Source organism: Kitasatospora sp. NPDC004272 (genome assembly GCF_053603035.1).
The window spans coordinates 1-57,671 of the sequence record NZ_JBSGET010000013.1; the positions used below are offsets into that span (position 1 = coordinate 1).

45 protein-coding genes, 2 pseudogenes and 2 riboswitches (1 of these 49 running past the window's edge) are annotated in these 57,671 nt (G+C 73.1%); of the genes and pseudogenes, 7 read left to right on the top strand and 40 right to left on the bottom strand.

Going from position 1 to position 57,671, the window contains the following annotated elements; all coding sequences use genetic code 11:
- Positions 1-95: pseudogene (locus tag ACWEO5_RS06565) on the top strand (ATP-binding protein); the annotation flags it as partial.
- 90 nt (positions 96-185) lie between these two features.
- Here the strand turns inward: ACWEO5_RS06565 and cimA are convergent.
- From cimA to ACWEO5_RS06685, 24 genes and pseudogenes are all read right to left on the bottom strand, one after another.
- The gene (cimA, locus tag ACWEO5_RS06570) at positions 186-1,790 is read right to left on the bottom strand and encodes a citramalate synthase (protein WP_452160741.1); all 1,605 of its coding nucleotides are present in this window, start codon (positions 1,788-1,790) and stop codon (positions 186-188) included.
- Between the two features lie 333 nt (positions 1,791-2,123).
- Complete coding sequence (locus ACWEO5_RS06575; RefSeq protein ID WP_452160743.1) at positions 2,124-2,690, bottom strand: Uma2 family endonuclease; 567 nt, start codon at positions 2,688-2,690, stop codon at positions 2,124-2,126.
- 98 nt (positions 2,691-2,788) lie between these two features.
- Positions 2,789-3,901 (bottom strand): branched-chain amino acid aminotransferase, encoded by a 1,113-nt coding sequence (locus tag ACWEO5_RS06580; RefSeq protein ID WP_452160745.1) that lies wholly within the window; start codon positions 3,899-3,901, stop codon positions 2,789-2,791.
- A 172-nt stretch (positions 3,902-4,073) separates the two neighbouring features.
- Positions 4,074-5,111 (bottom strand): 3-isopropylmalate dehydrogenase, encoded by a 1,038-nt coding sequence (locus ACWEO5_RS06585; RefSeq protein WP_452160747.1) that lies wholly within the window; start codon positions 5,109-5,111, stop codon positions 4,074-4,076.
- A gap of 62 nt (positions 5,112-5,173) precedes the next feature.
- Entirely contained in the window at positions 5,174-5,755 is a 582-nt protein-coding gene (locus ACWEO5_RS06590) for a Uma2 family endonuclease (protein WP_452160749.1), read from the bottom strand.
- A 28-nt stretch (positions 5,756-5,783) separates the two neighbouring features.
- Positions 5,784-8,906 carry a S8 family serine peptidase gene (locus ACWEO5_RS06595; protein WP_452160751.1) on the bottom strand — a complete coding sequence of 1,041 codons (3,123 nt, stop codon included), beginning with the start codon at positions 8,904-8,906 and terminating at the stop codon, positions 5,784-5,786.
- Between the two features lie 95 nt (positions 8,907-9,001).
- On the bottom strand, positions 9,002-9,172 hold the full coding sequence (locus tag ACWEO5_RS06600; protein WP_452160753.1) for a hypothetical protein: 171 nt from the start codon (positions 9,170-9,172) through the stop codon (positions 9,002-9,004).
- A 278-nt stretch (positions 9,173-9,450) separates the two neighbouring features.
- Positions 9,451-11,037: a phosphoglycerate dehydrogenase gene (serA, locus tag ACWEO5_RS06605; RefSeq protein ID WP_452160831.1), complete on the bottom strand. Its 1,587-nt coding sequence runs from the start codon at positions 11,035-11,037 to the stop codon at positions 9,451-9,453.
- Between the two features lie 221 nt (positions 11,038-11,258).
- Positions 11,259-12,257: a ketol-acid reductoisomerase gene (gene ilvC / locus ACWEO5_RS06610; protein ID WP_014138197.1), complete on the bottom strand. Its 999-nt coding sequence runs from the start codon at positions 12,255-12,257 to the stop codon at positions 11,259-11,261.
- 99 nt (positions 12,258-12,356) lie between these two features.
- Positions 12,357-12,881 (bottom strand): acetolactate synthase small subunit, encoded by a 525-nt coding sequence (gene ilvN / locus ACWEO5_RS06615; RefSeq protein WP_344553079.1) that lies wholly within the window; start codon positions 12,879-12,881, stop codon positions 12,357-12,359.
- Positions 12,882-12,912: 31 nt separating this feature from the next.
- The gene (locus ACWEO5_RS06620; RefSeq protein ID WP_344552983.1) at positions 12,913-14,763 is read right to left on the bottom strand and encodes an acetolactate synthase large subunit; all 1,851 of its coding nucleotides are present in this window, start codon (positions 14,761-14,763) and stop codon (positions 12,913-12,915) included.
- Between the two features lie 274 nt (positions 14,764-15,037).
- Complete coding sequence (locus ACWEO5_RS06625; protein WP_452160756.1) at positions 15,038-18,073, bottom strand: putative bifunctional diguanylate cyclase/phosphodiesterase; 3,036 nt, start codon at positions 18,071-18,073, stop codon at positions 15,038-15,040.
- A gap of 452 nt (positions 18,074-18,525) precedes the next feature.
- Positions 18,526-21,549: a helix-turn-helix transcriptional regulator gene (locus ACWEO5_RS06630; protein WP_452160758.1), complete on the bottom strand. Its 3,024-nt coding sequence runs from the start codon at positions 21,547-21,549 to the stop codon at positions 18,526-18,528.
- A gap of 74 nt (positions 21,550-21,623) precedes the next feature.
- Positions 21,624-21,827 (bottom strand): hypothetical protein, encoded by a 204-nt coding sequence (locus tag ACWEO5_RS06635; RefSeq protein WP_344552988.1) that lies wholly within the window; start codon positions 21,825-21,827, stop codon positions 21,624-21,626.
- A 226-nt stretch (positions 21,828-22,053) separates the two neighbouring features.
- The gene (gene gatB / locus ACWEO5_RS06640) at positions 22,054-23,556 is read right to left on the bottom strand and encodes an Asp-tRNA(Asn)/Glu-tRNA(Gln) amidotransferase subunit GatB (protein WP_452160760.1); all 1,503 of its coding nucleotides are present in this window, start codon (positions 23,554-23,556) and stop codon (positions 22,054-22,056) included.
- A 26-nt stretch (positions 23,557-23,582) separates the two neighbouring features.
- On the bottom strand, positions 23,583-23,822 hold the full coding sequence (locus ACWEO5_RS06645; RefSeq protein WP_033214849.1) for a hypothetical protein: 240 nt from the start codon (positions 23,820-23,822) through the stop codon (positions 23,583-23,585).
- Positions 23,819-25,312, bottom strand: coding sequence for an Asp-tRNA(Asn)/Glu-tRNA(Gln) amidotransferase subunit GatA (gene gatA, locus ACWEO5_RS06650; RefSeq protein WP_452160763.1), 1,494 nt, complete (start codon positions 25,310-25,312; stop codon positions 23,819-23,821). The genes ACWEO5_RS06645 and gatA overlap by 4 nt, the downstream gene beginning before the upstream one ends.
- A gap of 5 nt (positions 25,313-25,317) precedes the next feature.
- The gene (gene gatC, locus ACWEO5_RS06655; protein ID WP_344552991.1) at positions 25,318-25,614 is read right to left on the bottom strand and encodes an Asp-tRNA(Asn)/Glu-tRNA(Gln) amidotransferase subunit GatC; all 297 of its coding nucleotides are present in this window, start codon (positions 25,612-25,614) and stop codon (positions 25,318-25,320) included.
- Positions 25,615-25,694: 80 nt separating this feature from the next.
- Positions 25,695-27,303 (bottom strand): annotated as a pseudogene (locus tag ACWEO5_RS06660) (putative bifunctional diguanylate cyclase/phosphodiesterase); the annotation flags it as partial.
- A gap of 364 nt (positions 27,304-27,667) precedes the next feature.
- Complete coding sequence (gene ligA, locus ACWEO5_RS06665; RefSeq protein WP_452160833.1) at positions 27,668-30,061, bottom strand: NAD-dependent DNA ligase LigA; 2,394 nt, start codon at positions 30,059-30,061, stop codon at positions 27,668-27,670.
- Between the two features lie 30 nt (positions 30,062-30,091).
- Positions 30,092-31,093 carry a methionine synthase gene (locus tag ACWEO5_RS06670; RefSeq protein WP_452160835.1) on the bottom strand — a complete coding sequence of 334 codons (1,002 nt, stop codon included), beginning with the start codon at positions 31,091-31,093 and terminating at the stop codon, positions 30,092-30,094.
- A 71-nt stretch (positions 31,094-31,164) separates the two neighbouring features.
- Positions 31,165-31,854, bottom strand: coding sequence for an SDR family oxidoreductase (locus ACWEO5_RS06675; protein ID WP_452160765.1), 690 nt, complete (start codon positions 31,852-31,854; stop codon positions 31,165-31,167).
- A gap of 11 nt (positions 31,855-31,865) precedes the next feature.
- A complete protein-coding gene (locus ACWEO5_RS06680; RefSeq protein WP_344552994.1) occupies positions 31,866-32,402 on the bottom strand; it encodes an LOG family protein in 537 nt (178 codons plus the stop codon).
- Positions 32,403-32,448: 46 nt separating this feature from the next.
- On the bottom strand, positions 32,449-32,796 hold the full coding sequence (locus ACWEO5_RS06685) for a hypothetical protein (RefSeq protein WP_452160767.1): 348 nt from the start codon (positions 32,794-32,796) through the stop codon (positions 32,449-32,451).
- A gap of 130 nt (positions 32,797-32,926) precedes the next feature.
- Between ACWEO5_RS06685 and ACWEO5_RS06690 the strand changes: the two genes are divergently transcribed.
- Positions 32,927-34,555, top strand: a complete 1,629-nt coding sequence (locus tag ACWEO5_RS06690; protein ID WP_452160769.1) for a hypothetical protein — start codon at positions 32,927-32,929, stop codon at positions 34,553-34,555.
- Between the two features lie 202 nt (positions 34,556-34,757).
- Here the strand turns inward: ACWEO5_RS06690 and mnmA are convergent, their stop codons facing one another.
- The 4 genes from mnmA to ACWEO5_RS06710 form a co-directional block, all read right to left on the bottom strand.
- Positions 34,758-35,891 carry a tRNA 2-thiouridine(34) synthase MnmA gene (gene mnmA / locus ACWEO5_RS06695; protein ID WP_452160772.1) on the bottom strand — a complete coding sequence of 378 codons (1,134 nt, stop codon included), beginning with the start codon at positions 35,889-35,891 and terminating at the stop codon, positions 34,758-34,760.
- 81 nt (positions 35,892-35,972) lie between these two features.
- The gene (locus ACWEO5_RS06700; RefSeq protein ID WP_452160837.1) at positions 35,973-37,322 is read right to left on the bottom strand and encodes an MFS transporter; all 1,350 of its coding nucleotides are present in this window, start codon (positions 37,320-37,322) and stop codon (positions 35,973-35,975) included.
- Between the two features lie 160 nt (positions 37,323-37,482).
- Positions 37,483-37,974, bottom strand: coding sequence for a MarR family winged helix-turn-helix transcriptional regulator (locus ACWEO5_RS06705; RefSeq protein ID WP_452160774.1), 492 nt, complete (start codon positions 37,972-37,974; stop codon positions 37,483-37,485).
- A gap of 47 nt (positions 37,975-38,021) precedes the next feature.
- On the bottom strand, positions 38,022-39,203 hold the full coding sequence (locus tag ACWEO5_RS06710) for a cysteine desulfurase family protein (RefSeq protein WP_452160776.1): 1,182 nt from the start codon (positions 39,201-39,203) through the stop codon (positions 38,022-38,024).
- Positions 39,204-39,306: 103 nt separating this feature from the next.
- Here ACWEO5_RS06710 and ACWEO5_RS06715 point away from each other — a divergent pair, with 103 nt between their 5' ends.
- The gene (locus tag ACWEO5_RS06715) at positions 39,307-40,128 is read left to right on the top strand and encodes an IclR family transcriptional regulator (RefSeq protein ID WP_344552999.1); all 822 of its coding nucleotides are present in this window, start codon (positions 39,307-39,309) and stop codon (positions 40,126-40,128) included.
- On the opposite strand, the gene ACWEO5_RS06720 is transcribed toward ACWEO5_RS06715, so the two are convergent.
- From ACWEO5_RS06720 to ACWEO5_RS06765, 10 genes are all read right to left on the bottom strand, one after another.
- On the bottom strand, positions 40,064-40,723 hold the full coding sequence (locus tag ACWEO5_RS06720) for a trimeric intracellular cation channel family protein (RefSeq protein ID WP_452160778.1): 660 nt from the start codon (positions 40,721-40,723) through the stop codon (positions 40,064-40,066). The genes ACWEO5_RS06715 and ACWEO5_RS06720 overlap by 65 nt on opposite strands.
- A 45-nt stretch (positions 40,724-40,768) precedes the next feature.
- Positions 40,769-41,548, bottom strand: a complete 780-nt coding sequence (locus ACWEO5_RS06725) for a ferritin-like domain-containing protein (protein WP_452160780.1) — start codon at positions 41,546-41,548, stop codon at positions 40,769-40,771.
- A gap of 150 nt (positions 41,549-41,698) precedes the next feature.
- The gene (locus ACWEO5_RS06730; RefSeq protein WP_452160782.1) at positions 41,699-42,613 is read right to left on the bottom strand and encodes a DUF6891 domain-containing protein; all 915 of its coding nucleotides are present in this window, start codon (positions 42,611-42,613) and stop codon (positions 41,699-41,701) included.
- A gap of 69 nt (positions 42,614-42,682) precedes the next feature.
- Complete coding sequence (locus ACWEO5_RS06735; RefSeq protein ID WP_344553003.1) at positions 42,683-43,732, bottom strand: ABC transporter ATP-binding protein; 1,050 nt, start codon at positions 43,730-43,732, stop codon at positions 42,683-42,685.
- Positions 43,733-43,760: 28 nt separating this feature from the next.
- Positions 43,761-44,807 carry an ABC transporter ATP-binding protein gene (locus tag ACWEO5_RS06740; protein ID WP_452160784.1) on the bottom strand — a complete coding sequence of 349 codons (1,047 nt, stop codon included), beginning with the start codon at positions 44,805-44,807 and terminating at the stop codon, positions 43,761-43,763.
- On the bottom strand, positions 44,804-45,802 hold the full coding sequence (locus ACWEO5_RS06745; protein WP_344553005.1) for an ABC transporter permease: 999 nt from the start codon (positions 45,800-45,802) through the stop codon (positions 44,804-44,806). Before ACWEO5_RS06745 ends, ACWEO5_RS06740 begins: the two co-directional genes overlap by 4 nt.
- A gap of 116 nt (positions 45,803-45,918) precedes the next feature.
- A complete protein-coding gene (locus ACWEO5_RS06750) occupies positions 45,919-47,691 on the bottom strand; it encodes an ABC transporter substrate-binding protein (protein WP_452160787.1) in 1,773 nt (590 codons plus the stop codon).
- A gap of 28 nt (positions 47,692-47,719) precedes the next feature.
- Positions 47,720-48,718 carry an ABC transporter permease gene (locus ACWEO5_RS06755; RefSeq protein ID WP_344553008.1) on the bottom strand — a complete coding sequence of 333 codons (999 nt, stop codon included), beginning with the start codon at positions 48,716-48,718 and terminating at the stop codon, positions 47,720-47,722.
- Between the two features lie 708 nt (positions 48,719-49,426).
- Positions 49,427-50,251: an enhanced serine sensitivity protein SseB C-terminal domain-containing protein gene (locus tag ACWEO5_RS06760; protein ID WP_452160789.1), complete on the bottom strand. Its 825-nt coding sequence runs from the start codon at positions 50,249-50,251 to the stop codon at positions 49,427-49,429.
- Positions 50,252-50,382: 131 nt separating this feature from the next.
- A complete protein-coding gene (locus ACWEO5_RS06765) occupies positions 50,383-51,150 on the bottom strand; it encodes an enhanced serine sensitivity protein SseB (protein ID WP_452160791.1) in 768 nt (255 codons plus the stop codon).
- Between the two features lie 178 nt (positions 51,151-51,328).
- A riboswitch (glycine riboswitch) is annotated at positions 51,329-51,431 on the top strand.
- Positions 51,432-51,539, top strand: a riboswitch (glycine riboswitch).
- On the opposite strand from ACWEO5_RS06765, the gene gcvT reads away from it, so the two are divergent.
- The 4 genes from gcvT (at position 51,530) to ACWEO5_RS06785 (ending at position 55,979) form a co-directional block, all read left to right on the top strand.
- Complete coding sequence (gcvT, locus tag ACWEO5_RS06770) at positions 51,530-52,699, top strand: glycine cleavage system aminomethyltransferase GcvT (RefSeq protein ID WP_452160793.1); 1,170 nt, start codon at positions 51,530-51,532, stop codon at positions 52,697-52,699. It overlaps the preceding riboswitch by 10 nt.
- Positions 52,700-52,790: 91 nt before the next feature.
- Positions 52,791-53,165 (top strand): glycine cleavage system protein GcvH, encoded by a 375-nt coding sequence (gene gcvH / locus ACWEO5_RS06775; RefSeq protein ID WP_344553014.1) that lies wholly within the window; start codon positions 52,791-52,793, stop codon positions 53,163-53,165.
- A gap of 15 nt (positions 53,166-53,180) precedes the next feature.
- The gene (locus ACWEO5_RS06780; protein WP_452160795.1) at positions 53,181-54,449 is read left to right on the top strand and encodes a serine hydroxymethyltransferase; all 1,269 of its coding nucleotides are present in this window, start codon (positions 53,181-53,183) and stop codon (positions 54,447-54,449) included.
- A 162-nt stretch (positions 54,450-54,611) separates the two neighbouring features.
- Positions 54,612-55,979 (top strand): L-serine ammonia-lyase, encoded by a 1,368-nt coding sequence (locus tag ACWEO5_RS06785; RefSeq protein ID WP_452160797.1) that lies wholly within the window; start codon positions 54,612-54,614, stop codon positions 55,977-55,979.
- Between the two features lie 269 nt (positions 55,980-56,248).
- Here ACWEO5_RS06785 and ACWEO5_RS06790 read toward each other — a convergent pair whose 3' ends face one another.
- Positions 56,249-56,722: an ATP-binding protein gene (locus ACWEO5_RS06790; protein ID WP_452160799.1), complete on the bottom strand. Its 474-nt coding sequence runs from the start codon at positions 56,720-56,722 to the stop codon at positions 56,249-56,251.
- Between the two features lie 187 nt (positions 56,723-56,909).
- On the bottom strand, positions 56,910-57,671 hold the 3' portion of the coding sequence (locus ACWEO5_RS06795; protein ID WP_452160801.1) for an Ig-like domain-containing protein. Its footprint extends 456 nt past the window's final position; the window shows 762 of its 1,218 coding nt (coding positions 457-1,218); the start codon falls outside the window, past its right edge; the stop codon is at positions 56,910-56,912.

Consider the following 57,671-nt stretch of genomic DNA (forward strand, 5'->3'; position numbering starts at 1 on the left):
TCCCCATCATCACCCTCGACGCCCGACGCCGGGACAGCGCCAAGAGCGCCCTCATCACCCTCGTCGAACACGCCCTCCTCGCCCGACTGCGGTGACGGAGGCCCCGAAGGGGTAATGAACACGCCAGAAGGGGGCGTGCGGAGCCTTCCGCACGCCCCCTGGGCACTTCCGCGCACCGACCGCCGTTACGGCTGCTGGTCGGCCCTCAGCAGCCCGTAGGTGTACGCGTCCTCCAGCGCCACCCAGGACGCGGCGATCACGTTGTCCGCGACGCCGACCGTCGACCAGGTCGCGGTGCCGTCGGTGGACTCGATCAGCACCCGGGTCTTCGAGCCGGTGCCGTGCTGGCCCTCCAGGATCCGGACCTTGTAGTCCACCAGCTCCAGCTTGGCCAGCGCCGGGTAGATCGGCTCCAGCGCCGTCCGCAGCGCCTTGTCCAGCGCGTCCACCGGGCCGTTGCCCTCGCCGGTGGCCACCTTGCGCTCGCCCTTCGCCCACAGCTTCACGGTCGCCTCGTTGCCGGCGAAACCGTTCGGCCCCTGCTCGCTGATGGTCCGCCAGGACTCCAGCTCGAAGAACCGCTGCCGCTCGCCGCCGTTCACCTCGTCGCGCAGCAGCAGCTCGAACGAGGCGTCCGCCGCCTCGTAGGTGTACCCGAGGTTCTCCTGCGCCTTCACCCGGGCCACCACCCGGCCCGCCAGGTCGCGGTCGCTGGACAGGTCGTAGCCCAGCTCCTTGCCCTTCAGCTCGATCGAGGCCCGGCCGGCCATGTCGGACACCAGCATCCGCATGGTGTTGCCGACCAGCTCCGGGTCGATGTGCTGGTACAGGTCCGGGTCGACCTTGATCGCGGAGGCGTGCAGGCCCGCCTTGTGCGCGAACGCCGAGAAGCCCACGTACGGCTGGTGGGTGGACGGCGTCAGGTTCACCACCTCGGCGACGGCGTGCGAGATCCGGGTCATCTCGGCCAGCGCCCCGGCCGGGAGCACCCGGCGGTCGTACTTGAGCTCCAGCGCCGCCGCGACCGGGAACAGGTTGGCGTTGCCGACCCGCTCGCCGTAGCCGTTGGCGGTGCACTGCACGTGGGTGGCCCCGGCGTCCACGGCGGCCAGCGTGTTGGCCACCGCGCAGCCGGTGTCGTCCTGGGCGTGCATGCCGATGCGGGCGCCGGTCTCCGCGAGCACGGTGGCGACGATCTCGCGCACGCCCGAGGGCAGCATGCCGCCGTTGGTGTCGCAGAGCACGACGACGTCCGCGCCCGCCTCGTGCGCGGTGCGCACCACGGCGAGGGCGTACTCCGGGTTGGCCTTGTAGCCGTCGAAGAAGTGCTCGCAGTCGATGAACACCCGGCGGTCCTGGCCGCGCAGGTACTCCACGCTGTCCCGGACCATCTCCAGGTTCTCCTCCAGCGTGGTGCGCAGCGCCAGCTCCACGTGCCGGTCGTGCGACTTGGCCACCAGCGTCACCACCGGCGCGCCGGAGGCCACCAGCGCGGCCAGCTGCGGGTCCTCGGCGGCCTTGCCGCCGGCCCGGCGGGTGGCGCCGAAGGCCACCAGCTGGGCGTTCTTGAACTCCAGCTCGGCCTGGGCCCGGGCGAAGAACTCGGTGTCCCGGGGGTTGGCGCCGGGCCAGCCGCCCTCGATGAAGCCGACCCCGAACTCGTCCAGGTGGCGCGCGATCGCCAGCTTGTCGGCCACCGTGAGGTTGATGCCCTCGCGCTGGGCGCCGTCGCGGAGCGTGGTGTCGAAGACGTGGAAGCCGTCGCTGGGGCGGCTGTTGGCCTCGGTCATGGCCCTGGGTTCTCCGTTCGGTGGAGTTACTGCTGTTTGCCGGGATCGGAATCCGGCTCCACTGTCCAGCATCCCGCGCGCGTCCCCGGTGTCTCCGTCCCCTTGTGGGGGCCCGGTGCCGGTCCGGAGGCAAAACAAAAGACCCCTCGCGGGTGCGAGAGGTCTGCGCGCGGGTCTGGACGCTGGTGGTCGCTCCGCGGTCAGGGTGTTGCCGTGGAAGCGGTCACTGCGGACCGGCGCGCCTGCTGCTAATAATCAGCGAGAGCGAGGACACCCTCGCAGTCTTGCACACGCCCGCCGGGACGGGAGGTGCGTCTCGCGATCCGGGACGGGTCAGGCGAACAGGTCGGCGGTGTCGAGTTCGAAGCCGAACGGCGCGGGCAGCGGAAGAGGCTTCCCCACGAGCACGATGGCGGTCGCGGTGTAGTCGTCCTTGGCCGGGCTGCTGTACAGCACCACCTGGCCCGCTTTCCGGTCCACCAGGAGGTACAGCGGGATCTCCGCCGCTGCGTAGCCCTTGCGCTTGGACTCGCGGTCCTTGGCCGGGTTCCCGGAGGTCACCTCGACCACCATCAGCAGCCCGTCGGGCTTGGCCCACGACTCACGGCTCATCATCCCGCCGCGGGCCGCGAACGCGCCGTCCGGAATGTACCGGCCGCCGGGCACGATGACGCCCGTTCCCGGCGCGAAGTCCAGGTCCGCGGCAGCCTGCTGGAAGACCTGCCGGACGATCCGTCCGATCACGGTCTCGTGCTCGCCGTTCGGGGGCGGTGTCACGATGATCTCTCCCTCGATGATCTCGGCCTTGAACCCCTGCGGGGTGTCCAGGGCCAGGAAGGCGTCGAGGAGGTCATCCTCCGGGCTGCGCCAGACGTCGGCGTCGTACATCTCGGCGGTCATGGTCCCTCCCTCCTATCCGAGCCGTTCAACGAGTGAGCGCTTCCGAGGCTACCGGCCCCGGGCCTTCCGCCATGAAGTGCCCGGGCCGGTGGCGGGCGTCAGGCGATGGTGTGCATCCAGCCGTGGGTGTCGGGAGCCTGGCCGCCCTGGATGGCCAGCAGGGCCTCACGGAGCTTCATGGTGACGGGGCCGGGCTCGCCGGTGCCGACGGTCCAGTCGGCGCCGACCGACTTGACCTGGCCGACGGGGGTGATGACGGCGGCGGTGCCGCAGGCGAAGACCTCGGTGATGGTGCCGTCGGCGTTGCCCCGCTTCCACTCGTCGGTGGAGATCCTGCGCTCCTCGGTGCCGTGGCCGAGGTCGGCGGCGAGGGCGAGCAGCGAGTCGCGGGTGATGCCGGGGAGCAGCGAGCCGGAGAGTTCGGGGGTGACGACGGTGGCGTCCGCGCCCTCGCCGAGGACGAAGTAGAGGTTCATGCCGCCCATCTCCTCGACCCACTTGTGCTCGGCGGCGTCGAGCCAGACCACCTGGTCGCAGCCCTTGGCGGCGGCCTCGGCCTGGGCGACCAGCGAGGCGGCGTAGTTGCCCGCGCACTTGGCGGCGCCGGTGCCGCCGGGGGCGGCGCGGACGTAGTCCTCGGAGAGCCAGACCGAGACCGGCTTGACGCCGCCGGAGAAGTAGGCGCCGGCCGGCGAGGCGATGATCATGAAGAGGTAGGAGTTGGCGGGGCGCACGCCCAGGCCGACCTCGGTGGCGAACATGAAGGGCCGCAGGTAGAGGCTCTGCTCGGGCTTGCCGGGCACCCAGGCGCGGTCCTGCTGGACGAGCAGTTCGACGGCCTCGACGAAGGTCTCCTCCGGCAGCTCGGGCATCGCCAGGCGGCGGGCGGAGGCCCGGAAGCGGGCCGCGTTGGCCTCGGGGCGGAAGGTCGCGACCGAGCCGTCGGGCTGCCGGTACGCCTTGAGGCCCTCGAAGATCGACTGGCCGTAGTGCAGCGTCATGTTGGCCGGGTCGACCTCCAGCGGCGCGTACGGGGTCAGCTGGGCGTCGTGCCAGCCCAGGCCCTCGGTCCAGCGGATGGTCACCATGTGGTCGGTGAAGACCCGGCCGAAGCCGGGATCGGCCAGTCGGGCCTCGCGCTCCTCGTCGGACAGGGGGTGCGCGGAGGGCTTGAGGTCGAACGCTATCGGCGACTGGGTGGGCGTGCTCATGACTTTCTGTCCTTCACCGTGGGGTTGGGCTGGGCCTTCACCGTCGGGCGGGGGGAACGCATGACGGCACGGCCCACTGTCGATACTCGCATCCAGGGGGCCGTGCCGAACAGCCGGGAGGCTGTTGCTCGCTGTGAACCGGCCCAGTGGCCGGAGGGGGTCGTCCGGCCGGTCAGCCGGCTACTCGGGCGGCGAGCGCGTCGCCGACCGCGGAGGTGGAGCGGGCGCCGGAGCGCTCGGTGAGGTCCGCGGCGACCGCGGCCTCGACCGCGGCGGCCTCGGCGGCGTAGCCGAGGTGCTCCAGCAGCATGGCGACCGACAGCACGGTGGCGGTCGGGTCGGCCTTGCCCTGGCCGGCGATGTCCGGGGCGGAGCCGTGCACCGGCTCGAACATCGACGGGAAGTCGCCGCTCGGGTTGATGTTGCCGGACGCGGCCAGGCCGATGCCGCCGGTGACGGCCGCGGCGAGGTCGGTCAGGATGTCGCCGAACAGGTTGTCGGTGACGATCACGTCGAAGCGCTCGGGCTGGGTGACGAAGAAGATCGTCGCCGCGTCGACGTGCAGGTAGTCGGTGGTGACCTCGGGGAACTCCCGGCCGACCTGCTCGAAGATCCGGGTCCACAGGTGGCCGGCGTGCACCAGCACGTTGTTCTTGTGGACGAGGGTGAGCTTCTTGCGCGGGCGGGCCTGGGCCCGACGGTAGGCGTCGCGGACGACCCGCTCGATGCCGAACGCGGTGTTCAGCGAGACCTCGGTGGCGACCTCCTGCGGGGTGCCGGTGCGCAGCGTGCCGCCGTTGCCGACGTACGGGCCCTCGGTGCCCTCGCGGACGACCACGAAGTCGATGCTCGGCTCGCCGGCCAGCGGCGACTTCACACCCGGGAGCAGCTTGCCGGGGCGCAGGTTGATGTGGTGGTCGAAGGCGAACCGCAGCTTGAGCAGCAGCCCGCGCTCCAGCACGCCGGACGGCACGCTCGGGTCGCCGATGGCGCCGAGCAGGATCGCGTCCTGGCCCTTGAGCTCCTCCAGCACCGCGTCGGGGAGGGTCTCCCCGGTGCGGTGGTACAGCCGTGCACCGAGGTCGTACTCGGTGGTCTCCAGCTTGGTGTCGGAGGGCAGGGCGGCGCGGAGCACCTTGAGGCCCTCGGCCACGACCTCCTGGCCGATGCCGTCACCCGGGATCACTGCGAGACGAATGGTGCGAGACATACTCGGACAGTACAACCCGTCCCACGGCCTGGGCACGGACCGTCCACGATCCGGACGCGCTGTCAGACGAGTTCGACCTCGACCGGGAACGGCACGTCGAGCTTGAGGACGCCGTGGTGGATTCCCGCTACCCCGTAGCCCTTGGTCGCCGGGTCCAACTCGTAGACGTAGACCACAGGGCGGCCGTTGTCACTCTCCACCCGCCAGAAGTGGCGGATACCGGCGGCAGCGTACTTCCTCGGCTTGGCCTCGCGGTCGCGCTCCTCCGACTCCTCCGACACCACCTCAACCGCCAGCAGGACATCGTCCGGCTCGCAGTACGTCTGCTTCGGACCGGTGACGCCCTGCTGGTTCACTACCATCAGATCGGGCTCGGGACGGTTGCGCCGGTTGAGCTTGACGTTCATCTCCCGCCACACCTCCCACCCAGCCGGGGCCGCGTCCGCCAGCGCTCGTTCGAGGAGCCGGAGCGTACGCATGTGGAACAACGTCTGCGGACTCACGAAAACCAGACTCCCGTCGATCAACTCCGTGTGCGGCGGGAGGTCCGGCAACCGGTCCAGGTCGTCGGCGGTGTAGCCGCCCACGGGCGGGCGGAGCCAGTCCGGGTACGGGTCCGGGTCGACGCTCATCAGTGCTCCCATGCTCGGGATTCTTGCCTGTCAGACCAGGCTAGCGGGCGGCTTCCCAGCCGGGGTCACCCTTCGGGGTGAGCAGCTGGATTCGGTCGCCGACCGGGTTGAGGTGGTGGATCACCAGGGCGTTCGCGAGCGGGGTGTGCAGCACCTGGCCGGGGTGGACGGGGGTGAGGACGGGGGTGGCGAGGGTCGGGTCGACGGGGTAGGGGCCGAGGGTGGCGAGGGCGTCGGCCGGGTCGTCGGAGGCGCCGGTCCAGACGGTGTAGCGGGGGTGGGTGAGCGGCGGCAGGGCCGCGAGGCGGACGGGCAGCAGCAGGGTGTCGGAGTCGAGCAGGGCGGTGTCGGTGTCGCCCCAGCGGCCGTTGAGCGGCTGGACGTCGAGTTCGGCGCCGGTGCGGGCGTCCAGGGTGCGGGCGACCAGCACGTCACTGCCCTTGAGCCGGTCGGCGACCACGGTGGCGTCGGGGGTGCCGTCGCCGTCGGCGTCGATCGAGGCGCGGACGCCCAGCGGGCCGGCGGGGGTGGGGGCGGGGGCCCACAGCACGGCGGCCAGGTAGAGGGTGCCGCGGCCGTCGACGGCGGCGGCCGCGTGGTGCAGGTCGGCGGAGCGCTCGGCGGGGTCGTCGACGCAGATCTCGGCGTCGGGGGCGGGGCAGTCGGGCCAGCGCGGGCCCTCGCCGCCCGGCTGGAGGGCGCTGAGCAGGCCGGGGCGGGGGTTCCCGGAGACCGCGAAGGTGGCGGCGGTGCCGAGCACGGTGCCGTCGGAGGCGGCGCGCGGGGCGGCGAACAGCGGGACGCGCAGCGGCGGCAGGGTGTCGTCCTCGGGGGTGAGGGTGAGCCGGCCGGAGAGTTCGCCGCGGTAGCTGCGGGGGTGCCCGGCCTGGAGCAGGTCGAGGGTGGGGTCGGGGGCCCGGCCGAGGTCGGGGCCGAGCCGGAGGGTGACGGTGACGGTGGCGCTGCCGTGCGGGGGCAGGTCGACCCGGGCGGGCGAGATCCCGAAGGCGGCGCCGGGCAGCGTGGTGGCCGGCGCGTAGCCGGTGGTGTAGGCCAGCGGGCGGTCCCCGAGGTTGCGGACGGTCACCTCGCGGGTGGCGGTGGCCGCGCCGGTGGCCTCGACCACGCCGAAGGAGACGCCGACCGCGCCCTCGGTCCGCGTCCCGTAGGCGAGCACGGGGGTGCGGACGGCGGCGTCGGCCCGGACCCGGCCGCTGCCGGTGCGTTCGGGGCCGTACACCGGGCCGGTGCGGCCGTCGTGCAGGTAGGTGTCGGTGGCGGTGTCCATCAGCGCGGCCTTGACCTCGGCGGCGTCGTAGTCGGGGTGCGCGGAGCGGACCAGCGCGGCCAGGCCGGACAGGTGCGGGGTGGCCATCGAGGTGCCGTCCTCGCGCATCCCGCCGGTGCCGGTGCCGACCCGGGCGGACCAGATGGTCTCGCCGGGGGCGGCCAGGTCGGGCTTGACCACGCCGTCGACGCCGATGCCGCGGGAGGTGAAGGAGGTGAGGGTGTCGGTGCGCTGCGGCTGGTCCTGCGGGACGGCGCCGTGCAGCGGGTTGCCGGGGGCGGCGAGCCGGACGGTGACCGGGCCGCCGCCCAGGGCGGACAGCAGCCGCTCGCCGTCGGCGCGGGCCAGGATCGCGGCGGGGATCCGGTCGTCCCCGGCGATCTCGCCGAGGTTGTCGCCGTCGGCGGCGTAGAGCGCGCCGACGGCTCCGGCGTCGGCGGCGTGGTCGGCGCGCGGGGCGGAGCCGCAGGCCCGGTCCGGGTCCTTGGTGGTCCAGCGCAGCACCGCGACCTTGCCGCGCAGCCGGTCGGCGTCGGCGGGCGTGAAGGGCGCGCAGCCGTCCGACTGGTCGGCGGGGACGGCGAGTTCGCCGCCGACCTCGGTGTCGTCCCAGTGGGTGTACTTGCTGCTCCAGTGCGCGGGGACGTTCCCGGCCAGCGCGGCGGGGGCGAGCACGGTGATGCCGTCGGCGTCGCCGTGCGGGTCGACCGAGGCGGCGGCGGTGAGCACCCGGGCGGCGGTGCCGGGGCTGCCGCCGACGCCGTACACGTCGCCCTCGTTGCCGGAGGCGGCGACCACCACGGTGCCCAGCGCGGCGAGCCGGTCGGCGGCCAGCGCGTCGGCGTCGCCGGGGCGGCCGTAGGGGCTGCCGAGCGAGAGGTTGACCACGTCGAGGCGGTCGGCGAGGTCGCCGTCGCCGTTCGGGTCGGCGGCCAGGTCGAGGGCGGCGGCGAGCTGGTCGGTGGAGCCCTCGCAGCCGAACACCTTGATCGCGTAGAGCTGGGCGCCGGGGGCCGCGCCGGGGGCGACCGCGAAGCCGGCCGGGTCCAGGCCGGGCCGGTAGGGGCCGCGGTAGGGCTTGCCGTCGGCGGTGACGCCGTACCCGGCGGCGGTGCCGGCCACGTGGGTGCCGTGGCCGTTGGCGGCGCAGTCGAGCGGGTTGTCGTCGGGGTGCGGGTCGGGCTGGGGGTGGGCGGCGGCCGGGTCGGGGTCGTAGTCGTCGCCGACCAGGTCCTTGCCGCCGACCACCTTGGCGTTCGGGAACAGCCCGGCGGGGGCGGGCTTCGCGCCGTCGACCGCGCGGTACGCCCCGGGGGTGCCGGGGCCGCCGAAGTCGGCGTGGGTGTAGTCGATGCCGGAGTCGACGATGCCGATCCGGACGCCCTCGCCGGTGTGGCCCTCGGGGCCGTCCCAGACCTGCGGGGCGCCGGTGAGCGGCACCGAGTAGCCGTTGGCGCGCCGCTTGAGCGCGACCGGGCGCACCGCGCGGACGCCGGGCAGGCCGGTCAGCCGCGGCAGTTCGGCGGCGGGCAGCCGCAGGGCGAGGCCGCTGACCAGGGTGCGGGTGCGGTAGAGCGGGTGGGCGTCGGGGACGGCGCGCCGCAGGGCGGCGGTGAGCGCGTCCAACGAGCGGTCGGCGACGGCCCGCCCGGCGCTCCCCGCGGCGGCGGCGGCGCGCCGGGTCTGGTCGGGGGTGCGCAGCTGCCGGCGGGCGTCGTCCCGGGCGCGCTGCCAGGCGGTGGCGGCGGGCTCGGTGCCGAGTTCCAGGAACACGGTGGTGCTCGGGCCGTCGGCGGGCCGGTCGTCGGCCAGCGCGGGGGCGGTGGCCGGGGCGAGCAGGGCGAGGGCGGCGAGGAGGCCGAGGGGGGTGCGCACCGCCCCAAGGTAGGAGCCGCCGGCGGGACGGGGGCGGAGGTTCACTCCATGGGTGACGCTCCGTCACCCGTCCGGCCCAGCGCGGGTATTGGCGTTCAGTCGCCGATCGGGGCGCTGTTGTCGCGGCGGTCGAGGGCGCGCTGCAGGGCGGCGGCGGTGCGCGGGTCGGCCGGCAGGGCGCGGCGGCGGCGCGGGGGCGCGGCGACCGCGGCGGCGGAGGTCGTGGTGGCGGCGGGGGCGGTGGTGCGGTCTGCGACGAACGGCATACCGGGCTCCTTGGTGCGGGGGCGCAGCGGCGCGCGGAAGGGGTGAGGGGTACGCCGAGCAGGGATCGCCTGCCGCACCGCGTACGGGCCGACGGGCCACGCGCCCCGGAGTTGCGGGGGTGGCTCACCGTAGGACTACTCCACGGTACGGCGAAGTGGCCGCGAGGGCAGCAGATTTACTTGGATTTCCTAGTATCTGAGACGGGGTTCACTCCGGGGCATGCGAACGGCCCTTCCGCCTCAAGGTCGGAAGGGCCGTCTGCGGGTGCTGCGGGGCGTCAGCCCAGGTTCACCGAGCGGGCGAACTTGGCGCCGATGGCGGCGGCGATCTCGGCCAGGACCTCCTGGGAGACCTCGCTGTCCACGGTGATCGAGGCCAGCGCGTTGTCACCGTCCCGGGCGACCTGCATGCCCGCGATGTTGATGCCCGCGTCGCCGAGGATCCGGCCGAGGGTGCCGACCACGCCGGGGCGGTCCTCGTAGTGGAAGAACGCCATGTGGTCGGTGAGCGCCACGTCGACGTCGAAGCCGTCCACGCCGACGATCTTCTGGGTCTGCTTCGGGCCGGACAGGGTGCCGGAGATCGACACCTCGCCGCCGTCGGCCAGGGTGCCCCGGACGGTGATCACGTTGCGGTGCTCGGGCGACTCGCTGGAGGTGGTCAGACGCACCTCGACACCGCGCTCCTGGGCGAACAGCGGGGCGTTGACGTACGACACCGTCTCGGCCACCACGTCCTCGAACACGCCCTTGAGGGCCGACAGTTCGAGCACCTTCACGTCGTGCTGGGTGATCTCGCCGCGGACCTCGACGTCCAGCCGGACGGCGACCTCGCCGGCCAGCGCGGTGAAGATCCGGCCGAGCTTCTCGGCCAGCGGCAGGCCCGGGCGGACGTCCTCGGCGATCACGCCGCCCTGGACGTTGACCGCGTCCGGCACCAGCTCGCCGGCCAGCGCCAGGCGCACCGACTTGGCGACCGCGATGCCGGCCTTCTCCTGCGCCTCGTCGGTGGAGGCGCCCAGGTGCGGGGTGGCCACCACGTTGTCGAAGGCGAACAGCGGGGAGTCGGTGCACGGCTCCTTGGAGTAGACGTCCAGGCCGGCGCCGGCGACCCGGCCCTCCTGGAGCGCCCGGACCAGCGCCTCCTCGTCGACGATGCCGCCGCGGGCGGCGTTGACGATCCGCACGGTCGGCTTGACCTTGTGCAGCGCCTCGTCGCCGATCAGGCCGATGGTCTCCGGGGTCTTCGGGAGGTGGACGGTGATGAAGTCCGAGACCTCCAGCAGCTCCTCCAGGGAGAGCAGCTTGACGCCCATCTGGGCCGCGCGGGCGGCCTGGATGTAGGGGTCGTACGCGACGATCTTCATGCCGAAGGCGGACATCCGCTGGGCGACCAGCACGCCGATCCGGCCGAGGCCGACCACGCCGAGGGTCTTCTCGCTGAGCTCGACGCCGGTGTACTTGTTGCGCTTCCACTCGCCGCCCTTGAGCGCGGCGTTGGCGGGGGCGATGTTGCGGGCGACCGAGATCAGCAGGCCGCAGGCCAGCTCGGCGGCGGTGACGATGTTGGAGGTCGGCGCGTTGACGACCATCACGCCGGCCTTGGTGGAGGCGGCCACGTCCACGTTGTCCAGGCCGACGCCGGCCCGGGCCACGACCTTCAGCTTCTTGGCGGCGGCCAGCGCCTCGGCGTCCACCTTGGTGGCGGAGCGGATCAGGATGGCGTCGACGTCCGCGATCGCGGTCAGCAGCTCGGCGCGGTCGGCGCCGTTGCAGTGGCGGATCTCGAAGTCGGGGCCCAGCGCGTCGACGGTGGCGGGCGACAGCTCTTCGGCGATCAGTACGACAGCGCTCTTGGGTGTCACAGTGCTCACGACAGTGTGTCCTTAACTGTCCGGTTCACCCCGCCGCGCGGAGGTGGCGCGCACAGGGCGGGGGAAGGTGGCATGTCGCGTAGCTAGACGCACGACGCTGTGGGCCTGACGCGTGGTTCGGAGTCTATCGGCGGGGTGGTGCGGGGACTGCTCCCGTCCGGCGAAATCACCCGGACGGGAACAGCCTTGTTGTACAACCGGGACGGGGAGGCTCAGGCCTCCTGGTCGACCCAGCTCATCAGCTTGCGCAGCTTCTTGCCGGTGGTCTCCAGCAGGTGCTCGCTGTCCGCGTTCTTGTACTCGTTGTACTTCGGCAGGCCCGCCTTGTACTCGGCGATCCAGGTGTTGGCGAAGGTGCCGTCCTGGATCTCGGCGAGGACCTTCTTCATCTCGGCCTTGGTGTCGGCGGTGATGATGCGGGGGCCGGTCACGTAGTCGCCCCACTCGGCGGTCTCGGAGACCGACCAGCGCATCTTCTCCAGGCCGCCCTCGTACATCAGGTCGACGATCAGCTTGAGCTCGTGCAGGCACTCGAAGTAGGCGATCTCGGGCTGGTAGCCCGCCTCGACCAGGGTCTCGAAGCCGGCCTTCACCAGGGCGGCGGTGCCACCGCAGAGGACGGCCTGCTCACCGAACAGGTCGGTCTCGGTCTCCTCGGTGAAGGTGGTCTTGATGACGCCGGCCTTGGTGCCGCCGATGCCCTTGGCGTAGGACAGCGCCAGGTCGAAGGCCTTGCCGGTGGCGTCCTGCTCGACGGCCACGATGCACGGGACGCCGCGGCCCTCCTGGTACTGGCGGCGCACCAGGTGGCCCGGGCCCTTCGGGGCGACCATGCAGACGTCGACGTCGGCCGGCGGCTGGATGAAGCCGAAGCGGATGTTCAGGCCGTGGCCGAAGAACAGGGCGTCGCCCGCCTTCAGGTTCGGCTCGATGGCGTCCTTGTAGACGTCGGCCTGGATCGGGTCCGGAACCAGGATCATGATGACGTCGGCCTCGGCCGCGGCCTCGGACGGGGTGACCACGCGCAGGCCGGCCTCGGCGGCCGCGGCGCGGGACTTGGAGCCCTCCAGCAGGCCGACGCGGACGTCCACGCCCGAGTCGCGCAGCGACAGCGCGTGGGCGTGGCCCTGGCTGCCGTAGCCGATGACCGCGACCTTGCGGCCCTGGATGATGGACAGGTCGGCGTCGTCTTCGTAGAACAGCTCGGCCACGGGGGCACATCTCCTTGCGTGATGGTGATGCCGGGGTTCCTACCGTAGGCGCACCCGGCGGACTTCGATGGCAGTGCTCAGGTTGTAAGACGGCTCGCGTCAGGCGGAACGGTCCAGCGCGCGCAGCGAGCGGTCGGTGATGGAGCGGGCGCCGCGGCCGATCGCGACCATGCCGGACTGCACCAACTCCTTGATGCCGTACGGCTCCAGCATCCGCAGCATGGCCTCCAGCTTGTCGGAGGAGCCGGTGGCCTCGATGGTCACCGCGTCGGGCGACACGTCGACGGTCTTGGCGCGGAACAGCTGGACGATCTCGGTGACCTGGGAGCGGCTCTCCGCGTCGGCCCGGACCTTGACCAGGACCAGCTCGCGCCGGACGGCCTGGGACTGGTCCAGCTCGACGATCTTGATCACGTTGACCAGCTTGTTGAGCTGCTTGGTGACCTGCTCCAGCGGCAGCTCCTCGACGTTGACCACGATGGTCATCCGGGAGATGTCGGGGTGCTCGGTCGGGCCGACCGCGAGCGAGTCGATGTTGAAGCCGCGGCGGGAGAACAGCGCGGCGATCCGGGCGAGCACGCCGGGCTTGTTCTCGACCAGGACGGACAGGGTGTGCTTGGACATGGTGGTCATCGCTTTCGGGTCCGTGGGTCCGTCAGTCCAGGTCGTCGCCGAAGTCGGGGCGCGCGCCCCGGGCGAACTGGATCTCGTCGTTGCTGGTGCCGGCGGCGACCATCGGCCAGACCATCGCGTCCTGGTGGACGATGAAGTCGATGACCACCGGGCGGTCGTTGATCTCCATCGCCTGCTTGATCACGTCGTCCAGGTCCTCGGGGCGCTCGCAGCGCAGGCCGACCGCGCCCATCGCCTCGGAGAGCAGCACGAAGTCCGGGATCCGGGTGCCCTGGGCGGGCGGCTCGACGCCGTCGTGGCCCGGGCCCGAGTGCAGCACGGTGTTGGAGTAGCGCTGGTTGTAGAACAGGGTCTGCCACTGGCGGACCATGCCGAGCGAGCCGTTGTTGATGACCGCGACCTTGATCGGCAGGTTGTTCAGGGTGCAGGTGGTGAGTTCCTGGTTGGTCATCTGGAAGCAGCCGTCGCCGTCGATCGCCCAGACCGGGACGTCCGGCTTGCCGGCCTTGGCGCCCATCGCGGCGGGGACGGCGTAGCCCATCGTCCCGGCGCCGCCCGAGTTCAGCCAGGTGGCCGGCTTCTCGAACTGGATGAACTGGCTCGCCCACATCTGGTGCTGGCCGACGCCCGCGGCGTAGATCGCGTCCGGGCCGACCAGCTGGCCGATCCGCTCGATCACCTGCTGGGGCGACAACTGCCCCTCGGGGGCGGGCTCGTAGCCCAGCGGGTAGGTCTTCTTCCACTCGTTCAGCCGGGTCCACCACTCGGTGTAGTCACCGCGGTGGCCGGCGTCGAACTCGGCCTGGACGGCGACGATCAGGTCGGCCAGCACCTCGCGGGCGTCACCGACGATCGGGACGTCCGCCGGGCGGTTCTTGCCGATCTCGGCCGGGTCGATGTCGGCGTGCACGACCTTGGCGCTCGGGGCGAAGGAGTCGAGCTTGCCGGTGACCCGGTCGTCGAAGCGGGCGCCCAGGGTGAACAGCAGGTCGGTCTTCTGCAGCGCGGTGACGGCGGGGACGGAGCCGTGCATGCCGGGCATGCCCAGGTGCTGCGGGTGGCTGTCCGGGAAGACGCCGATCGCCATCAGGGTGGTGACCACCGGGGCGCCGGTCAGCTCGGCCAGGATGCGCAGTTCGGCGCCCGCGTTGGCCTTGAGCACGCCGCCGCCGACGTACAGCACCGGGCGCTTGGCGTTCACCAGCAGCTTGGCGGCCTCGCGGATCTGCTTGGCGTGCGGCTTGGTGACCGGGCGGTAGCCGGGCAGCGCGGCCTCGACCGGCCAGCGGAAGACGGTCTGGGCCTGCAGGGCGTCCTTGGCGATGTCGACCAGGACCGGGCCGGGGCGGCCGGTGGCGGCGATGTGGAACGCCTCGGCGATCACCCGGGGGATCTCGGCCGGGTCGGTCACCAGGTAGTTGTGCTTGGTGATCGGCATGGTGATGCCGCAGATGTCCGCCTCCTGGAAGGCGTCCGTGCCGATCGCCTTGGAGGCGACCTGGCCGGTGATCGCGACGATCGGCACCGAGTCCATGTAGGCGTCGGCGATCGGGGTGACCAGGTTGGTGGCGCCGGGGCCGGAGGTGGCCATGCAGACGCCGACCCGGCCGGTGGCCTGCGCGTAGCCGGTCGCGGCGTGGCCGGCGCCCTGCTCGTGGCGGACCAGGATGTGGCGGACCTTGGTGGAGTCCATCAGCGGGTCGTACGCGGGGAGGATCGCACCACCGGGGATGCCGAACACCGTGTCGGCCCCCACGGCTTCGAGCGAGCGGATGAGCGACTGCGCGCCGGTCATGGTCTCGGTGGTCTGGGGACCCGGAGCGTGGGCGGCCGGGTGGTCCCCGCGGCGGGGGGTTGCGGCGTGCTCAGTCATCTGCCTGTCTCTTCTCGGGTTCTGCTCGGGGGGTGTCGGTCCGGGCGGCGAACGGTCCCGGCCGGTTCTCCGGCTCTGCCTCAATCGTCCGGATTTCAGGTGGTCGAGGCCAGTTGTGGTGCGATGGCCCACCAGCATTCGTGCAACAAAAAACCCCTCGTGCCAAGGGCATGCGAGGGGGAGGCGCGTCGGGCTGGGTTCAGCCGACGCGCCCGCCAAGTACGAGAATTCGGGTGGTCATGGCATCGACCTTCCTCCCACGCAGTGGCGAGTGTCAAGCTGGTGGGACCGGCGTCTCACCATGCGGGCCACCGCCCGGACCGCCCACCGCGTGGCGTTGCGGCAGGTCGAGACCGGTGTGCGGCGGGCCGGGGCGGGCGGTGGCGGCCTCGGCCAGACCACCCGCCCGCGGGTCCGGGGTGCGCGGCGGACGGCGGCCCGGGCCGCCCTGCGGCTGGCGCGGCACCGGGTAGCCGCGGCGCAGCAGCGCGCGGCGCAGCCGCAGTTCGTCCAGCGGCCGGTCGAAGGCGAGTCCCTGGCCGCGCCGGCAGCCGAGCTCCTGCAGGACGGCGACCTGCCGGGGGTGGTCGACGCCGTCGGCGCCGGTGACCAGTCCGAGGTCGCGGCCCAGCCGCAGCGCGTGGCCGGCCAGCGCGCGGGTGAGGGCGGAGTCGGCGAGGTCCTGGACCAGGCTGCGGTCGAGCTTGAGGGCGTCGAACGGCATCCGGGCCAGGGCGCCGAGCGAGCCGCCGCCGGCCCCGAACCCGGCGAGCGCGGTGGACACCCCGAGGCGGCGCAGCGCGGCGAGCCGGCGGCCGAGTTCGTCGGCCAGCGCGTCCGGGCCGGTCCGGGCCACCTCGACGACCAGCAGTCCGGGCGGCAGTCCGGTGTCGCGCAGCGCGCCGGCCAGCGTCTCGTAGGTGCCGGGGGCGCAGATCCGTTCGGCGGCGAGCCGGACGGTGACCGGGACGGGCGGGGCGGCGGGGCCGTCGGCGCGGCGGCGGGCGGCGGCGGCGACGGCCTCGGTGAGCAGCCAGCGGGTGAAGCGGGTGGCGGCGTCGCCGGAGTCGGCGGTGCGCAGGAACTCGGCGGGGGTGAGCAGCAGTCCGCCGGCCGAGCGCCAACGGGCCTGGGCCTCGACGCCGGTGAGCCGGCCGCCGGCGAGTTCGACCACGGGCTGGTGGAGCAGGGTGAAGGCGCCCTCCCGGACGGCGGCCCGCAGCCGTTCCTCCAGTTCGCCGCGGCGGTCGATCTCGGCCCGCATCGCCGGGGTGTAGAGCACCACCCGGCCCTTGCCGCGGGACTTGGCCTGGTACATCGCCAGGTCGGCGTCGCGCAGCAGTTCGTCGGCGGCGGCCCCGGCGGCTTCGGGCCCGGTGGGTTCCGGCCCGGCGGCGGGTCCGGCGGCGGGGTCCGGCCCGGCGGCGGGTCCGGCGGGTTCGGGCCCGGCGGATTCAGCGGGGGCGGCGAGGGCGGGTTCGGGCACCGGCGGCGGGGTGTCGGGGCCGAAGGCGATGCCGATGGAGGCGGCGACGCCGAGTTCGGCGCCGCCGATCCAGTACGGCTCGGAGAGCGCGCCGCGGATCCGCTCGGCCAGGTCGCGGACCTGCGGGTGGCCGAGCCGGCCGCGGACCAGGACGGCGAACTCGTCGCCGCCGAACCGGGCCACGGTGTCCTCGCTGCGGACGGCGGCCTGCAGCCGGCGGGCGGCCTGCACCAGCAGTTCGTCGCCGACCTGGTGCCCGGCGGTGTCGTTGACCGCCTTGAAGCCGTCCAGGTCGAGGAAGAGCACGGCGACGGTGGTGCCGGCCGGGCCCCGCGCGGAGAGCGCGGCCCGGACCCGGTGGGCGAAGAGGGCGCGGTTGGGCAGGTCGGTGAGCGGGTCGTGGAACGCGTTGTGCTGCAACTGGGCCTGCAGGCGGACGCGTTCGGTGATGTCCCGGCTGTTGAGGATCAGGCCGTCGCGGTAGGGGTTGACGGTGGACTCGACGTGCAGCCAGTCCCCCTCGCCGGAGCGGATCCGGCACTCGACCCGGGCCGAGGGCTCGCCGTTGCTGAACCGGGCGCCCCTGGTGCGGGCCAGGATCCGGCGGACCTCGGCCAGCACCCGGTCGACGTCCTCGGGGTGGACCAGGTTGAGCAGGTTGCCGCCGACCAGGTCCTCCGGGTCCCGGTTGTAGACCCGCAGCGCGGCGGGGCTGACGTAGGACAGCGCCCCGGACGGCCCGGCGATCATGATGACGTCGCTGGAGCCCTGCACCAGGGAGCGGAAGTGCGCCTCCTTGGTGGCGAGTTCCTGCGCCAGCGAGAGGTTGTCCAGCAGCATCACGCCCTGCCGGACGATCAGCGCCAGGCCCACCGTGCTGGCGGCGGCCAGCATCACCCGGTCCAGCGGACGGCCGCCGAGCGCGTTGTAGAGGATGCCGGCGGTGCAGACCGCGGCGGCCGCGTACGGGGTGAGCGCGCTGAACGTGGACGCCACCCGGCGGCGCGGCGAGCCCTGCGCGGAGGGGTGCTCGCGGGACGGGCGGCGGGCGTGCTGCCAGGGGGCCCAGGCGAGCAGCAGCGAACCGGCGAACCAGCCCGCGTCCAGCAGTTCGCCGGAGTGGTAGTCGCTGTGGAACTGCGGGGTGGTGAACAGCGCGTCGCAGACCACCGTCAGCGCCAGGCCGATCATCGCGGTGTGCACGGCGGCCCGGTTGCCGTCCCGGCCCCGGAAGCGCAGGCCGACCACCAGGCTGACCAGCAGGATGTCCAGCACCGGGTAGCCGAGGGCGAGGGCCAGCTTGAGCGGGTCGTCGCCGTCCCCGGCCGCGACCCGGCCCAGCGCCAGGCTCCAGCTGAGCGTGAACAGCGAGCCGGCCACCAGCCAGCCGTCCAGCAGCAGGCAGAGCCAGCCCGCCGGGGTGTGCGGACGCTGGGCCAGCACCAGCAGGCCGGTGATGGCCAGCGGGGCGAACAGCAGGAAGGCGTAGTCCGCGAAGGAGTCCTGGGGCAGCGACTGCCGGAGCACCACCTCGTACCAGCCCCAGGCGCCGTTGCCGAAAGCGACCATGGCCGAGGAGAGGCCGAACAGCAGCCAGGCCGGGCGGGTGTGGCCCCCCACCGCGATGCCGTGCGCCAGACAGGACAGGGCGGCCGCGAGGGCCGCCCCGGCGAGACCGAAGTCCCCCATCACCAGCGCGAGTTCACTCGAACCCCAGCCGACCGCGGCGCCCGCGGCGTACCCGGCGCAGAGCACCGCGAGCAGGACGGCGGTGACCCGGCGGCGCGGGGCTCGGGCAGGCGGCACCGACTCGGTGGAGTTCAATCGACATCTCCCCCTCCGGCCAACGGCCGTACCGGTCTTCCCGCTTCGGACCCTACACCACTTCCGTCACGCACTGGCACGCACGCTCAACTTAGAGTAATGAACCGCAGGTGGCGCGAAGCGGGTTGGGGCCGGGATCGCCCGTTCGGCTCAGACCGGGACGGGGCGGGACGGGGCGGGACGCGGCCCGGGGGCGGCGGGGGTGGCGGCGGGACGGACCGGGTCAGCCTCCGGCCGTGGCGGCGGACAGCACGGACGTCCCGGCCACCGTCAGCTCGGTGCCGTGCCGGAAGTCGGCGTCCGGACCGGGGCGGCCGACCGAGGCGAGCACCTCGCCCAGCACCGGGTACTCGCCGGGGGCCAGCGCAGCCGCCTCCCCCCGGCCGCCGAACCCCCCCGCCCCACACCCCAGACGCCGCGCGCAGCGCCCCCCGGCCCCCGCCCCCGACCCGTCAGACCCCCTCCCCCTCCGGGAACAACCGCAGCCGGTGGGCCAGCGCCGCCGCCTCCCCCCGGCCGCCGACCGCGAGCTTGGCCAGGATGTTGGAGACGTGCACGCTGGCGGTCTTCGGCGAGATGAAGAGCTGTTCGGCGATCTGCCGGTTGCTGCGGCCGAGGGCGAGCTGGCGCAGGACGTCCCGTTCGCGCGGGGTGAGGCCGAGCCCGTCGCCGGAACCGTTCGCGGGGGCGTCCCGCTGCCCGAGGCCGAGTCGTTCGGCGAGCAGTTCGGCGTCCCGGCGGGTGCTGAGGTCGTCGCGCCGGCGGGCGAGTTCGGCGGCTTCGCGGAGGTGTTCGGCGGCTTCGTCGCGTGCTCCGGCCGCGGCGGCGTCCTCCGCGGCGCGCAGCAGGGCGTGCGAGAGCGGTCCGGGCAGGGCGGCGGCGCGCAGTTCGGTGACGGCGGTGCGCCGGTGTTCGGTGGTGGGTCGGCCGGCGGCGCGGGCGAGTTCGCCGGCGAGCAGGGCGGCCCAGCCGCGTTGGAGGGCGCAGCGGGCGGCGAGTCCTTCGGCGAGGCGGCCGATCCGGGCGAGGGCGGCTTCGCCGTCGGGGGTGCGCGGGTGCTGGTCGGCTTCGGCTTCGGCGGCGTGGGTGAGCAGCGGGAGGAGGTGGCCGTCCTGGCCGGTGAGGGCGGTGCCGTCGAGTGCTTCGGCGAGCCGGGCGCGGGCCTGGTCGGGGCGGCCGCGGCGGACGGCGACCCGGACGCCGAGGGCGGCGGTGGGCAGGACGTGCTGGGGTTGGGCGCCGTTGCCGCCGCTGGCGTGGGCGGCGGCCCAGTGGGTTTCGGCTTCGTCGGTGTCGCCGCGGAGCAGGGCGAGTTCGCCGCGCAGGCGGTCCATGAATTCGCCGTGGGTGTCGGCTTCGGGCTTGTCGTCCCAGTCGGCGAGGACGGCGGCGGCTTCCCGGGTGCGGCCGGCGGCGAGGAGGGCTTCGGCGAGGTTTCCGGTGAGGATGGGGCCGGTGTTGAGCAGGAGTCCGCTGCGGCGGGCGGCGTCGAGGCCGGTGCGGGCGGCGGTGACGGCTTCTTCGGCGCGGCCGTAGGAGAGCAGCAGGCTGGCGAGGTTGTTGAGGCCGCGGGTGTGGACGTCGTCGTTGCCGAGCGGGCGGGCCTGTTCGACGGCTTCGGCGAGCAGGGCGAGGGCGCGTTCGCCGTCGTCGAAGTCGCCGAGGAGTCCGGCGAGGGTGACCCGGGCGTGCACTTCGATGGAGGGGGCGCCGGCCTGCCGGGCGATGTCGGCGGCGCGTTCGGCGGCGGCGACGGCGGCGGGGCCGGGGTTGCGGAGCAGTCCGTGGGCGGCTTCCAGGGCGAGGGCCTCGGCCTGGACGGCGGACGGGCCGAGGTCCTGCACCAGCCGGTGCGCGTACTGGATCTCCTCCAGGCCGCCGCCGCGCTTGAGCTGGTCGAGCATCTTGGCGCGCTGGAGCCGGAACCAGGCGGCGCGCAGCGGGTTGCGGTGCTCGTCGACCAGGCCGAGGGCGCGGCGGGCCAGGCTCTGGCCGCGGTCGCGGTCGCCGGCCCGGCGGGCGGCGTCGACGGCTTCGGCGAGCACGTCGACGAGTTGGAGGCGGTCGCAGCCGTCGTGGTCGCCGTCCGCGCAGCCGCAGGGCGGGTAGGTGTCGGCCCGGTCGTGGGGGCGCGGGGTGGTGGCGAGGGTCTGTTCGGAGACGGCGTCCCAGAGTTCGAGGGCGCGTTCGAGCATCTTGAGCTGTTCGGCGAAGGCGTTGCGGCGGCGGGCGCCCCGGGCGGCGTCGAGGGCGGCGGGCAGGGCGCGGGCGGGCTGGTGGGCGCGGTACCAGTAGTCGGCGAGCCGGGCGGTGCGCTGTTCGGCCCGGACGAGTTCGGGGTCGGCCTCCAGGACGGTGGCGAACCGCCGGTTGATGGCCTGGCGTTCGCCGGGCAGCAGGTCGTCGGAGACGGCTTCGCGGACGAGGGCGTGCCGGAACCGGTAGCCCTCGCCGTCGGTGTCGGGGCGCAGGATGTTGGCGCCGACGGCGGTGCGCAGCCCGGAGATCAGCGCGTCCTCCCCGGCGGGGCCGTGGCCGTGGCCGCTCTCGGCGACGACGGCGGCGAGCAGGGCGTGTTCGATCCGGGAGCCGCCCTCGGCGGCGATCCGGACGATCCGCTGGGTCTCCTCGGGGAGCGCCTCGACCCGGACCAGCAGGATGTCGCGCAGGGATTCGGTGACGCAGGCCAGGCAGCCGTTGCGGTAGGCGGTGGCGAGTTCCTCGACGAAGAACGGGTTGCCCTCGGAGCGGCGGTGGATCCGGTCCACCACGTCCCGTCCGGGGGTCTCGGGGCCGAGGATCCCGGCGAGTTGGGCGGCCACCTCGGGCCGGTCGAGGCGTTCGAGTTCGAGCCGCTGGACGGTGCGCAGCCGTTCGAGTTCGGCCAGGAAGGGGCGCAGCGGGTGGCGGCGGTGCAGGTCGTCGGTGCGGTAGGTGGCGACGATCAGCACCCGGGAGCGGTGCAGGGTGCGGACCAGGTAGGCGAGCAGTTCCCGGGTGGAGCGGTCGGACCAGTGCAGGTCCTCGACGGCGAGGACCAGCGTCCGGCCCTCGGTCAGCCGCTCGAACAGCCGGGCGGTGTGCTCGAACAGCCGGGCCCGGCCGTACTCGTCGTTGCCCTCGCCGTCGGCCTCCCCGAAGTCCGGCAGCAGCCGGGCCAGCCGGCCCTCCAACCCGGCGGCGGCGGCGTCCAGTTCGGGCCCGAGCCGGCGGTGCAGGCGGCGCAGCGCGGCCGACAGCGGCCCGTACGGGAGGCCCTCGGCGCCGACCTCCAGGCAGGCGCCGAGCGCGGTCACCGCCCCGGCCGCCTCGGCCCGCGCCAGGAACTCCTCGACCAGCCGGGTCTTGCCGACCCCGGCCTCCCCGCCGACCAGCACGGCCTGCGGCTCCCCCGCCCCCGCCCGGTCCAGTCCCGCGGTGAGCAGGCCGGTCTCCCGGCCGCGTCCGACGAACACCGGGCTGACTGTCTGCTCCATGTCCGCGAGCATGCCACAGGGCCCGGACCCCACCGAACGGTTATCCCGAGCGGTGGACGGCCCGGCCCCGCCGGTCATCCCGCGCAGCCCGCCGCGGCCCCCGGACGGCCCTGCTCCGCGACCGGCCCGGTGCGCGGCGCGGCCTCCCGCCGGACCAGCCGCGCCAGCCGCTCGACCAGCCCGGTCCGCCCGCCGGCCGCCTCGCGGGCCAGCCGCTCGGCGGCGGCCCGGCTGTGCAGTTCGCGTTCCCGCACCTTGAACAACTCGTACTCGTACACGGTGACTTCCCCTCGTTGCGTGCTGTGTCCAGCCTCCGCCCCCAGGGGGGTGCGCCACATCGGGAGCCTGCCCGATCTCCGCGGGCCACCGGCCGCGAAAACGGCGGTGCCCGCCCCCGGCGGGGGACGGGCACCGTGCTCGGCGGGGCCTAAGGAGCCTCCTTAGGCCCCGCCGTACCGCCTTAGGAACCTCAGGCGAGCTTCTCCAGGCTGGACCCGATGGTCCTTACGCGGCAAGCCGCTCCAGGATCAGGTCCTTGACCTTCGCCGCGTCGGCCTGCCCGCGGGTGGTCTTCATGACCGCGCCGACCAGCGCGCCCACCGCCTGCACCTTGCCGTCGCGGATCTTCGCGGCGACGTCCGGGTTGTCGGCGATGGCCTGGTCGACGGCCGCGCCGAGCGCGGAGTCGTCCGAGACGACGGCCAGGCCGCGCTCGGCGACCACGTCGTCCGGCTCGCCCTCGCCCGCGAGGACGCCCTCGATGACCTGGCGGGCCAGCTTGTCGTTGAGCTTGCCCTCGGCGACCAGCGCGCACACCCGGGCCACCTGGGCCGGGGTGATCGGCTGCTCGGACAGCTCGGTGCCGGTCTCGTTGGCGCGCCGCGCCAGCTCGCCCATCCACCACTTGCGGGCCTGGTCGGCGGGGGCGCCGGCCGCGATGGTCTCCGAGATCGGCTCCACCGCACCGGCGTTGAGCACCGACTGCATGTCCTTGTCGGTCAGGCCCCACTCGGCCTGCAGCCGGGCCCGGCGGACCCGGGGCAGCTCGGGCAGCGCGGCCCGCAGCTCCTCGACCCACTCCCGGGCCGGGGCGACCGGCACCAGGTCGGGCTCGGGGAAGTACCGGTAGTCCTCGGCGTTGTCCTTGATCCGGCCGGCCGTGGTGGAGCCGTCCTCCTCGTGGAAGTGCCGGGTCTCCTGGACGATGGTGCCGCCGTCGGTGAGCACGGTGGCGTGCCGCTGGATCTCGAACCGGGCGGCCCGCTCGACGCTGCGCAGCGAGTTGACGTTCTTGGTCTCGCTGCGGGTGCCGAAGGTCTCGGTGCCGTTGGGACGCAGCGACAGGTTGACGTCGCAGCGCATCTGGCCCTTGTCCATCCGGGCCTCGGAGACGCCCAGCGCCTTGATCAGCTCGCGCAGTTCGGCGACGTACGCCTTGGCGACCTCGGGGGCGCGGTGGCCCGCGCCCTCGATCGGCTTGGTGACGATCTCGATCAGCGGGATGCCGGCCCGGTTGTAGTCCAGCAGCGAGTACTCCGCGCCGTGGATGCGGCCGGTGGCGCCGCCGACGTGGGTGGACTTGCCGGTGTCCTCCTCCATGTGGGCGCGCTCGATCTCGACCCGGAAGACCTCGCCGTCCTCCAGCTGCACGTCGAGGTAGCCGTTGAAGGCGATCGGCTCGTCGTACTGGCTGGTCTGGAAGTTCTTCGGCATGTCCGGGTAGAAGTAGTTCTTCCGGGCGAACCGGCACCACTCGGCGATCTCGCAGTTCAGCGCGAGGCCGATCCGCACCGCCGACTCGACGCCGACCGCGTTGACCACCGGCAGCGACCCGGGCAGCCCCAGGCAGGTCGGGCAGGTCTGCGAGTTCGGCTCCGCGCCCAGCTCGGTCGAGCAGCCGCAGAACATCTTGGTCTTGGTACCCAGCTCGACGTGGACCTCAAGGCCCATCACCGGGTCGTACGAGGCGAGAGCCTCCTCGTAGGAGACCAGGCTCATGACGCTCACAGCGTCCCTTCTTCCATCATGGGTGTTCAGCCGAGCAGGACGTCGTCGTCGCCGAGACGCTTGAGCTCGCGGACGAGGAGCGCGGTGCCGGTGACCAGGGCGGCGGCGCCGACCAGGGCGTTGACCAGCTTGAGGGTGTCGTTGTCGGCGCGCGCGGTGCGGGCCTCCTTGACGATGGAGATCGCGCCGAAGGCGCTGGTGCCGATGGACAGCCACAGACCGGGCTTCGAGTGCTTCCAGCCCTTGGCCTTCTCGATCTTGCTCACAGTGCCGGTGCCTCCTCCAGCAGGGCGTGGCCCCACTTGTCGTTGAGCGCGGCCTCGACGGCGCCGCCCACGCGGTAGAGGCGGTCGTCCGCCATCGCGGGGGCGATGATCTGCAGGCCGACCGGGAGATTGTCCTCCGGGGCGAGCCCGCAGGGCAGCGACATGGCCGCGTTGCCCGCCAGGTTCGAGGGAATGGTGCACAGGTCGGCGAGGTACATCGCCAGCGGGTCGTCTGCCCGCTCGCCGAGCGGGAATGCCGTCGTGGGGGTGGTCGGGGAGACCAGCACGTCCACGCCGGCGAAGGCGGCGTCGAAGTCCCGCGAGATCAGGGTGCGGACCTTCTGCGCCGAGCCGTAGTAGGCGTCGTAGTAGCCGGAGGACAGCGCGTAGGTGCCGAGGATGATGCGGCGCTTGACCTCGGCGCCGAAGCCGGCCTCGCGGGTGAGCGCGGTGACCTGCTCGGCGGAGCGGGTGCCGTCGTCGCCGACCCGCAGGCCGTAGCGCATGGCGTCGAACCGGGCGAGGTTCGAGGACGCCTCGGACGGGGCGATCAGGTAGTACGCGGGCATCGCCAGCGTGAAGGACGGGCAGGAGACCTCGACGACCTCGGCGCCCAGTTCGCGCAGCAGCTCGACGGACTCCTCGAAGCGCTGCATGACGCCGGCCTGGTAGCCCTCGCCGGCGAACTCCTTGACCACGCCGATCCGCATGCCGCGCACGTCGCGCATCTTCGCGGCGGCGACCACGGCGGGGACCGGCGCGTCGATGGAGGTGGAGTCCAGCGGGTCGTACCCGGCGATGGCCTCGTGCAGCAGCGCCGTGTCGAGCACGGTGCGGGCGCACGGGCCGCCCTGGTCGAGCGAGGAGGAGAAGGCGACCAGGCCGTAGCGGGACACCGAGCCGTAGGTGGGCTTGACGCCGACGGTGCCGGTGACGGCGCCGGGCTGGCGGATCGAGCCGCCGGTGTCGGTGCCGATGGCGAGCGGGGCCTCGAAGGCGGCCAGCGCGGCCGCCGAGCCGCCGCCGGAGCCGCCGGGGATCCGGGTGAGGTCCCACGGGTTGCCGGTGGGGCCGTACGCGGAGTTCTCGGTGGAGGAGCCCATCGCGAACTCGTCCATGTTGGTCTTGCCGAGGATGACGACGTCGGCGTCCTTCAGACGCTTCGTCAGGGTCGCGTCGTACGGCGGGACCCAGCCCTCCAGGATCTTCGACCCGCAGGTGGTCGGCATGCCCCGGGTGGTGAAGACGTCCTTGAGCGCGAGCGGCACGCCCGCGAGCGGGCCCAGCTCGGCGCCGGAGGCGCGCTTGGCGTCGACGGCGCGGGCGGCGGCCAGCGCGCCCTCGTGGTCGACGTGCAGGAAGGCGTTGACCTTCTTGTCGACGGCGTCGATCCGGTCCAGGTGGGCCTGGGCGACCTCGACGGCCGTGACCTCGCCCTTGGCGATGGCGCCGGCCGTCTCGGCCGCCGTGTACTTGATCAGTTCGGTCATCTCGGTCAGTCCTCCCCGAGGATCTGCGGCACGCGGAAACGCTGGTCCTCGCTCGCCGGGGCGCCGGAGAGCGCCTGCTCCGGGGTCAGCGACGGCCGCACCTCGTCCGCCCGCAGCACGTTGGTGAGCGGGAGCGGGTGGGAGGTCGGCGGGACGTCCTGCCCCGCGACCTCGGAAACGCGGGCGACCGCGCCGATGATCACGTCGAGCTGCTCGGCGAAGTGGTCCAACTCCTCCGCCTGCAACTCCAGACGCGACAGCCGGGCGAGGTGGGCGACCTCCTCGCGCGTGATGCCAGGCATGCAGCGATCCTCAAGGGTGAGTTCTGGTGGACCGGGCTGCCCCCTGGGCACACCCGTCCTTTCGGTCCTAAGGGGCCATCCTATGGGCAGACGCGGGAGGGCCGTCCTGGGACGGCTCCCAGGACGGCCCTCCCGCCCGCCCGGTCAGCGCGGCAGCGACTCCACCGGCGGCGCGTCGTTGCGGCGCACCAGCAGCCAGGCGGTGGCCTGGTCGGCGGGCAGCGCCGCGGAGACCAGCCAGCCCTGGACGGCGTCGACGCCCATGTCCTGCAGCCGCTCCCAGGTCTCGTCGTCCTCGACGCCCTCGGCGACCACGGTCAGGCCCAGCGAGTGGGCGAGCTCCACGGAGCAGCGGACCACGGCGGCGTCGTGGTCGTCGGCGACCATCCGGGAGACGAAGGAGCGGTCGATCTTGAGTTCGCCGACCGGGAGGCTGCGCAGCCGCACCAGCGAGGAGTGGCCGGTGCCGAAGTCGTCCAGGGACATCCGGACGCCGTAGCGGCGCAGTTCGGCCAGGGTGTCGGCGGCCCGCCGGCTGTCGTCGAGCAGCAGCCGTTCGGTGATCTCCAGTTGGAGGGCGGCGGCCGGGACCTGGTGCCGGGCGAGGTGTCCGGCGACCCGGGCGGCGAAGCCGGGGTTGAGGACGTCGCGCGGCGAGACGTTGACGGCGACGGGCACCATCAGGCCCTGGTTGCGCCAGCGGGCGATCTGCCCGACGGCGCTCTCCAGCACGTAGTCGGTGAGCCGGGGCATCAGCCCGGAGGACTCGGCGAGCGCGATGAACTCGTCCGGCGCCACCCGCCCCTGCCCGGCCCGGTCCCAGCGGACCAGCGCCTCCAGGCCGACGACGCTGCCGTCGAAGGCGACCTTGGGCTGGTAGTGCAGCTGGACCTCGTTCATCTCGATGGCCCGCCGCAGGTCGCCGAGCAGGCCGATCCGGTACGGGGTGTCGAGGTCGCGGGCCTCGTCGTAGCGCTCGACGCCGCTGCGGCTGTGCTGGGCGTGGCCCATCGCCACGTCGGCCCGGCGCAGAAGCGATTCTGCATCCTCGGCGTTGGCCGGGTAGGCGCAGACGCCGGCGCTGGCCTCCAGGACGAGCAGCAGGCCGTCCAGCCGGATCGGCGCGGCGAGTTCGGCGATCAGCGCCTTCGCGGTCCGCTCCAGCACCTCGGTGCTGCCCACCCCCGGCAGCAGCACGGCGAACTCGTCGCCGCCCATCCGGGCCACCACCGGGCGCTCGCCGCGCCGCACCGGCGGGGGCAGCGCGGCGCCGTCCTCGTCCTCCCTGGGGTGGCCGGTGCCGGTGCGCAGGGCGCGGTGCAGCCGGCGGGCGATGTGCACCAGCAGCCGGTCGCCGGCGGTGTGGCCGAGGGCGTCGTTGAGGGAGCGGAAGCGGTCCAGGTCGAGCAGGATCAGGCCGACCCCGTGGCCGGGTCCGTCCCGGTGGCCGGGTTCGTCCCGGTGCCTGGCCAGCGCCTCCTGGGTGGCGATCAGCAGGGCCTGCCGGTTGGGCAGGTCGGTGAGCGGGTCGGTGAGCTGGTCGCGCGCCCGGTCGCGGGCGATCCGCCAGGCGGCGACCAGCACCGCCAGGGGAACCGAGAACAGCGGCAGCAGTTCGGGTTCGTACCGGTACACCAGGACGGCCAGCGGGATGAGCGGCGCGGCTCCGGCCAGCAGCACGCCGAGCAGCAGGACCGCCCCTGCCACCCCCTGCGGCGGGCGTGTGGGCGCGCCGCCGGTCGTACGATCCATAAGCCCAGTCCTCCGTCGGGCCCGCCCCCCGGCGGGGCCGCCTCACGGTGAGGCACCCCTCTCCGCAGAGGTGCCGGTGGACGTCAGACGAGGTCGTGTCCCCGGGGCCGCGGCGGAAGACCGTTGCCACACACTCCTGCTGACAGTTCGTAGCGCCCAGGGTAAGCCGGGGTGCCCCACCTGGGCGCACTTTCGGGCCAGCTCTGAGTGCAACGTCATATCCGCGCGTTGTTCAGTGACACAATGCCCGATTTCCTTCTCGAACACCCGACTGACGCGGCATCAGGACGATAACGACGCGTCAGGAAACCTTCTTCTCCGCCCCTTCTCCGACATTTTCCCCCACCTGGTCCGCTTCGTTCGCACCGGACCCGCCGCCCAGCGGAGCCGCCGCCTCCGCTCCCCCGGCGGCGCCCGCCTCCTCCTGCGCGCCCTTTCCGGGCACCTCCGCGGGGGTTTCCATCGGCTCCAGCCCGAGGTGCGCCCGGGCCGCGTCCGCGCCCCGCTCCAGCAGGACGGCGAAGCCCTCGTCGTCCAGCACCGGGACGCCCAGCTGCAGCGCCTTGTCGTGCTTGGAGCCGGGATTGTCGCCGACCACCACGAAGTGGGTCTTCTTCGACACCGAACCGGTGACCTTGGCGCCGCGCGAGGTCAGCGCCTCCTTGGCGCCGTCCCGGGTGTGCCCGGCGAGGGTGCCGGTGACCACCACGGTCAGGCCCTCCAGCGGGCGCTCGCCCTGCTCCTCGGCGCCCTCCTCGGTGAAGACCACCCCGGCGGCGCGCCACTTCTCCAGCACCTCGCGGTGCCAGTCCTCGGCGTACCACTCCTTGACGGCCCGGGCGATGGTCGGGCCGACGCCCTCGACGGCGGCCAGCTCGGTCTCGTCGGCGGCGAACACCCGGTCCAGGTCGCGGAACTCGCGGGTCAGCGCTTGGGCGGCGACCGGGCCGACGTGCCGGATCGACAGGCCGTTCAGGAAGCGCCACAGCGGGCGCTCCTTGGCCTTGGCCAGGTTCTCCAGCAGGACGCCGGTGTTCTTCTTCGGCGCGCCCGCGTTGTTGGCGAAGAAGAACACCTCCTTCTCCCGGCCGGTCCGCTCGTCCGGCTTGGGCATGCCGGTCTTCGGGTCGCGCACCAGCACCTTGATCGGGAGCAGCTGCTCCTCGGTCAGGCCGAAGAGGTCGCCCTCGTCGCGCACCGGCGGCTCGACCGGCGGCAGCGGCTGGGTGAGCGCGGTGGCGGCGACGTAGCCGAGGCCCTCGACGTCGAGGCACTGGCGGCCGCCGAGGAAGGCGATCCGCTCGCGGATCTGGGCCGGGCAGTGCTGGGCGTTGGGGCAGCGCAGGTCGATGTCGCCCTCGGACATCGGGCGCAGCCCGCTGCCGCACTCCGGGCACTGCGCGGGCATCACGAACTCCCGCTCGGTGTCGTCCCGCAGGTCGTAGACCGGGCCGAGGATCTCCGGGATCACGTCACCCGCCTTGCGCAGCACGACGGTGTCGCCGATCAGCACGTCCTTGGCCTTGACCACCTGCTGGTTGTGCAGGGTGGCGTACTGCACCATCGAGCCGGCCACCTTCACCGGCTCGGCCAGCACCGCGTACGGGGTGGCCCGGCCGGTGCGGCCGATGCCGATCTCGATGGCGGCGAGCTTGCCGGTGACCTCCTCCGGCGGGTACTTCCAGGCGATCGCCCAGCGCGGCGACTTGGAGGTGGCGCCGAGCCGGCCCTGCAGGGCGATCTCGTCGACCTTGACCACCACGCCGTCGATCTCGTGCTCGACCGAGTGCCGCTGCTCGCCGAAGTGCTTGACGAACGCCCGCACCTCGTCCAGCGTGCCGACCACCTTGTTGTGCTTGGCGGTGGGCAGCCCCCAGTCGTGCAGCAGCTGGTAGGCGTGCGACTGGCAGTCGATGTCGAAGCCCCGCCGGGCGCCGATGCCGTGCACCACCATCCGCAGCGGGCGGGCGGCGGTGACCAGCGGGTCCTTCTGCCGCAGCGACCCGGCGGCGGCGTTGCGCGGGTTCATGAACAGCCGGATCATCGCCCGGGGCCGCTTGCCCTCCTTGGCGCGCTCCTCGTTCTCCTGCCGGCGGCGCTCGTTCTCCGCCGCGAAGGAGGCGTTCAGCGCGTCGAACTCCTCGGTGGGGAAGTAGACCTCGCCGCGGATCTCGACCAGCTCCGGCAGGTCCTCGCCGTGCAGCCGGTGCGGGATCTCGGCGATGGTGCGGACGTTGGGGGTGATGTCCTCGCCGACCCGGCCGTCGCCGCGGGTGGCGGCCTGCACCAGCACGCCGTGCTCGTACGTCAGGTTGACGGCCAGGCCGTCGACCTTCAGCTCGCACAGGTAGTGGTAGTCGATGCCGGACAGCTCGGTGGCGACCCGCTCGGCCCAGGCGGCCAGCTCCTCGTCGTCCATCGCGTTGTCCAGGCTGAGCAGCCGCTCCCGGTGCTCGACCGGGGCGAACAGCACGGTCGGGGCGCCGCCGACCTTCTGGGTGGGCGAGTCGGGCGTCACCAGCGCCGGGTGCGCGGCCTCCAGGGCCTCCAGTTCGCGCATCAGGGCGTCGAACTCGGCGTCGGTGACGACCGGGGCGTCCTGCTCGTAGTACCGGGCGCGGTGCTCCTCGATCTCGGTCGCCAGCTCGGCGTGCCGCGTCCGCACCTCCGCCGGGATCTCCTCCCAGCCCTCCACAGCCGCCACCGTGCCGTCCTCCTCGTCTCGCTACTCCGGGTTGTCCACCAGGCTCCGGGCGGCGCGGACCGCGGTGGCCAGCGCCCGCCGCGCGTACGCCGGGGAGGCCCCCGCCAGCCCGCACGTCGGCGTCACCACCACTCGGCGGCCCAGCAGTTCGGGGGCCAGACCGAGCCTGCGCCACAGCGTCCTGACACCCTGGACACTACCGGCCGGGTCCGACCTTTCGACGTCGGTGGACGGCACCACACCGGCGAGGAGCAGCGTGCCGCCCTCGACCGCCTCGCCCAGGTCGTCGTCGTCGCGCTCGGTCAGCAGGCCGAAGTCCAGGCTGATCCCGGCGGCGCCGGCCCGGCGCAGCAGCGGGATCGGCACCCCGGGCGCGCAACTGTGCACCAGGACGGGCGCGTCCAGGCCGCGGATCAGCTCGCGCAGGGCGTGCTCGGCGAGTTGGCGGTCGACCGCGCGCAGCCGCTGGAAGCCGCTGGCGGTCTTCACCGATCCGGCGAGGACGGCGGGCAGCAGCGGCTCGTCGAGCTGCAGGACGACGGTGGCGCCGGGGACCCGGCGGCGGACGTCGGCGAGGTGGCGGCGCAGGCCCTCGGTGAGCGAGCCGGCGATGTCCCGGCAGGCGCCGGGGTCGCTGAGCGCCTTCTCGCCGTGCCGCAGTTCGATCGAGCCGGCCAGCGTCCACGGCCCGACGGCCTGCACCTTGAGCAGGCCGGTGTAGCCCTGGGTGTGCTCCTCCAGGACGTCGAGGTCCTCGCCGAGCCAGGACACCGCCCGCTTGGTGTCCCGCCCGGGGTGGTCGGTGAAGCGCCAGCCGCTGGGCTCGGTCTGCACGAACAGCTCGGTCAGCAGTCCGGCGCCGCGCCCGATCATGTCGGCGCCCGGCCCGCGCCCGGGCAGTTCGGGCAGGTGCGGCAGCTGCTCCAGCTCGGCCATCACGCCGCGGGCCATGTCCCGGGCGTCCCCGCCGGGCATCGATCCGACTCCGGTCGCCGCACCGGACAGCTCCGCGAAAACGTCCACGTCAGTCACGGGGAGAGCCTACGAGGCGCGCGGGGGGCGCGGGAAACGACCCGCGCCCCCCGGCGTCCCGGCTACCTGCCGGGCCGGACGGTGATCTCGGTGATCTCGGCGTCCCGCGGCAGGTCGATCGCGGTGAGGACGGCGGTGGCCACCGACTCCGGCGCGATCCAGCGCTCCGGGTCGTACGCCAGGCCCTCCTGCTGGTGGACCTTCTGCTGCATCGGGGTGGCCGTCCGCCCCGGGTAGACGCTGGTCACCCGGACGCCGTTGGCGTGCTCCTCCTGCCGCAGCGCGTCGGCCAGCGCGCGCACCGCGAACTTGCTGGCCGCGTACGAGCCCCAGGTCGGGTCGGCGCGCAGCCCGGCGCCGGAGTTGACGAACACCACGTGGCCGCGGGCCAGCCGCAGCGAGGGCAGCAGCAGCCGGGTGAGCTCGGCGGGCGCGACCGCGTTGACGTTGAGCTGGTGCTGCCACGCCTTGACCGGGGTCTCGGCGACCGTGCCGAGTTCGACCACCCCGGCGACGTGCAGCAGCGAGTCGAGTTCGACCGGCAGCGCCTGGTGCCCGAAGGCCCAGGAGAGCTTGGCCGGGTCGTCCAGGTCGCCGACCAGGGTCCGCGCGTCGGGGTAGCGCTCGCGCAGCTGGGCGGCCCGGCGCGCGTCGCGGACGAGCAGCCAGAGCTCCTCGCCGCGGGCGGTGAGCTTGTCGGCGACGACGGCGCCGATGCCGGAGCCGGCGCCGGTGATCAGGTGGACACCCAAGACGGTCTTCCTTACTGGGGCTGGTGTGCGGACAGGTGGGCGAGCGCCTCGGCCGGGGTCCGCGCGAAGGCCACCAGCTCGGCGAGCGGACGGGGCAGGAAGCCCTCGGCGTCCATCCGCTCCAGCTGGAGGCGCAGGCCGGTGTAGAAGCCCTCGCTGTCCAGGACCACCACCGGCTTGTCGTGCAGGCCGTGCTTCTTCAGCTCCAGCACCTCGGTGATCTCGTCCAGCGTGCCGATCCCGCCGACCAGCACCACCAGCGCGTCCCCGTGGGCCAGCAGCTCGGCCTTCCGGGTCGGCAGGTCCGGCATGGTCACCAGCTCGTCCGCGCCCTCGTACGCCTTGTGCCGCAGGAACTCCACCGAGATCCCGACCAGCCGCCCGCCGGCGGCCTTGACCCCGTCGGCGAGCTCGCCCATCAGCCCGGCGTGCGAGCCGCCCCACACCAGGGTGTGCCCGGCCTCGCCGAGCAGCCGGGCGAACTCGGCCGCCGGGGCGGTGTACTTGGCGTCGAGGGAGTTGGCGGAGCAGAAGACCGTGATGTTCATAGTGCCCCCAGTCCTACCACCGGCCCGTGTGCCCAGGTCAAACCGATTAGAGCAGCAGCCCCCAGTAGACGAACGCGGCCAGCAGCACGGCGGCGCTCGCCCAGGACAGGAACCGGCCCCACAGGTTGGTGAACTTCAGCGCCAGCCGAACGGCGATCGCCGCCGCCGGCAGCACCGACAGGCCCCAGCACACCACCGCGGGCATGCCCGGGAAGACCCCCACCCGCAGCAGCCACATCAGGATGGTCGAGGCGATGGCGATCGACCACACCGACTCGAAGACGTCGTCGGACCCGCCCTCGTTCCTGCCGTACCCCCCGCCCGGCATCGGCCCCGGGCTGTCGCTGATGACGTACGACCCGTCGCCCAGCTTGCGAACGTACCTGTCCTTCATCGGGATCCCCCTGTCCGCCGCCGCACCGGAGCGCCGATCCTAAGCGGAACCCCGCCCGCCCGGCAGCCCTCCGGCGCCCCCCCGGAAAACCCTTGGCCCACCGGGCTCCCGACCTGCCACCATGCCGCGCGTGACGATGGTGGACGAAGCATGGCGGCGGCTGACCGGCCGGATCGGCGAACCGGTGCTGGAGCAGCTGCGGCGGGCCGCCCGGAACGAGCCGACCACCTGGGGACTGTCGCTGTACCGCTGGGACAAGGGCATGGACCCGGCCGCGCCCGCCGCGCTGCCCTTCCTGGTCGCCCTGGTCCGCGAACCGGACCGACCGAACCGGGAAGAGCTGCTGAGCACCTTGCTGCACCTGGTCGGCGTCGGTCGGCAGGAAGCCGCCGAACGGATCGCACCCGGTTGGGCCGCCGCCTGGCGCGAGCACCGCACCACCCTGGAACCGCTGCTGGCCGACCCGGACCTGGAGGTCCGCCGAACGGCCCTGCACCTGACGGAGCGGGCCGCACCGCTGCTGGCGCGAATCCCCGAGGAGAGCGAACCCTGGTTCCGAGCAAAGCAGTTGATCCGTCTGGGCGAGGTGGCCGACCCGGCCGACGACGCGGCCCGCGCACTGCTCACCGACACCCTGCACGGCGCCGACGGCCCGGACGCCGCCGCCCACCGACTGGCCGCGCTGTGGGGGCTGGCCGCGCTGGACGCCGCCGAGCCGGAGCGCTGGGCCGACCAGTGGGTGGCGGCCGTCCTCGACCCGGCGGCGCCCGCCGCCGTCGAGCGGCTGTGGACCGAGCCCGACGACGACCACCCGGCGACACTGGGCCGGGAGATCATCTGGACCGGCCGCAGCCTGCCGCTGCGCCTCGCGGCGCACCTCACCGTCCGGCTGGCCCGAGCGGCCGCAGAGGCGGGCCGCCACGAACTGTGCGAGGCTGCGCTGGATGCCGGCTGGCACCCGCTGCTGGCTCTCCCGTCCACCGGCCCGCTCTGGCCCGCTACCGCCGGCGCGCTGCTGTCCTCGCCCGCACCAGAGGTCCGGCACCGGGCAGCGGCCACCCTCGCCGTACTGGGTCGTGCGGCCGCCCCGTACGCCGACGCGCTGCACGCCCGGCTGGCGGACACCGGCGGCGACGAGTTCCTCGACGGCAGCATCGGCGACCAGGCGCGCTGGGCGCTGGCCCGGATCGGCGACCCGCGCGTCCTGTCCGACCTGGTGGAGCGGCTACGTGAGCTGGAGCGGGAGAACGGCCGGAGCTACGTCACCGGCGACCCGCGCCGCCCCGAACCGTACGACGCGCTGCTCCCGCTGCACGAGCACGCGGTGGTGCTGCGCCCGCAGGTCGCGGAGTGGGCCCGGGAGAGCGAGTCGCACGCCTGGCCGGACCACCACCCGGGCATCCGGCTGCTGGCGGCCTGGGACGGCACGGCCGGCGGCCCGAAGCCGCCCGCCGACCCGGAGGCGGCGGCACGTGGACTGCTCCGGGTGCCGCCGGCCTGGCGGTACAAGGAGGACCGGAACCCGTACCTGGCCGCCGTCTCGGCCGTCGCCGTGCTGTCCCGACGCGGCCCGCTCTCCCCAGGGGTCCGGGCCGCCGTGGAGCACGCGCTGTCCCTGGACCGCCGGCTCTCCCCGCTGCACGACTACCGGGCGGTCCTGGACGACGAGCGGCTGCGCGAGGTCCTGCGCAGCGCCCTGGACGGCGAGGCGGTCGTGATGCCGCCGCTGTCGCACTGGAAGCAGGCCGACTTCGAGTGAGGTGCCCTAGTGCCGCGTCAGGCAGCCTTCGCCCGTCGCGACTCCCCCAGCCCCAGGGGGGGCTGGGAGGTGCCCCCTCGGCACGCCCTCTCGCCGCACCGGCCGAAAACCCAAGTACATCCAGTACGAGGGCTTCCGGCCGGCACGCCGAGAGAACGCACCGGACGCCGCTCCTTCACGGCAAAGGCTGCCTGACGCGGCACTAGACCGCGACGGCCCGCTCGGTGCTGGCGATGGTCGCCGAGCCGACCACCCGGGTGCCGTCGTACAGCACCACGGCCTGGCCGGGGGCGATGCCGCGGGCGGGGGTGTCGAGGCGGACGTGGAGCCGGTCGTCCGTCAGGGTGGCGGTGACGGGGACCTCCTCGCCGTGGGCGCGCAGCTGGGCGGTGTAGCGGCCCTCGCCCGCGGCGGGGGTGCCGCACCAGCGGGGGCGGATCGCGGTCAGGGCGTGCACGTCGAGTCCTTCGACCGGGCCGACGGTGACGGTGTTGTTCACCGGGGAGATGTCGAGCACGTAGCGGGGCTTGCCGTCGGCGGCGGGGCGGCCGAGCCGCAGGCCCTTGCGCTGGCCGATGGTGAAGCCGTACGCGCCGTCGTGCTCGCCGAGCTTGGTGCCGTCGGTGTCGAGGATGTCGCCGGGGGCGGTGCCGAGGCGCTCGGCCAGGAAGCCCTGGGTGTCGCCGTCGGTGATGAAGCAGATGTCGTGGCTGTCGGGCTTCTTGGCGACGGCCAGGCCGCGCCGCTCGGCCTCCGCGCGGATGACGTCCTTGGTGGTGTCGCCGAGCGGGAACAGCGAGTGGGCGAGCTGTTCGGCGTCGAGCACGCCGAGGACGTAGGACTGGTCCTTGGCGGCGTCGACGGCGCGGTGCAGTTCGCGGGTGCCGTCGGCGTGGTCGACGATCCGGGCGTAGTGGCCGGTGCAGACGGCGTCGAAGCCGAGCGCGATCGCCTTGTCGAGCAGCGCGGCGAACTTGATCTTCTCGTTGCAGCGCAGGCACGGGTTGGGGGTGCGCCCGGCGGCGTACTCGGCGACGAAGTCGTCGATCACGTCCTCGCGGAAGCGCTCGGCCAGGTCCCAGACGTAGAACGGGATGCCGATCACGTCGGCGGCGCGGCGGGCGTCCCGGGAGTCCTCCAGGGTGCAGCAGCCGCGGGCTCCGGTGCGGAAGGACTGCGGGTTGCTGGCGAGCGCCAGGTGGACGCCGGTCACCTCGTGGCCGGCCTCGACGGCCCGGGCGGCGGCGACGGCGGAGTCGACGCCGCCGGACATCGCGGCGAGCACGCGCAGACGGCCGGTGGACGGGGTGGTCGGGGCGCCGGGGAAGTCAGTCATGGTGCCTCAAGCGTAACGGGGGCCCGGCGGGCGTCGGGGACGCGGCCGGGCCCCCGGGGGCGGGCGGATCGGGCGGGCGGATCAGCCGTGCACCAGGACGGGCGGTTCGGCGTCGGCGGCCTCGGCGGCCCCCCGGTGCCGGGGCAGGGCGAGGGCCAGCAGGAACGCGGCGAGCAGCAGGGCGGCGCCGGTGCCGAAGGCGAGGTGGAAGCCGCCGGTGCCGCGGCCGGCGGCCAGCGCGGTGAGGACGGCGACGCCGAGCGCGGCGCCGACCTGCTGGGTGGTGTTGAGCAGGCCGGAGAGCAGTCCGGCGTCCTCGGGGCGGGCGTCGGCCATGCCGAGCGCGGTGAGGGCGGTGGCGGCCAGGCCGAACCCGGCGGAGCTGAGCAGGGTGGGCAGCACGTCGGCGGCGTAGTTCAGCCGCCCGGCGGGGAGCCGGGTGAGCAGGGCGATGCCGACGGTGAGCAGGGCCAGGCCGAGCAGCAGGGTGCGGCGTTCGCCGATCCGGGCGATGGTGCGGGCGGCGAGCAGCAGCGAGACGGCGCCGATGGTGAGGGCGGCGGGCAGCATGGCCAGGCCGGTGGCCAGCGCGCCGTAGTGCTGGACCTGCTGGAGGTACAGGGCGAGCAGGATCTGGAAGCCGAACAGCGCGGCCAGCATGAGGAGTTGGACCAGGTTGGCGAGCGCGGTGGTGCGCCGGGCGAGGATCCGCGGCGGCAGCAGCGGGGTGGCGGTGCGGCGCTGCCGGAGCAGGAACGCGGCGAGCAGGACGAGCGCGGCGGCGCCGGTGGCCAGGGTGCGGGCGGAGGTCCAGCCGGCCGGGCCGCCCTCGACGATGGTGTAGACGCCGAGCATGAGGCCGCCGGTGACCAGGGCGGCGCCGGGGGCGTCGGCGCCCGCCTTCAGGCCGGGGCCGCGGTCGTCGGCCAGCAGGCGGGCTCCGGCCAGCACGGCGGCGGCGCCGATCGGCAGGTTGATGAAGAAGATCCAGTGCCAGCCGAGGCCCTCGGTGAGGACGCCGCCGAGCACCTGGCCGAGCGAGGCGCCGACCGCGCCGGTGAAGCCGAAGGCGCCGAACGCCTTGGCCCGCTCGGCGGGGTCGGGGAACAGCGCGACCACCATGCCGAGGCCGACGGCGGAGGCCGTCGCGCCGCCGGCGCCCTGCAGGAAGCGGGCGGCGATCAGCGTGCCGGCGTTCACGGCGAGGCCGCAGAACACCGAGGCGACGGTGAAGGCGGCGATCCCGGCGAGGTAGACCCGGCGGCGGCCGAGCAGGTCGCCGAGGCGGCCGGCGAGCAGCAGCAGTCCGCCGAAGGCGACCACGTAGGCGTCCACCACCCAGGCCAGTCCGGCCGTTCCGATGTGCAGGTCGGTCTGGATGGCGGGCAGCGCGACGGTGGTGATGGACCCGTCGAGGATCACCATCAGCATTCCGGCGCACACCACCGCGAGGGCCAGCCAGCGGGCGCGTGACGGGTTCTCGGACACGGTTCTCTCCCTCCCCGGGGGTGCGCGGACGCGCTCTCCCGACAAGAGAGACCGTAGCAGATAGTTTTGTAATAGACGATCCAAAGCGGGACGGTCTACGGAGCTACCCCTGCCGGGCCCGCCGCGGCTTGCGCACCACGCCGCCCTCGCCGACCACCGGGAACTCCGCCGCCTGCTGCAGCCGGTCCAGCGCGTCCACGAACACCTGCCGCTCCCCCGCCGACAGCTCGCCCAGCGCCTCGCCGTGCACCCGGTCGACGATCACCTCGCCGCGCCGCACCAGCTCGGCGCCCGCGGGCGTGACCCGGATGACCTTCACCCGCCGGTCGGTCGCGGAGGCGTGGCGCTCGGCCAGGCCGTCCCGCTCCAGCTCGTCGGCGGTGACCACCATGGTGGTCTTGTCCAGCCCGGCGATCGCGGCCAGCTGCGACTGGGTGCGCTCGGCCTCCAGGGCGTGCAGCAGCACGCAGTGCTTGCGCGGGGAGCTGTCGATCTCGGCCAGCGCCAGCGACAGCCGGGTGTTCATCGCGTGCGCGGCCTGGACCAGCATCCCGGTCAGGTCGCGGACGGTGCGCTCGGGCAGGGGTGCGTTCATGCCCCCAGAGTACGTCCGGAAGCAGAAGGTTCCGTGCGGAACCTGTTTCAGCGGGCCGCCCGCACCAGCCCGGCCCGGCGGGCCCGCTCCACGGCGCCGGGCAGCGCGGCGGCCAGCGCCGCCACGTCGGCGGCGGTGGAGGTGTGGCCGAGCGAGAAGCGCAGCGAGGCCCGGGCCAGCTCGGGGTCGACGCCCATCGCCAGCAGCACGTGGCTGGGCTGCGGGACGCCCGCCGAGCAGGCCGAGCCGGTGGAGCACTCGACCCCCGCCGCGTCCAGCAGCATCAGCAGCGCGTCGCCCTCGCAGCCCGGGAAGGAGAAGTGCGCGTTGGCGGGCAGCCGCCCGTCCGCGCCCGGGTCGCCGTTGAGCACCGCGTCCGGCGCGGCCGAGCCGACCACGGCCAGCAGTTCGTCGCGCAGCGCACCGACCGCGCCCGCGTACCCGGGCTGCCGTTCGACGGCCAGCGCGGCGGCCACCGCGAAGCCGGCCGCGCCCGGCACGTCCAGCGTGCCGGAGCGCGCGTCGCGCTCCTGGCCGCCGCCGTGCAGCAGCGGGACGGGCTTGGCGGAGCGGGCCAGCAGCAGCGCGCCGACCCCGTACGGGCCGCCGACCTTGTGGCCGGTGACGGTCAGCGCGGTCAGCCCGGAGTCGGCGAAGGAGACCGGCACCTGGCCGAGCGCCTGCACCGCGTCGGAGTGCATCGGCACGTCGAACTCGGCGGCGACGGCCGCGAGTTCGCGGATCGGCTGGACGGTGCCGACCTCGTTGTTGGCCCACATCACGGTGACCAGCGCGACCGTTCCCGGATCCCGCTCGATCGCCTCCCGGAGCGCCTCGGGGTGCACCCGGCCGAGCCCGTCCACCGGCAGGTACTCGACCTCGGCGCCCTCGTGCTCGGCCAGCCAGTGCACCGCGTCCAGCACCGCGTGGTGCTCGACCGGGCTGCTCAGCACCCGGCGGCGGGCCGGGTCGGCGTCGTGCCGGGCCCAGTACAGGCCCTTGACCGCCAGGTTGTCGGACTCGGTGCCGCCGCCGGTGAGCACGATCTCGCTGGGGCGGGCGCCCAGCGACTCGCCGAGCGACTCCCGGGACTCCTCGACCACTCTGCGGGCCCGCCGGCCGGCGGCGTGCAGCGAGGAGGCGTTGCCGACGACGCCGAACTGCGCCGTCATCGCGGCGACCGACTCGGGCAGCATCGGGGTGGTGGCGGCGTGGTCGAGGTATGCCATAGCGGGAACCAGTGTAGGCGGCGGAAGAGTCACGATTTGGCCATTGCACCCTCTGCAACGCGCCGTTAGCCTTCCGGCCACGCCGATGTGAGAGGGAGGGGCCGTGTCCCAGACGGTCGACCGCGCGCTGACCATCCTGGCGTCGCTCGGCGAGGGCCCGGCGTCGCTGGAGCAGGCCGCCGCGAAGATCGGGGTGCACAAGTCCACCGCGCTGCGGTTGCTGCGCACCCTGCAGGAGCACGGCTTCGTCCACCGGCAGTCCGACCAGCGCTACCGGCTCGGCGGGCGGCTGTTCGCGCTCGCCCACCAGGCGCTGGAGGGCATCGACATCCGGCAGGTGGCCGCCCCGTACCTGGCGGTGCTGAACGAGCGCTACGGGCACACCGTGCACCTGTCCGTGCTGGAGGAGGACGAGGTGCTGTACCTCGACAAGGTCGAGGCCAAGTACCCGGACCACGGCCGCAGCTGGCTCGGCGAGGCCAGCCGGATCGGCAAGCGCGCCCCCGCGGTGGCCACCGCGGCGGGCAAGGTGCTGCTGGCGGACCTGCCCGCCGACAGGCTCGCCGCCTTCCTGGAGGGGGCCGACTTCCCGGCCCGCACGCCGCAGTCGATCCGCGGCCCGGAGGAGTTCCGGGCCGAGCTGACCGAGGTGCGCCGCCGCGGCTGGGCGGTGGACCAGGCCGAGTACCAGGAGTCGGTGAACTGCATCGCCGCCCCGATCGCCGGCACCGAGGGCACCGCCATCGCCGCCTGCTCGATCTCCGCCCCGGTCCGGATCGCCTCGGTGACCGAGCTGAGCAAGCTGCTGCCGGAGCTGCTCTGCACGGTCGAGGCGATCTCGCTGGCGTACGGCGGCTCCCCTACTCCTCGCTGGTGCGAGAACCGTTGCGGTGCCAAGCACGAGGTGCGCGCCAGCCGTACTTGAGCGCCAGCATCCGCATCGCGAACGCGACCACGGCGGCCAGCGAGGCGTTCAGCGGGGTCAGCTGCCCGATGCCGATCAGCACCGCCACCACGGCCGAGCCGACCAGCGCCGGGACGGCGTATATCTCGCGGTCCCAGCGCAGCAGCGAGGGCGGCTCCATGGCCAGCAGGTCGCGGATCACGCCGCCGCCCGCCGCGGTCAGCATGCCGCAGGCCACCGAGGGGACGGCGCCCAGCCCGTGGGTGTGCGCCTTGATCGTGCCGGTGACGCAGAACAGGCCCAGGCCGGCCGCGTCCAGCACCATCACCGCCCGGGTGATCCGCTCCACCTCGGGGTGCAGGAAGAACACCACCACCCCGGCCACCAGCGGGGTCGGGAAGTACCCGAAGTTGGTGAACGCGGCCACCGGCAGCGCCCCGATCACCAGGTCCCGCAGCACGCCGCCGCCCAGCGCGGTGGCCTCGGCCAGCACGCAGATCCCGAAGATGTCCATGTTCTTCCGGACCGCCATCAGCCCGCCGGAGAGCGCGAACACGAAGATGCCGACCAGGTCGAGGACCTGCTGGACGTTGTGCGGGAAGATCTCGGAGGTCACCTGGTCAGTGTGCACACCGGCCTCCCGCCGCCGGCCGCCGGGCGGTCAGGCGAACTGCTCGTGCGGCGCGGGCCCGCCCAGCGCGTTCAGCCGGGCCGGCATCTTCAGCGTGGTCATCCGCCGCCAGCCGCCCGCCCGCTCGTACGCGTACACCGCGTGGATGCCCGCCGCCAGCGCCGCCGACTTCGCCCCCGACCAGCGCAGCAGCTCCCCCAGGTGCGCCATCACGGCCAGGCTGACGTCCCGGTACGTGCGGATCTCCGCCCGGGCGGTGGCCTGCAGGGTCTCCAGGATCGCCCGGCCGTGCCCGTGGTACGCCAGCCGCAGCAGCTCCTCGTGGCAGAACGCCAGGTGGTTGTCCTCGTCGTTGGAGATCATCCGCACCGCCCGCCCCAGCTCCGGGTGGTCGCCGAAGATCTTCTTCAGCATCAGCATCTGCTCGGCGGCCCGCTGCTCGGTCACCCGGCTGTGCGCCAGGTACGTGATCACGTCCCGCTCGGTCAGCGGCTCGTCCCGGCGCAGCCGGGCGTGCGCCAGGCCGATGCCCTGCCGCTCCAGGATCATCGTGTAGTCGGTGTCGTCCGGGACGTCCCGCTCCTGCAGGCCGCGCTTGTGCATCAGCGCCTTGAAGATCCGGCCGTGCTTGTCCTCGTCCGCCCCGTGCCGGGCCACCTTCGGCGCCAGCACCTCGTCCGGCACCAGCCGGGCGATCCGGCCGTTCTCCCAGCCGCCCTGGTCCTCGCCCTTCGCGGCGATCGAACAGAACAGCCGGAACGCCTGGTCGTCGTCGTGGATCTCCTGGAACAGACTGCGGGCCGACAGCATGGTGACCTACCCTCGCGCGGGAGCCGGGACATTCCGCTCCAGTCAAGGCACCGCCCCCGCCCCCGGCAACAGCTCGGACGCGGGGCTGCGCCGTACGAAGGACAGCCTGACCTTGCGGGGGCGCGGCGGCCGCGGGATCGGGGCGGGGGGCTAGCCGACCAGGCGGCGGCGCCAGTCCAGGCCGGTCACCCGGATCGCGTCCTCCGGCTCCCCGTTCCAGGCGGCCGTCAGGCCCGCCCCGGTCAGCGCCGCGACGACCTCCCGGCCGACGGCGGCGGTGGTCTCCGCCGAGCCGTCGAAGCCGCCGTACTGCAGCCACAGGTCGCCGCCGCGGGCCGCGCCGCCGGTGCTCTGGGAGTGGAAGAAGACGAAGCCGCGGGCACCCGGCGCCGCCTGCGCCCCGATCTCGGCGTAACCGCAGCTGCCGCAGCAGGTGAAGTCCTCCCGGGCGGTGATCCCGGCCGCGTCCAGCGCCGCGAACGCCCGGGCCAGCCGCTCCGGGTCGGTCTCGCCGGCCCAGCCGCGCTGCTCGGCGACCCGCTCCAGCCACATCCGCTCGGCCAGCTGCCGGGCCTGCTCCTTGCCGACCGGCCGGTGCTCCCCGTCCACCAGGCACTCCTCGGCGACCTCGGCCGCCTGCGCGAGCGTCGCGTACCCGCCCACCAGCAGCGTGCGCACCTCGGTGACCAGGAGCTCCTCGTCCTCCTTCGGCAGCTCCAGCGGGGCGGGCTCCGGGTCGGGCCCGAAGTCGATCCGCTCCCACTCCTCCCCCGCCGCCCAGTCCGCGTCCTCCCGGGCCCAGCCGACCAGCAGTTCGGCGACCCGCTCCAGGGCGCCCACCCGCGCCCCGAAGTGCCGCGACTGCGCGCCGTCCCGGTACTCGACCGTCCAGGCCCCGTCCTCCGGGCACGCCTGCGCGTAGGTGTCCGGCAGGTCGGGGACCCGCTGGAGCACCAGGAAGGAGCCCTTCCACTGCCCCATGTCCCGTACCGCGTACCGGAGTTCCTCCTCCGAGACCCGCACCCCGACCCGCCCCGACCTGTCCTGCACCGCGATCTCCAGCATGCGGCCCAGCCTGTCACCCGCCACCGTCACCCGTGCTCCGGCCGGGCCGGGCCGCACGGGCGGGGAGCGCTACTCGGCGGCGTTCTCCGGGAAGTGGCAGGCCACCTGGTGCCCGGTGCCGGTGGTGGCGAGCGGGGGTTCCTGGGCGGCGCAGACGTCCTGGGCCTTCCAGCAGCGGGTGCGGAAGCGGCAGCCGGACGGCGGGTTGAGCGGGGAGGGGACGTCGCCGGTGAGCAGGATGCGTTCGCGGCGCTCCTTGCGGCGCGGGTCGGGGACGGGCACCGCGGACATCAGGGCGTTGGTGTAGGGGTGCATCGGCCGGGTGTAGAGGGCGTCCCGGTCGGCGATCTCGACCACCTTGCCGAGGTACATGACGGCGACCCGGTCGGAGACGTGCCGGACCACCGAGAGGTCGTGCGCGATGATCAGGTAGGTGAGGCCGAGCTCCTTCTGCAGGTCGTCCAGCAGGTTGACCACCTGGGCCTGGATGGAGACGTCCAGCGCGGAGACCGGTTCGTCGGCCACGATCATCTTGGGGCGCAGCGCCAGGGCGCGGGCGATGCCGATGCGCTGGCGCTGGCCGCCGGAGAACTCGTGCGGGTAGCGGTTGTAGTGCTCGGGGCTGAGTCCGCACAGTTCCAGCAGGTCCTGGACGGCCCGCTTGACGCCGTGTTCGGTGGCGACCTTCTGGAGCCGGAAGGGGGCGCCGACGATGGTGCCGATGGTGTGCCGGGGGTTCAGCGAGGAGTACGGGTCCTGGAAGATCATCTGGATGTCACGCCGGAACGGCCGCATCGCCGCGGTGCCCAGGTGGGTGATGTCGGTGCCCTCGAACTCGACGCGGCCGCCGGTGGGTTCGTCGAGCCGGGTGACCAGGCGTCCCATGGTGGACTTGCCGCAGCCGGACTCGCCGACCACGCCGAGGGTCTCGCCGGCGTTGACCGCGAAGTCGATGCCGTCGACCGCCCGCACCGCGCCGACCTGGCGCTTCAGCAGTCCCTTGGTGACCGGGAAGTGCCGGGTCAGTCCGGTGACCCTGAGCAGGGGTTCGCGGTCGGGTCCGGGCGCCTGCGCGGGCACCTTCGCGAGCTGCGGCACCGCCGCCTGGCTGTCCGTCATGACTGCTCTCCAAGTGGGTGGTACGTGCTCACAGCCGGGGCGCGATCTCTTCGGTGAAGATCCGGTGGCGTTCGGCGATCGGCAGGTGGCAGGCGGCGTGGTGCCGGGGTGCGGCCTCGGTGAGCGCGGGCACCTCGGTGGTGGAGCGGCCGCCGGTGAGCTCGGCGTACGGGCAGCGCGGGTGGAAGGCGCAGCCGGACGGCACGTTGATCAGGCTCGGCGGGGTGCCCTTGACCGGGATCAGCCGGTCCTGGAGCTCCCGGTCGAGGCGGGGCATCGAGCCGAGCAGGCCCCAGGTGTAGGGGTGCTCGGGGGATTCGAAGATGGTGGCGGCGGGGCCGCGCTCGACGGGCTTGCCGCCGTACATGACCAGGATGTCGTCGGCGAGTTCGGCGACCACGCCCAGGTCGTGGGTGATGATGACGACCGCCGAGCCGAACTCCTTCTGCAGGTCGCGGATCAGGTCGAGGATCTGCGCCTGGACGGTGACGTCGAGGGCGGTGGTCGGCTCGTCGGCGATCAGCAGCGCGGGGTCGTTGACCAGTGCCATCGCGATCATGGCGCGCTGGCGCATGCCGCCGGAGAACTCGTGCGGGTAGTTGTCGACCCGCTTGTCGGGCTGCGGGATGCCGACCCGGTCGAGCATCTCGACGGCGCGCTTGCGGGCGTCCTTCTTGGAGGCGCCGGGGTGGTGGGCCCGGTAGCCCTCGACGATCTGGGCGCCGACCGTGTAGTAGGGGTGCATCGCGGTCAGCGGGTCCTGGAAGATCATCGCCATCTTCTGGCCGCGCAGCCTGCGCACCCGGTCGGGGTCGGCGGCGACCAGGTCCTCGCCGTCCAGCCAGATCTCGCCGCTGATCCGCGGGGCGCCGCGCTTGGTGCCGGTGCGGTGCAGGCCCATGATCGACAGCGAGGTGACGGACTTCCCGGAGCCGGACTCGCCGACGATGCCGAGCGTCCTGCCGCGTTCCAGGTCGAAGCTCAGCCCGTTGACGGACTTGACCAGCCCGTCGTCGGTGGGGAAGTGCACCTTCAGGTCGCGCACGGAGAGGAAAGGCTTCTCGGTGTTGCTCATGTCAGCCTCACCCGGGGGTCGACGACGGCGTACAGCAGGTCAACCACGAGGTTGGCCATGACGATGAAGAACGCGGCGAACAGGGTGGCGCCCATGATCACCGGGAGGTCGCTGGACTGGATCGAGGTGACCGCCTCGTAGCCGAGCCCGCGCAGGTTGAAGGTGTACTCGGTGAGCACGGCGCCGCCGAGCAGACCGCCGAGGTCCATGCCGAAGATGGTCAGGATCGGCGTCAGGGTGGAGCGCATGGCGTGCTTGCCGATGACCACGGGCTCCCTGAGGCCCTTGGCCCGGGCGGTGCGGATGTAGTCCTCGCCGAGCACGTCCAGCAGGGTGGCGCGGCTGAGCCGGGCGTAGGTGGCGGCGAACAGGAAGGCCAGCGTCACCCAGGGCAGGACCAGCCCCTGGAACCACGACACCGGGTCGTCCGTGAAGTTCACGTAGTCGCTGGGGAACCAGCCGAGCTGGCTGACGAACAGCGCCAGCGCGACCAGGCCGGTGAAGTAGATGGGCAGCGAGACGCCGGCCAGCGCGACGCCCATGGTGAGGCGGTCCAGCGCGGTGCCGCGGCGCAGCGCGGAGACGACGCCGGTGGCGGTGCCGAAGACCAGCCAGATGAGCGAGGCGCCGACGGCGAGCGAGATGTCGACGCCGACCCGGCTGAGCAGCAGCGGCCAGACCGCCTGCTCGGTCTTGAACGAGTAGCCCAGGCAGGGGGCCGCGCAGTGGGTCATGTCGACGCCGGCGTTGTAGTCGCGACCGACGAACACCCCGCGCAGGAAGAGCCAGAACTGTTCGATGATCGACTTGTCGAGGCCCATCTTGTGACGGATGCCCTCGATCGCCGCCGGGTCCGCGATCTTGCCCACGTAGAGCATCGCGGGGTCGGTCCCGGTCAGTTTCGGCACCATGAAGAAGATGCCGAAGGTCACCGCGGCGATCACCAACAGCATGAAGGCGACGTTGAACAGCCGCCTGACGAGATACACGAGCACTGCGGTCGACCCTGCCGCGGACCGGCCGGGCGCCCCGGTGGGGGCGCCCCGGCCGGCCCGGGCAGGGCCTTCACCTGCCCTTCGGACTAGCGGTGAGAACTAAGGGGCGGGTCAGGTCACTTGCCGTCGGAGACGCCGAGCGCCTGGAAGTCCACCTCGCCGAAGGCGTCGGTGATGTAGACGTTGGTCAGGCGCGGGTTGCGCCAGTTCAGGGCCTTGTCGGCGACGATCGGCAGGTAGTAGGCGCCGTCGACCACCTTGTGGTTGATCTTCTTGTAGAGGTCGGCGGCCTTGGCCGGGTCGCTCTCCTGGGCGGCCTGGTCGAACCAGCCGTTGATCTCCGGGTCGTTGATCTCGGAGTAGTTGTTGTTGCCGTTCTGGGCGATGAACCGGCCGTCGACCAGCGGCTGCAGGTAGCCGGAGCCGGTCGGGTAGTCGGCGCCCCAGCCCATCACGATCAGGCCGTAGCCCTTGGACTTGACCACGTCGGGCGCGCCGATCACCGAGGAGATCAGCTTGCCGTCGTACTGGTCGACGGTGACGGTGATGCCGACCGCCTTGAGCGCGGTCTGCAGGGCCACCGCGGAGTTGACCTCCTTGGCCTTGTTGCCGCGCACCGCGATGGTGGTGTTGAAGCCCTCCGGGTGGCCGCAGGCGGCCAGTTCCTCCTTGGCCTTGGCCACGTTCGGCTTGCCCTTGGTCAGGCCGAACGGGTCGTAGTCGTCGGAGCCGAGGATGTTCGGGGGCAGCATCGAGCCGTACACCGAGCCGGCCACCGAGCCGCCGCGGGCGGTCTGCAGGGCGGTGGTGTCGGCCGCGTAGAGGACCGCGTTGCGGCAGTGGACGTTGTCGAACGGGGCGACCGACGGGGCGATCGAGACGTACCGGATGAAGCCGTTGTACGGGTCGTCGGTGTTGGCCTTGAGCGACGGGTCCTGCAGCACCTTGACCTGGGCGGCCTGCGACAGGCCGGTCTGCCCCCAGTCGAGGTCGGCGGTGTTGGCCAGCAGGCGGGAGTCCATGTCGTCGGCGTTGGTGGTGATGGTCAGCTTGACGACGTCCGGCAGCGCCTTGCGGAACGGGTCGGAGGCCGGGTCCCAGTTCTCGTTGCGGACCAGCTCGTAGCCCTTGCCCGGCTCGACCGTCTTGAACTTGTACGGGCCGGAGGAGACCGGCTTGTCGCCGTACTTGGAGCCGGTGTCGCCCTTCTGCGGGACGGGGGCGGCCGAGCCCATCGCCAGCAGGTACGGGAAGGTCGAGTTCGGCTTGGCCAGGGTGAAGACGATGGTGGTGTCGTCCGGGGTCTGCACCGACTTGAGGCCGAGCTTGTCCGGGTCGCTGTCGGTGTAGGGGCCCTTGTAGTCCTGGCCCTGGTCCAGCTCGTTGATCAGGTAGGTCGGGCCGCCGGAGACCACGTCCTGGGCGAAGATCCGCTCGATGCCGTACTTGATGTCCTTCGAGGTGATGACCGAGCCGTCCTCGAACTTCAGGCCGGGCTTCAGCTTGAAGGTGTAGGTCTTGCCGTCGGCGGAGACCTCGGGCTTGGCGGCGGCCAGGTCGGGCACCAGCTCCAGGCCCGCCTTGCCGGGCTTGCCGTCGTAGGCCAGCAGGGTGCGGGTGTAGAAGCGCTCGTAGTTCCACACCGAGGCGTAGTAGGCGCGACCGGGGTCGAGCGAGTCGACGTCGGTGCTGCTCCACAGGTTGAGGGTGCCGCCCTTCTGCTCGGACGGGTTCACCACCTTGTCGACGGCGGCGTTGAAGCCCGCCGCACCGCCCTTCTTGCCACCGGCGTTGTCGCCTCCGGAGCTGCCCTTGCCGCCGCAGGCCGCGGTGGTGAGGGCGAGGGCCGCCACCAGGGCGGCCGCGGCGAGCGTCCTGTTTCGCTTCATGGGTCGGGGAACCTCCAGAGTTGCGGGCTCAGTTGCCCTTGGGGTCGAGAGCGTCACGCAAGCCGTCACCGAAGAGGTTGAAGGCGAGCACGGTGATGAAGATGGCGAGACCGGGGATCACCATGTACATGGGATCGGCCTGGTAGATCTTGACCGCGTCCGAGAGCATCTGCCCCCAGGACGGGGTGGGCGGCCGGACGCCGGCCCCGAGGAAGCTGAGCGCCGCCTCGTTCAGGATGTTGGTGGGGATGATCAGGGTCGCGTAGACCAGGATCGGCGCCACCAGGTTGGGCAGCAGTTCGCGGAACAGGATGTGGGCGCGGCCGGCGCCGAGGCTGCGGGCGGCGTCCACGAACTCCCGTTCGCGCAGCGACATGGCCTGGCCGCGGACGATGCGTCCGATGTAGGGCCAGCCGAAGAAGCCGATCACCACGGCCAGGACGGCGACGCGCAGCCACTTGTCCGGGATGCCGAAGGCGGAGGTCGGCATCACCGAGACCAGCGCGATGCTGAACAGCAGCTGCGGGAAGGCCAGCAGGACGTCCATGATCCGGCTGATCACCGAGTCGACCCAGCCGCCGAAGTAGCCGGCCATGACGCCCATCACCACGCCGATGGTGACCGACAGCACGGCCGCGCCGAGCGCCACCAGCAGCGAGATCTGCGCGCCGTAGAGGACCCGGGAGAACACGTCGCGGCCGAACGGGGTGTCGACGCCCAGCAGGAACTCACTGCTGATGCCGCCGAACGCGCCCTTGGGGATCTGCAGGTCCGGGTCGATCTGGTCCGGGTGCGGCTCGTCGACCGGGTGCCCGAACAGTGCGGTGAGCACCGGGGCGAGGACCGCCGCCAGCACCAGCAGGACCACGACGGCGCCGCCGGCCAGCGCGACCTTGTCGCGCTTGAGCCGGCTCCAGGCGATGCGCCCCGGCGAGCGGCCTTCGATCTGCTTGGCCGGAGCCGGAGTTGACGCAGCGTCAGGCTGCTCGCCGGCCGCCGGGCCGGAGGTGTCGATGGGTGTGGTCATGAGTCGTTCCGTCCCCCTCGCCGGCGGTGGCCGGTCTACGGAGTCGCGTGCGGTGCGGAGTTGCTTGGGGCAGGTGCGGTGGTGCCGGCGTGCCGTGCTGCGGGTGTGCGGGTGCCCCGGACGCCGCCGGGCCGTGGTGGGCCGACGGTGCCGTGCGCGGGGGGCGGTGCTGCGGACTGCGGTGCGTGCTGCGGTGCGGTGCATGAAGAGCAGGCAGTGCGTGAAGAGCAGGCAGTGCGTGAAGAGCAGGCAGTGCGTGGTGAGCAGGCAGTGCGTGGTGCAGGTGGTGCGGACGACACGAACGGGTGGAGCCGGGACAGCAGGCTTGCCGGGTGCCCGTGCGGGGCGGTGCCCCGGGCGGTTCTGGTGCCGGCGGTGGCGCGCCCGCCTCCGGTCGAAGGCGCCGCGCTCCGCATTGCGCAGCACTCTCCGTCATGGGGAGCGTCGGGCGGAAGACCTCGATCACGAAGGATGCCTAACTGTGATCTGTTGGCATGCAAGATCGTCCGGGTCGCATATCGCTCTTCACACAGCTGTTACATGTCCGTCAAGAGGGGCGCTGGCGGTACCCCGCCATTGACGGGAAAACGCCAGGTGGCACAAGGGGTTTCGCGCGTAGATCATGAGCTGGCAAAAGCTGGCAAAAAACCCCCGCCGACCGGAGAAAAGACCGGGGCGGGGGTTTTCGGGTAGAGCGTCAGGGTAGGTTCAACGGCCCGGGTAGCCCGGCCAGGGGGCCTGTGGCCACCCCTGGGTGGGCCCGGCCGGTGGTTGCGCTGCGTAACCGAAGCCGGTCGGGTGGGCCTGCGGAGCGCCCTGCCGGTCGAAGAACGGGCGGGCGTTGGCCCACATCCACATCGCCACCGGGTCGAACTCGTCGGCCATCATCACGGTGGACACGCCGGGCCCCTCGGGCGCCTGCGCGGCGGCCCGCTGCACCAGCGCCCGGGCCGCCTCCACGGCCGGCGGCGAGGTGTCGTACAGGTCGAGCCCGATCGCCAAGTACGCCTCGCCCAGCACGGGTTGGACCCAGGCCCGGCGCAGCGAGCGCAACGGCCTCACCTCGCCCGCCTGTTGCTCCAGCACGGCGAAGAACTGCGCGGCCAGGGCCGGGGGTTCGGAGATCCGCAGCGGCCCGGCGGGCATCCGGTCCAGGCCGAGGGCGATCCGCCGCAGGTCGGCCCAGGGCACGCCGACGCCGCCGCCGGGGCGGTGCGGGTCGAGCCACAGGCCCCAGCGCGACCGGTACAGCGAGGCGGCGATCTCCGGCCCGGAGACCACCTCGTGGGCCCGCGTCCAGCCGCTGGCCGCGAGCTGGGCCGGGGAGGTCGCGCAGGGTGCGTAGCCGTGGCCGCCGATGTCCATGTTCCCGTACTGGGCGTCCGGGCTGCCGGGGCTGCCGTGCCACAGCAGCATCCAGACCTGCCCGCCGGCCAGGGCGCGCAGCAGGCCCTCGTACGCCTCCCAGCGCTCCGGTGCGACCGCTGCGAGGGCGTGCTCGACCGCCCCCGGGTCGCCGGCTGCTCCCGTCACGTCGCCGCCCTACTCTCTCGTCCGCTCGCCACCGTGCTCCGGTGTGCCGGGGCAACCCTATGGGGCGCACCCGACGGTCGTCATGCCGCCGTACCGCGCGCGGCCGACCGAGGCCGGCGGACCGGCAGCGGTCACGGACGCACGTAGAAGGGCTGTACCCGCCCCAGCAGCCAGTCCACCACCGGATCCGCGACCAGGTCGAGCAGCACCAGGTGGACGCCCCAGCTCGGCGGCGCGGTTCCGAGCGCCCGGCCGAGCGCGGTGTTCACCTCGGCCGGGTCGGCGGGGGCCGCCGGGTCCAGCTGCACGCCGACGTACAGCAGGGTCGGCTCGCCCTCCACCCGGGCCAGCGCCCGACGGGCCGTCAACACGCCCGGCAGGCCCATGAGTTCGCCGGTCGCGGCGGCCAGGAAGGCGAACGGCTCCTGGTGCGGCTCGGGCTCCTTGAGTGCCACCCGGGCACCCTCGGTGACGCCCTGCGCCTCCCACTCCTCGCCGCGCGGCCCGCGCCGCAGCTCGCCCACGCCCTCCGGCGGCACCGGGATGCCCACCGGCGCCTCCGGGTTGACCGCGATGCCGATGCCCAGCGGCAGCCCGCGGGCGAACTCCCACATCGGGGCGATCGCGAACGGGATGCCCGGGCAGTGCCGGAGGTACTGCTCCTGCGAGGAGTACACCGGCACGTAGGGGGCCCCGGCCAGCTCCAGCGTCGGCAGGTCCAGCGCCTCGGCGTCCGGCGTGGTGCCGGACGGCAGCGGGATCCACACCTGGCTGCGGGCCAGCACCTCGATCACCCGGGGCGTCGCCCCGGGGTCGCCGAGCGCGGCCGTCAGCACCCGCTCCAGCTCGTTGGCCGGCCAGGCCCCGCCCTCCGGCACCCCACCCAGCGGGAACCCCATGTCGCCCCTCCACGTCAGCAGTTGCGATCAGGTTAGCGGCGCGCGGGGGCGCACCGGTGCGGCGGCCCGGCGCACCGGCGCGGTACCCCGGTGCGCCGGTGATCGGCCCCCTCTCCCGCGAGCGCCCCCGGGCGTGCCATGATGGGCCCGCTCGAAGTCAAACTTCATACCGGCCGCTCGAACCCGCGCGGGAGAGCCGGAACGGCCCGCTGGGCCGCGACCGGCGCCGAAGGAGCAAGTCCTCCCCGGAATCTCTCAGGCACCCCTACCGCCCGGGCGAGGCAGATCTGGAAAGTGGACACGGCCGCGCCGTGCGCCCACCCACGGTGCAAGCCGCCATCCTGTTGGAAGGCGGTGAAGCTCTCAGGTTCGACGACAGATGGGGAGATTCGCCCCAGCCTGCCCGTTTCCAGATCCCGGGAGTCCTGTCGTGTCCCTCCGCCTGACCGCGCTCGACGCGCTGCACCGCTCGCTCGGCGCCACCATGACCGACTTCGCCGGCTGGGACATGCCGCTGCGCTACGGCAGCGAGCGCGAGGAGCACCTCGCCGTCCGCACCCGGGCGGGCCTGTTCGACCTCTCGCACATGGGCGAGATCACCGTCTCCGGCCCGCAGGCCGGCGAGCTGCTGGACCACGCCCTGGTCGGCTTCATCTCCGCGCTCGGCGTGCTGCGCGCCCGCTACACGATGATCTGCCGCGAGGACGGCGGCATCCTGGACGACCTGATCGTCTACCGCACCGCCGAGGACGAGTACCTGGTGGTCGCCAACGCCTCCAACGCCCAGGTGGTGCTGGACGCGCTGACCGAGCGCGCGGCCGGCTTCGACGCCACCGTCCGCGACGACCGGGACGCCTACGCGCTGCTCGCCGTCCAGGGCCCGGAGGCGAACGGCATCCTGGCCAAGCTGACCGACGCCGACCTGCCCGGCCTCAAGTACTACGCCCTGCTGCCGGCCACCGTGGCCGACCGCCGGGTCTGGCTGGCCCGCACCGGCTACACCGGCGAGGACGGCTTCGAGGTGTTCTGCGCCCCCGCCGACGCCGAGCACCTGTGGACCGCGCTGAGCGGGGCGGGCACCGCCGAGGGCCTGGTCCCGTGCGGCCTGTCCTGCCGCGACACGCTGCGCCTGGAGGCGGGCATGCCGCTGTACGGGCACGAGCTGTCCACCGACCTGACCCCGTTCGACGCCGGCCTGGGCCGGGTGGTGCGCTTCGACAAGACCACCAACGGCGGCGAGTTCGTCGGCCGCAAGGCCCTGGAGGAGGCCGCCGCCGCGGCCGAGGCCGCCCCCCCGCGCAAGCTGGTCGGCCTGGTCTCCGAGGGCAGGCGCGTCCCGCGCGCCGAGTACGCGGTGGTGGACGCCGGGGGCGCCGTGATCGGCCGGATCACCTCCGGCGCGCCGTCCCCGACCCTGGGCAAGCCGATCGCCATCGCGTACGTGGACGCCGCGCACGCCGAGCCGGGCACCGCCGTCGCGGTGGACGTCCGGGGCAGGGCCGAGCCGGTCGAGGTCGTCGCCCTGCCGTTCTACAGGCGCGCCCGCTGACCCCGCGCCACCCCCCTGGAAGTCCTCTTCCGGTTCGTCCGCACAGCGGACGGCCGCGCCCTCCCCTCCCGCGATCCTGGAGAATGACGCCATGAGCAACCCCACGCACCTGCAGTACACCAAGGAGCACGAGTGGCTGACCGCCGCCGTGGACGGGGTGTCGACGGTCGGCATCACCGCGCACGCGGCCGACGCCCTCGGCGACATCGTCTACGTCCAGCTCCCGGCGGTGGGTGACACCGTCACCGCGGGTGAGACCTGTGGCGAGCTTGAGTCCACCAAGTCGGTCAGCGACCTCTACTCCCCCGCCACCGGCGAGGTCACCGAGGTCAACCAGGCCGTCATCGACGAGCCGGCCCTGGTCAACTCGGAGCCCTTCGCGGGCGGTTGGCTGTTCAAGGTCCGGGTCGAGGCGACCGACGAGCTGCTCGACGCCGACGGCTACACCGCCTTCACCGGCGCCTGACCGGGAGATCCCCTCATGACGGTCCTCAACCAGTCCCTCCACGCGCTCGACCCGGAGATCGCCGCCGCGGTCGACGCCGAGCTGCACCGCCAGCAGACCACCCTGGAAATGATCGCCTCCGAGAACTTCGCCCCGGTGGCGGTCATGGAGGCCCAGGGCTCGGTGCTCACCAACAAGTACGCCGAGGGCTACCCCGGCCGCCGCTACTACGGCGGCTGCGAGCACGTCGACGTGGTCGAGCAGATCGCCATCGACCGGATCAAGGAGCTGTTCGGCGCCGAGCACGCCAACGTGCAGCCGCACTCCGGCGCGCAGGCGAACGCCGCGGCGATGTTCGCGCTGATCCAGCCGGGCGACACCATCCTGGGCCTGAACCTGGCCCACGGCGGTCACCTGACCCACGGCATGAAGATCAACTTCTCCGGCAAGCTCTACAACGTGGTGGCCTACCACGTGGACGAGAAGACCGGCCAGGTCGACATGGCCGAGGTCGAGCGCCTCGCCAAGGAGCACCAGCCCAAGCTGATCATCGCCGGCTGGTCCGCCTACCCCCGCCAGCTGGACTTCGCCGAGTTCCGCCGGGTCGCGGACGAGGTCGGCGCCCTGCTGATGGTCGACATGGCGCACTTCGCCGGCCTGGTCGCCGCCGGTCTGCACCCCTCCCCGGTGCCGTACGCGGACGTGGTCACCACCACCACCCACAAGACCCTGGGCGGCCCGCGCGGCGGCGTCATCCTCTCCAAGGCCGAGCACGCCAAGAAGATCAACTCCGCGGTCTTCCCCGGCCAGCAGGGCGGCCCGCTGGAGCACGTGATCGCCGCCAAGGCCGTCGCGTTCAAGGTCGCGGCCTCCGAGGGCTTCAAGGAGCGCCAGCAGCGCACCCTGGAGGGCGCGAAGATCCTCGCCGAGCGCCTGCTCCAGGACGACGTGGCCGCCTCCGGCGTCTCCGTGCTGTCCGGCGGCACCGACGTGCACCTGGTGCTGGTCGACCTGCGCAACAGCGAGCTCAACGGCCAGGACGCCGAGGACCGCCTGCACGAGGTCGGCATCACGGTCAACCGCAACGCCGTCCCGAACGACCCGCGTCCGCCGATGGTCACCTCCGGCCTGCGCATCGGCACCCCGGCGCTGGCTACCCGCGGCTTCGGCGCCGAGGACTTCCGCGAGGTCGCCGACGTCATCGCCGAGGCCCTGCTGCCGGGCTTCGACGAGGCCAAGGCCGAGGCCCTCAAGGCCCGGGTGGCCGCGCTGGCCGCCAAGCACCCGCTCTACCCGGAGCTGTAAGCAGGACCCCGCTCGTCCGGCCGCCCGACCGGCGGCCCACCCGAGCTTTCCCGGGGCACCGCGCACACTGGAAGACGTGCGCGCGGTGCCCCGCTCCATGCCGCGCCCCGTTCACGAGACGGGACCCGGCACCACCACGAGACCGGACAAGGACGTCACCCCGTGGCCATCAGCGTCTTCGACCTCTTCTCCATCGGCATCGGCCCCTCCTCCTCGCACACCGTGGGCCCGATGCGCGCGGCCCGGATGTTCGCCCGCCGCCTCGACTCCGAGGGCCTGCTGGAGCGGGTCGCCACCGTCCGGGCCGAGCTGTACGGCTCGCTCGGCGCCACCGGGCACGGCCACGGCACCCCCAAGGCCGTCCTGCTCGGCCTGGAGAACCACTCCCCCCGCACGGTCGACGTCGACCGCGCCGACCTCGACGTCGAACGGATCCGCGCCGAGAAGCGGCTCAGCCTGCTCGGCCGCCGGGAGATCCCCTTCGACCCCGACCACGACCTGGTCCTGCACCGCCGCAAGGCCCTCCCGTACCACGCCAACGGCATGGCCCTGTGGGCGTACGACGCCTCCGGCGAGACGCTGCTGGAGAAGACCTACTACTCGGTCGGCGGCGGCTTCGTGGTCGACGAGGACGCCCTCGGCGAGGCCCGGATCAAGCCCGACGACACCGTGCTGCGGCACCCGTTCCGGACCGGCGGGGAACTGCTCCGGCTGACCCGGGAGACCGGCCTGTCCATCTCCGGCCTGATGCTGGAGAACGAGAAGGCCTGGCGCACCGAGGCGGAGATCCGGGCCGGGCTGCTGGAGATCTGGGCCGTCATGCAGGAGTGCGTGGCGGCCGGCATGTCCCGCGAGGGCATCCTCCCGGGCGGCCTCAAGGTCCGCCGCCGGGCCGCGAGCGCGGCCCGCGCGCTGCGCGCCGAGGGCATCGGCCCGGGCAACGCGATGGAGTGGGTCACCCTCTACGCGATGGCCGTCAACGAGGAGAACGCCTCCGGCCGCCGGGTGGTCACCGCCCCCACCAACGGCGCGGCGGGCATCATCCCCGCCGTGCTGCACTACTACCTGAACTTCATCCCGGGCGCGGACGAGGACGGGATCGTCCGCTTCCTGCTGGCGGCGGGCGCGATCGGCATGCTCTTCAAGGAGAACGCCTCGATCTCGGGCGCCGAGGTCGGCTGCCAGGGCGAGGTCGGCTCCGCCTGCTCGATGGCCGCGGGCGGCCTCGCCGAGGTCCTCGGCGGCAGCCCCGAACAGGTCGAGAACGCCGCCGAGATCGGCATCGAGCACAACCTCGGCCTCACCTGCGACCCGGTCGGCGGCCTGGTCCAGATCCCCTGCATCGAGCGCAACGGCATGGCCTCGGTGAAGGCCGTCACGGCGGCCCGGATGGCCCTGCGCGGCGACGGCCGGCACCACGTCTCGCTCGACAAGGCGATCAAGACCATGAAGGAGACCGGGGCCGACATGAAGGTCAAGTACAAGGAGACCTCGCGCGGCGGCCTCGCGGTCAACGTCATCGAGTGCTGAACCGCCGCTGAGCGCCCCCGGAAACGGTACGGGGCCCCTGTCCGCGGTGGTTTCGCGGTCCGGGGCCCCCTGCGTCCTCCGGTGGCCAAGGGGGTGCGTGCCGCCGGGTGGGAAGTGCCGGGTTGTGCTGCCCGACGTGCATGACTATCGCACGCTGTGCACGGGCGGACAAAATCGAAACAAAGGCGTGTGCTTGAGTTCACCTTCGGATGCCAGGCAGCCATACACGGGGGTGATCCAAGGGCGACTCAAGGGCGGTCCGGGGCGGTTCAGCCGCCGCCGGCGGCCCGTTCGCGGATCTTCATCTCGAACCAGACGCCCTTGCCGCGCGGCAGCAGGTCCGCGCCCCAGCGGTCGGCGATCGACTCCACCAGGCGCAGGCCGTGGCCGTTCTGGTAGCCGACCTCGGTGGCCCGGATCAGGCAGGGCAGGGCGCGCGAGGAGTCCCGCACCTCGATCCGGAGCCACCCGGGGCGGCGGGTCACCTTCAGTCCGATCATCCGACCGCCGGTGTGCCGGACGGCGTTGGCCACCAGTTCACCCGTGAGCAACTCCACCGCCTCCAGGAGCTGGTGGAGTTTCCAGGTCCGTAAGACCGAGAGCACCAGCCGCCTGGCCACCCCGGCCGACTGCGGGCGGGAGGGCAGCCGCACCTCCTCCGCGGCGTCGGGATCGCTGAGCACGCCGAAGAAGAGGTGCTCCATCTCCTCCGGCGTCAGCCGCTCCAGATCGGCCAGCACCACGCCGGCGCCGAACCCTGACGGTTCGTCACCACGCGTGCCGGCAGGTGGAAGTGATGACCGCTCCGCTTCGCCCCATGCCGCCATGCGCCCCATCATTGCGGAACGCGAGCAAGTGCGTACGGACAATGAGCAAACGATCACTATTCATTTGGCATATGCCGTCAGCAACCGAACGGACGCCCGAGGGTCACCACTGCCCCCAGGGGAGGTTCCAACCGCCCAGTCCGTTGTCCGCGGAGACCACCGGCCCCTTGGAGTTGACCACCTTGAACACGTCCCCGACCAGGCTGGAGTCGTAGAGCTTGCCCGCCGGGGTGCTCGGGCTGCCGGCCGCGGTGTCGGTCACGCCGATGCAGCCGTGGCTGGCGTTGGAGCGGCCGATCGCGCTCCCGCTCCACGAATTGCCGTGCACGTAGGTGCCGCTGTCCGTCAACCTCATGGCGTGCGGAACCACCAGGTCGTACTCGTCGCCGGAACCCTCCTTGGTGACGCCGGCCGAGGTCATCCGGGTGGTGCCCTCCTTGGCCTCCACCACCATGACGCCGTTCCAGGTGTCGTACCCGGCCTTGCCGGCGGTGAACGCGACGCTGTCGACCTGCTGGCCGTCCCGGACCACCGCCATCTTGTGGGTGGCGACGTCGACGGTGGAGATCTGCGAGCGGCCGATGGTGAACGGTTCGTCCTTGTCCACGTCGCCGTACACGCCGGGCGCGGTCTCCACGTTCTTCAGCTTGTAGTGGATGGTGACCTTGGTGCCGGGCGTCCAGTAGTTCTCCGGCCGGAAGTCCAGCCGCTTCTCGTTGAACCAGTGGCCCTTGACCACGGTGCCGTCGGACGCCTCGAAGGTGATGCCGGCCAGCACCGCGTCCTTGTTCTTCACCGCCCGCTTGAAGGACACCGAGACGATCATGCCGACGCCGTACTCCCCGTTGTCGGCGATGTTGTCGCC

Bases quoted from the DNA above. Each gene is read 5' to 3' on its own strand.
- gcvH (WP_344553014.1), top strand. From the start codon at position 52,791: ATGAGCAACCCCACGCACCTGCAGTACACCAAGGAGCACGAGTGGCTG.
- ACWEO5_RS06680 (WP_344552994.1), bottom strand. From the start codon at position 32,402: ATGAACATCACGGTCTTCTGCTCCGCCAACTCCCTCGACGCCAAGTAC.
- ACWEO5_RS06750 (WP_452160787.1), bottom strand. From the start codon at position 47,691: ATGAAGCGAAACAGGACGCTCGCCGCGGCCGCCCTGGTGGCGGCCCTC.
- ACWEO5_RS06700 (WP_452160837.1), bottom strand. From the start codon at position 37,322: ATGCTGATGGTGATCCTCGACGGGTCCATCACCACCGTCGCGCTGCCC.
- ACWEO5_RS06735 (WP_344553003.1), bottom strand. From the start codon at position 43,732: ATGACGGACAGCCAGGCGGCGGTGCCGCAGCTCGCGAAGGTGCCCGCG.
- ACWEO5_RS06575 (WP_452160743.1), bottom strand. From the start codon at position 2,690: ATGACCGCCGAGATGTACGACGCCGACGTCTGGCGCAGCCCGGAGGAT.
- ACWEO5_RS06705 (WP_452160774.1), bottom strand. From the start codon at position 37,974: ATGAACGCACCCCTGCCCGAGCGCACCGTCCGCGACCTGACCGGGATG.
- ACWEO5_RS06740 (WP_452160784.1), bottom strand. From the start codon at position 44,807: ATGAGCAACACCGAGAAGCCTTTCCTCTCCGTGCGCGACCTGAAGGTG.
- ACWEO5_RS06755 (WP_344553008.1), bottom strand. From the start codon at position 48,718: ATGACCACACCCATCGACACCTCCGGCCCGGCGGCCGGCGAGCAGCCT.
- ACWEO5_RS06620 (WP_344552983.1), bottom strand. From the start codon at position 14,763: ATGACTGAGCACGCCGCAACCCCCCGCCGCGGGGACCACCCGGCCGCC.
- cimA (WP_452160741.1), bottom strand. From the start codon at position 1,790: ATGACCGAGGCCAACAGCCGCCCCAGCGACGGCTTCCACGTCTTCGAC.
- ACWEO5_RS06585 (WP_452160747.1), bottom strand. From the start codon at position 5,111: ATGTCTCGCACCATTCGTCTCGCAGTGATCCCGGGTGACGGCATCGGC.
- ACWEO5_RS06765 (WP_452160791.1), bottom strand. From the start codon at position 51,150: ATGGGGTTCCCGCTGGGTGGGGTGCCGGAGGGCGGGGCCTGGCCGGCC.
- ACWEO5_RS06780 (WP_452160795.1), top strand. From the start codon at position 53,181: ATGACGGTCCTCAACCAGTCCCTCCACGCGCTCGACCCGGAGATCGCC.
- gatC (WP_344552991.1), bottom strand. From the start codon at position 25,614: ATGCCTGGCATCACGCGCGAGGAGGTCGCCCACCTCGCCCGGCTGTCG.
- ACWEO5_RS06590 (WP_452160749.1), bottom strand. From the start codon at position 5,755: ATGGGAGCACTGATGAGCGTCGACCCGGACCCGTACCCGGACTGGCTC.
- ACWEO5_RS06600 (WP_452160753.1), bottom strand. From the start codon at position 9,172: ATGCCGTTCGTCGCAGACCGCACCACCGCCCCCGCCGCCACCACGACC.
- ACWEO5_RS06580 (WP_452160745.1), bottom strand. From the start codon at position 3,901: ATGAGCACGCCCACCCAGTCGCCGATAGCGTTCGACCTCAAGCCCTCC.
- mnmA (WP_452160772.1), bottom strand. From the start codon at position 35,891: ATGACTGACTTCCCCGGCGCCCCGACCACCCCGTCCACCGGCCGTCTG.
- ilvN (WP_344553079.1), bottom strand. From the start codon at position 12,881: ATGTCCAAGCACACCCTGTCCGTCCTGGTCGAGAACAAGCCCGGCGTG.
- gatA (WP_452160763.1), bottom strand. From the start codon at position 25,312: ATGACCGAACTGATCAAGTACACGGCGGCCGAGACGGCCGGCGCCATC.
- gcvT (WP_452160793.1), top strand. From the start codon at position 51,530: ATGGGGAGATTCGCCCCAGCCTGCCCGTTTCCAGATCCCGGGAGTCCT.
- ACWEO5_RS06685 (WP_452160767.1), bottom strand. From the start codon at position 32,796: ATGAAGGACAGGTACGTTCGCAAGCTGGGCGACGGGTCGTACGTCATC.
- ACWEO5_RS06630 (WP_452160758.1), bottom strand. From the start codon at position 21,549: ATGGAGCAGACAGTCAGCCCGGTGTTCGTCGGACGCGGCCGGGAGACC.
- ACWEO5_RS06730 (WP_452160782.1), bottom strand. From the start codon at position 42,613: ATGCTGGAGATCGCGGTGCAGGACAGGTCGGGGCGGGTCGGGGTGCGG.
- ACWEO5_RS06725 (WP_452160780.1), bottom strand. From the start codon at position 41,548: ATGCTGTCGGCCCGCAGTCTGTTCCAGGAGATCCACGACGACGACCAG.
- ACWEO5_RS06710 (WP_452160776.1), bottom strand. From the start codon at position 39,203: ATGGCATACCTCGACCACGCCGCCACCACCCCGATGCTGCCCGAGTCG.